At 61.1% G+C, this 53,894-nt stretch carries 64 protein-coding genes (2 of these 64 cut by a window edge); 25 read left to right on the top strand and 39 right to left on the bottom strand.

Features of this window, described 5'->3' with window-relative positions; all coding sequences use genetic code 11:
- Window positions 1-288, top strand: the final stretch of a protein-coding gene (locus tag H8A92_RS05860; RefSeq protein ID WP_229194896.1) for a PAS domain S-box protein. 1,143 nt of this gene lie to the left of the window's left edge; 288 of the gene's 1,431 nt are visible here — the last part of the coding sequence; its start codon lies beyond the left edge, outside the window; the stop codon is at window positions 286-288.
- On the top strand, window positions 285-893 hold the full coding sequence (gene fixJ, locus H8A92_RS05855) for a response regulator FixJ (protein ID WP_229194895.1): 609 nt from the start codon (window positions 285-287) through the stop codon (window positions 891-893). The genes H8A92_RS05860 and fixJ overlap by 4 nt, the downstream gene beginning before the upstream one ends.
- Here the strand turns inward: fixJ and H8A92_RS05850 are convergent.
- Complete coding sequence (locus H8A92_RS05850) at window positions 890-2,956, bottom strand: methyl-accepting chemotaxis protein (RefSeq protein WP_229194894.1); 2,067 nt, start codon at window positions 2,954-2,956, stop codon at window positions 890-892. The two genes, fixJ and H8A92_RS05850, sit on opposite strands and share 4 nt — an antisense overlap.
- 356 nt (window positions 2,957-3,312) lie before the next feature.
- Here H8A92_RS05850 and H8A92_RS05845 point away from each other — a divergent pair, with 356 nt between their 5' ends.
- From H8A92_RS05845 to H8A92_RS05835, 3 genes are all read left to right on the top strand, one after another.
- Window positions 3,313-3,573, top strand: a complete 261-nt coding sequence (locus H8A92_RS05845; RefSeq protein WP_229194893.1) for a hypothetical protein — start codon at window positions 3,313-3,315, stop codon at window positions 3,571-3,573.
- Window positions 3,574-3,742: 169 nt separating this feature from the next.
- On the top strand, window positions 3,743-6,154 hold the full coding sequence (locus tag H8A92_RS05840; protein ID WP_229194892.1) for a phosphoketolase family protein: 2,412 nt from the start codon (window positions 3,743-3,745) through the stop codon (window positions 6,152-6,154).
- 28 nt (window positions 6,155-6,182) lie between these two features.
- Complete coding sequence (locus tag H8A92_RS05835; RefSeq protein WP_229194891.1) at window positions 6,183-7,367, top strand: acetate/propionate family kinase; 1,185 nt, start codon at window positions 6,183-6,185, stop codon at window positions 7,365-7,367.
- A 77-nt stretch (window positions 7,368-7,444) separates the two neighbouring features.
- On the opposite strand, the gene H8A92_RS05830 is transcribed toward H8A92_RS05835, so the two are convergent.
- The 3 genes from H8A92_RS05830 to H8A92_RS05820 are packed head-to-tail and all read right to left on the bottom strand — an operon-like array spanning window position 7,445 to window position 10,422.
- Window positions 7,445-8,554, bottom strand: a complete 1,110-nt coding sequence (locus H8A92_RS05830; protein ID WP_229194890.1) for an ABC-type transport auxiliary lipoprotein family protein — start codon at window positions 8,552-8,554, stop codon at window positions 7,445-7,447.
- A gap of 15 nt (window positions 8,555-8,569) precedes the next feature.
- Entirely contained in the window at window positions 8,570-9,307 is a 738-nt protein-coding gene (locus H8A92_RS05825) for an ABC transporter ATP-binding protein (protein WP_229194889.1), read from the bottom strand.
- Between the two features lie 2 nt (window positions 9,308-9,309).
- Window positions 9,310-10,422, bottom strand: a complete 1,113-nt coding sequence (locus H8A92_RS05820; protein WP_229194888.1) for an MlaE family ABC transporter permease — start codon at window positions 10,420-10,422, stop codon at window positions 9,310-9,312.
- Window positions 10,423-10,604: 182 nt separating this feature from the next.
- On the opposite strand from H8A92_RS05820, the gene H8A92_RS05815 reads away from it, so the two are divergent.
- The gene (locus H8A92_RS05815; RefSeq protein ID WP_229194887.1) at window positions 10,605-11,015 is read left to right on the top strand and encodes a hypothetical protein; all 411 of its coding nucleotides are present in this window, start codon (window positions 10,605-10,607) and stop codon (window positions 11,013-11,015) included.
- Here the strand turns inward: H8A92_RS05815 and H8A92_RS05810 are convergent.
- From H8A92_RS05810 to H8A92_RS05800, 3 genes are all read right to left on the bottom strand, one after another.
- A complete protein-coding gene (locus H8A92_RS05810; RefSeq protein ID WP_229194886.1) occupies window positions 11,002-13,755 on the bottom strand; it encodes a bifunctional acetate--CoA ligase family protein/GNAT family N-acetyltransferase in 2,754 nt (917 codons plus the stop codon). The genes H8A92_RS05815 and H8A92_RS05810 overlap by 14 nt on opposite strands.
- Window positions 13,737-14,213 (bottom strand): CBS domain-containing protein, encoded by a 477-nt coding sequence (locus tag H8A92_RS05805; protein ID WP_229194885.1) that lies wholly within the window; start codon window positions 14,211-14,213, stop codon window positions 13,737-13,739. The genes H8A92_RS05810 and H8A92_RS05805 overlap by 19 nt, the downstream gene beginning before the upstream one ends.
- 74 nt (window positions 14,214-14,287) lie before the next feature.
- Window positions 14,288-14,761 carry an Hsp20/alpha crystallin family protein gene (locus H8A92_RS05800; RefSeq protein WP_229194884.1) on the bottom strand — a complete coding sequence of 158 codons (474 nt, stop codon included), beginning with the start codon at window positions 14,759-14,761 and terminating at the stop codon, window positions 14,288-14,290.
- Window positions 14,762-14,894: 133 nt separating this feature from the next.
- Between H8A92_RS05800 and H8A92_RS05795 the strand changes: the two genes are divergently transcribed.
- Genes H8A92_RS05795 through H8A92_RS05785 form a run of 3 tightly spaced genes read left to right on the top strand, consistent with a single transcriptional unit; the run spans window position 14,895 to window position 17,740 of the window.
- On the top strand, window positions 14,895-15,878 hold the full coding sequence (locus H8A92_RS05795; RefSeq protein WP_229194883.1) for a zinc-dependent alcohol dehydrogenase family protein: 984 nt from the start codon (window positions 14,895-14,897) through the stop codon (window positions 15,876-15,878).
- Window positions 15,875-17,431 (top strand): bifunctional aminoglycoside phosphotransferase/ATP-binding protein, encoded by a 1,557-nt coding sequence (locus H8A92_RS05790; RefSeq protein ID WP_229194882.1) that lies wholly within the window; start codon window positions 15,875-15,877, stop codon window positions 17,429-17,431. Before H8A92_RS05795 ends, H8A92_RS05790 begins: the two co-directional genes overlap by 4 nt.
- A 54-nt stretch (window positions 17,432-17,485) precedes the next feature.
- Window positions 17,486-17,740 carry a hypothetical protein gene (locus H8A92_RS05785; protein ID WP_229194881.1) on the top strand — a complete coding sequence of 85 codons (255 nt, stop codon included), beginning with the start codon at window positions 17,486-17,488 and terminating at the stop codon, window positions 17,738-17,740.
- A gap of 300 nt (window positions 17,741-18,040) precedes the next feature.
- Here H8A92_RS05785 and H8A92_RS05780 read toward each other — a convergent pair whose 3' ends face one another.
- From H8A92_RS05780 to phbB, 5 genes are read right to left on the bottom strand one after another with little or no spacing between them, the layout of a single operon-like run.
- A complete protein-coding gene (locus tag H8A92_RS05780) occupies window positions 18,041-18,244 on the bottom strand; it encodes a hypothetical protein (RefSeq protein WP_163162097.1) in 204 nt (67 codons plus the stop codon).
- A 52-nt stretch (window positions 18,245-18,296) separates the two neighbouring features.
- Window positions 18,297-20,105, bottom strand: coding sequence for a PHA/PHB synthase family protein (locus H8A92_RS05775; RefSeq protein ID WP_229194880.1), 1,809 nt, complete (start codon window positions 20,103-20,105; stop codon window positions 18,297-18,299).
- The gene (locus H8A92_RS05770; protein ID WP_229194879.1) at window positions 20,102-20,491 is read right to left on the bottom strand and encodes a hypothetical protein; all 390 of its coding nucleotides are present in this window, start codon (window positions 20,489-20,491) and stop codon (window positions 20,102-20,104) included. The genes H8A92_RS05775 and H8A92_RS05770 overlap by 4 nt, the downstream gene beginning before the upstream one ends.
- A complete protein-coding gene (locus H8A92_RS05765; protein WP_229194878.1) occupies window positions 20,488-20,973 on the bottom strand; it encodes a CBS domain-containing protein in 486 nt (161 codons plus the stop codon). The genes H8A92_RS05770 and H8A92_RS05765 overlap by 4 nt, the downstream gene beginning before the upstream one ends.
- A gap of 9 nt (window positions 20,974-20,982) precedes the next feature.
- Complete coding sequence (phbB, locus tag H8A92_RS05760; RefSeq protein WP_229194877.1) at window positions 20,983-21,708, bottom strand: acetoacetyl-CoA reductase; 726 nt, start codon at window positions 21,706-21,708, stop codon at window positions 20,983-20,985.
- Between the two features lie 161 nt (window positions 21,709-21,869).
- On the opposite strand from phbB, the gene H8A92_RS05755 reads away from it, so the two are divergent.
- From H8A92_RS05755 to hemN, 6 genes are all read left to right on the top strand, one after another.
- Entirely contained in the window at window positions 21,870-22,706 is an 837-nt protein-coding gene (locus tag H8A92_RS05755) for a universal stress protein (RefSeq protein WP_229194876.1), read from the top strand.
- 27 nt (window positions 22,707-22,733) lie between these two features.
- On the top strand, window positions 22,734-23,078 hold the full coding sequence (locus H8A92_RS05750) for a c-type cytochrome (protein ID WP_229194875.1): 345 nt from the start codon (window positions 22,734-22,736) through the stop codon (window positions 23,076-23,078).
- 62 nt (window positions 23,079-23,140) lie between these two features.
- The gene (locus H8A92_RS05745) at window positions 23,141-23,863 is read left to right on the top strand and encodes a CBS domain-containing protein (protein WP_229194874.1); all 723 of its coding nucleotides are present in this window, start codon (window positions 23,141-23,143) and stop codon (window positions 23,861-23,863) included.
- A gap of 19 nt (window positions 23,864-23,882) precedes the next feature.
- Window positions 23,883-24,050, top strand: a complete 168-nt coding sequence (locus H8A92_RS05740; RefSeq protein WP_229194873.1) for a hypothetical protein — start codon at window positions 23,883-23,885, stop codon at window positions 24,048-24,050.
- A gap of 177 nt (window positions 24,051-24,227) precedes the next feature.
- The gene (locus H8A92_RS05735) at window positions 24,228-24,905 is read left to right on the top strand and encodes a helix-turn-helix domain-containing protein (protein ID WP_229194872.1); all 678 of its coding nucleotides are present in this window, start codon (window positions 24,228-24,230) and stop codon (window positions 24,903-24,905) included.
- Window positions 24,906-24,959: 54 nt separating this feature from the next.
- Window positions 24,960-26,312 (top strand): oxygen-independent coproporphyrinogen III oxidase, encoded by a 1,353-nt coding sequence (gene hemN / locus H8A92_RS05730; RefSeq protein ID WP_229194871.1) that lies wholly within the window; start codon window positions 24,960-24,962, stop codon window positions 26,310-26,312.
- A 43-nt stretch (window positions 26,313-26,355) separates the two neighbouring features.
- On the opposite strand, the gene opgC is transcribed toward hemN, so the two are convergent.
- Entirely contained in the window at window positions 26,356-26,580 is a 225-nt protein-coding gene (gene opgC / locus H8A92_RS05725) for an OpgC domain-containing protein (protein ID WP_229194870.1), read from the bottom strand.
- Between the two features lie 173 nt (window positions 26,581-26,753).
- On the opposite strand from opgC, the gene H8A92_RS05720 reads away from it, so the two are divergent.
- Window positions 26,754-27,491 (top strand): CBS domain-containing protein, encoded by a 738-nt coding sequence (locus H8A92_RS05720; protein ID WP_229194869.1) that lies wholly within the window; start codon window positions 26,754-26,756, stop codon window positions 27,489-27,491.
- 542 nt (window positions 27,492-28,033) lie between these two features.
- On the opposite strand, the gene H8A92_RS05715 is transcribed toward H8A92_RS05720, so the two are convergent.
- The 3 genes from H8A92_RS05715 to H8A92_RS05710 form a co-directional block, all read right to left on the bottom strand.
- On the bottom strand, window positions 28,034-28,294 hold the full coding sequence (locus H8A92_RS05715) for a hypothetical protein (protein WP_229194868.1): 261 nt from the start codon (window positions 28,292-28,294) through the stop codon (window positions 28,034-28,036).
- A 5-nt stretch (window positions 28,295-28,299) separates the two neighbouring features.
- A complete protein-coding gene (locus tag H8A92_RS40745) occupies window positions 28,300-28,425 on the bottom strand; it encodes a hypothetical protein (protein ID WP_274613245.1) in 126 nt (41 codons plus the stop codon).
- 542 nt (window positions 28,426-28,967) lie between these two features.
- Window positions 28,968-29,339: a carboxymuconolactone decarboxylase family protein gene (locus H8A92_RS05710; protein ID WP_229194867.1), complete on the bottom strand. Its 372-nt coding sequence runs from the start codon at window positions 29,337-29,339 to the stop codon at window positions 28,968-28,970.
- Between the two features lie 276 nt (window positions 29,340-29,615).
- Between H8A92_RS05710 and H8A92_RS05705 the strand changes: the two genes are divergently transcribed.
- The 3 genes from H8A92_RS05705 (at window position 29,616) to H8A92_RS05695 (ending at window position 31,437) form a co-directional block, all read left to right on the top strand.
- Complete coding sequence (locus tag H8A92_RS05705; protein WP_229194920.1) at window positions 29,616-30,350, top strand: CBS domain-containing protein; 735 nt, start codon at window positions 29,616-29,618, stop codon at window positions 30,348-30,350.
- A gap of 44 nt (window positions 30,351-30,394) precedes the next feature.
- On the top strand, window positions 30,395-30,649 hold the full coding sequence (locus H8A92_RS05700; protein ID WP_229194866.1) for a hypothetical protein: 255 nt from the start codon (window positions 30,395-30,397) through the stop codon (window positions 30,647-30,649).
- Window positions 30,650-30,717: 68 nt separating this feature from the next.
- A complete protein-coding gene (locus H8A92_RS05695) occupies window positions 30,718-31,437 on the top strand; it encodes a CBS domain-containing protein (protein ID WP_229194865.1) in 720 nt (239 codons plus the stop codon).
- A 54-nt stretch (window positions 31,438-31,491) separates the two neighbouring features.
- Here H8A92_RS05695 and H8A92_RS05690 read toward each other — a convergent pair whose 3' ends face one another.
- The 4 genes from H8A92_RS05690 to H8A92_RS05675 form a co-directional block, all read right to left on the bottom strand.
- Window positions 31,492-32,880: an MBL fold metallo-hydrolase gene (locus H8A92_RS05690; protein ID WP_229194864.1), complete on the bottom strand. Its 1,389-nt coding sequence runs from the start codon at window positions 32,878-32,880 to the stop codon at window positions 31,492-31,494.
- Window positions 32,877-33,890, bottom strand: coding sequence for an LOG family protein (locus tag H8A92_RS05685; protein ID WP_229194863.1), 1,014 nt, complete (start codon window positions 33,888-33,890; stop codon window positions 32,877-32,879). The genes H8A92_RS05690 and H8A92_RS05685 overlap by 4 nt, the downstream gene beginning before the upstream one ends.
- Complete coding sequence (locus H8A92_RS05680) at window positions 33,883-34,146, bottom strand: hypothetical protein (protein WP_229194862.1); 264 nt, start codon at window positions 34,144-34,146, stop codon at window positions 33,883-33,885. The genes H8A92_RS05685 and H8A92_RS05680 overlap by 8 nt, the downstream gene beginning before the upstream one ends.
- Before the next feature lie 126 nt (window positions 34,147-34,272).
- Window positions 34,273-34,734 (bottom strand): CBS domain-containing protein, encoded by a 462-nt coding sequence (locus H8A92_RS05675; RefSeq protein ID WP_229194861.1) that lies wholly within the window; start codon window positions 34,732-34,734, stop codon window positions 34,273-34,275.
- 339 nt (window positions 34,735-35,073) lie between these two features.
- Between H8A92_RS05675 and H8A92_RS05670 the strand changes: the two genes are divergently transcribed.
- Complete coding sequence (locus H8A92_RS05670) at window positions 35,074-35,700, top strand: LysE family translocator (RefSeq protein ID WP_229194860.1); 627 nt, start codon at window positions 35,074-35,076, stop codon at window positions 35,698-35,700.
- Window positions 35,701-35,734: 34 nt separating this feature from the next.
- Here the strand turns inward: H8A92_RS05670 and H8A92_RS05665 are convergent, their stop codons facing one another.
- The gene (locus H8A92_RS05665) at window positions 35,735-36,199 is read right to left on the bottom strand and encodes a host attachment protein (RefSeq protein ID WP_229194859.1); all 465 of its coding nucleotides are present in this window, start codon (window positions 36,197-36,199) and stop codon (window positions 35,735-35,737) included.
- Between the two features lie 128 nt (window positions 36,200-36,327).
- On the opposite strand from H8A92_RS05665, the gene H8A92_RS05660 reads away from it, so the two are divergent.
- Window positions 36,328-37,014: a CBS domain-containing protein gene (locus H8A92_RS05660; RefSeq protein WP_229194858.1), complete on the top strand. Its 687-nt coding sequence runs from the start codon at window positions 36,328-36,330 to the stop codon at window positions 37,012-37,014.
- 93 nt (window positions 37,015-37,107) lie between these two features.
- Here the strand turns inward: H8A92_RS05660 and H8A92_RS05655 are convergent, their stop codons facing one another.
- From H8A92_RS05655 to H8A92_RS05645, 3 genes are all read right to left on the bottom strand, one after another.
- Window positions 37,108-37,755, bottom strand: a complete 648-nt coding sequence (locus H8A92_RS05655) for a S1C family serine protease (protein ID WP_229194857.1) — start codon at window positions 37,753-37,755, stop codon at window positions 37,108-37,110.
- A gap of 144 nt (window positions 37,756-37,899) precedes the next feature.
- A complete protein-coding gene (locus tag H8A92_RS05650) occupies window positions 37,900-38,400 on the bottom strand; it encodes a hypothetical protein (protein WP_229194856.1) in 501 nt (166 codons plus the stop codon).
- A 181-nt stretch (window positions 38,401-38,581) separates the two neighbouring features.
- Complete coding sequence (locus H8A92_RS05645) at window positions 38,582-39,031, bottom strand: c-type cytochrome (protein ID WP_229194855.1); 450 nt, start codon at window positions 39,029-39,031, stop codon at window positions 38,582-38,584.
- Between the two features lie 453 nt (window positions 39,032-39,484).
- On the opposite strand from H8A92_RS05645, the gene H8A92_RS05640 reads away from it, so the two are divergent.
- Window positions 39,485-39,967, top strand: a complete 483-nt coding sequence (locus H8A92_RS05640) for a hypothetical protein (protein WP_229194854.1) — start codon at window positions 39,485-39,487, stop codon at window positions 39,965-39,967.
- 398 nt (window positions 39,968-40,365) lie between these two features.
- Here H8A92_RS05640 and H8A92_RS05635 read toward each other — a convergent pair whose 3' ends face one another.
- Window positions 40,366-40,572, bottom strand: coding sequence for a hypothetical protein (locus H8A92_RS05635; protein ID WP_229194853.1), 207 nt, complete (start codon window positions 40,570-40,572; stop codon window positions 40,366-40,368).
- 556 nt (window positions 40,573-41,128) lie between these two features.
- Here H8A92_RS05635 and H8A92_RS05630 point away from each other — a divergent pair.
- Complete coding sequence (locus H8A92_RS05630; RefSeq protein WP_229194852.1) at window positions 41,129-41,677, top strand: hypothetical protein; 549 nt, start codon at window positions 41,129-41,131, stop codon at window positions 41,675-41,677.
- A gap of 126 nt (window positions 41,678-41,803) precedes the next feature.
- Here H8A92_RS05630 and H8A92_RS05625 read toward each other — a convergent pair whose 3' ends face one another.
- The 11 genes from H8A92_RS05625 to H8A92_RS05575 all read right to left on the bottom strand — a co-directional run bounded on the left by H8A92_RS05625 (window position 41,804) and on the right by H8A92_RS05575 (window position 50,539).
- Window positions 41,804-42,817: an HNH endonuclease gene (locus tag H8A92_RS05625; protein WP_229194851.1), complete on the bottom strand. Its 1,014-nt coding sequence runs from the start codon at window positions 42,815-42,817 to the stop codon at window positions 41,804-41,806.
- Window positions 42,818-42,872: 55 nt separating this feature from the next.
- A complete protein-coding gene (locus H8A92_RS05620) occupies window positions 42,873-43,031 on the bottom strand; it encodes a hypothetical protein (RefSeq protein ID WP_229194850.1) in 159 nt (52 codons plus the stop codon).
- A 62-nt stretch (window positions 43,032-43,093) separates the two neighbouring features.
- Window positions 43,094-43,234: a hypothetical protein gene (locus H8A92_RS05615; protein WP_229194849.1), complete on the bottom strand. Its 141-nt coding sequence runs from the start codon at window positions 43,232-43,234 to the stop codon at window positions 43,094-43,096.
- 617 nt (window positions 43,235-43,851) lie between these two features.
- Window positions 43,852-44,280: a ubiquitination-like system serine protease family protein gene (locus H8A92_RS05610; RefSeq protein ID WP_229194848.1), complete on the bottom strand. Its 429-nt coding sequence runs from the start codon at window positions 44,278-44,280 to the stop codon at window positions 43,852-43,854.
- Complete coding sequence (locus tag H8A92_RS05605; protein ID WP_229194847.1) at window positions 44,277-45,458, bottom strand: ThiF family adenylyltransferase; 1,182 nt, start codon at window positions 45,456-45,458, stop codon at window positions 44,277-44,279. Before H8A92_RS05605 ends, H8A92_RS05610 begins: the two co-directional genes overlap by 4 nt.
- Complete coding sequence (locus H8A92_RS05600; RefSeq protein WP_229194846.1) at window positions 45,433-45,897, bottom strand: multiubiquitin domain-containing protein; 465 nt, start codon at window positions 45,895-45,897, stop codon at window positions 45,433-45,435. Before H8A92_RS05600 ends, H8A92_RS05605 begins: the two co-directional genes overlap by 26 nt.
- A 2-nt stretch (window positions 45,898-45,899) precedes the next feature.
- The gene (locus H8A92_RS05595) at window positions 45,900-46,112 is read right to left on the bottom strand and encodes a hypothetical protein (protein ID WP_420831293.1); all 213 of its coding nucleotides are present in this window, start codon (window positions 46,110-46,112) and stop codon (window positions 45,900-45,902) included.
- Between the two features lie 104 nt (window positions 46,113-46,216).
- Window positions 46,217-46,936, bottom strand: coding sequence for an ImmA/IrrE family metallo-endopeptidase (locus H8A92_RS05590; protein WP_229194845.1), 720 nt, complete (start codon window positions 46,934-46,936; stop codon window positions 46,217-46,219).
- A gap of 1 nt (window position 46,937) precedes the next feature.
- A complete protein-coding gene (locus H8A92_RS05585) occupies window positions 46,938-47,273 on the bottom strand; it encodes a helix-turn-helix domain-containing protein (RefSeq protein ID WP_229194844.1) in 336 nt (111 codons plus the stop codon).
- A gap of 1,131 nt (window positions 47,274-48,404) precedes the next feature.
- Window positions 48,405-49,736: a tyrosine-type recombinase/integrase gene (locus H8A92_RS05580; protein ID WP_229194843.1), complete on the bottom strand. Its 1,332-nt coding sequence runs from the start codon at window positions 49,734-49,736 to the stop codon at window positions 48,405-48,407.
- Between the two features lie 506 nt (window positions 49,737-50,242).
- Window positions 50,243-50,539 (bottom strand): hypothetical protein, encoded by a 297-nt coding sequence (locus H8A92_RS05575; RefSeq protein ID WP_229194842.1) that lies wholly within the window; start codon window positions 50,537-50,539, stop codon window positions 50,243-50,245.
- Window positions 50,540-50,719: 180 nt separating this feature from the next.
- Here H8A92_RS05575 and H8A92_RS05570 point away from each other — a divergent pair, with 180 nt between their 5' ends.
- A complete protein-coding gene (locus tag H8A92_RS05570; protein WP_229194841.1) occupies window positions 50,720-51,091 on the top strand; it encodes a DUF4118 domain-containing protein in 372 nt (123 codons plus the stop codon).
- 68 nt (window positions 51,092-51,159) lie between these two features.
- Here the strand turns inward: H8A92_RS05570 and H8A92_RS05565 are convergent, their stop codons facing one another.
- Window positions 51,160-51,300 (bottom strand): hypothetical protein, encoded by a 141-nt coding sequence (locus H8A92_RS05565; protein ID WP_163155094.1) that lies wholly within the window; start codon window positions 51,298-51,300, stop codon window positions 51,160-51,162.
- Between the two features lie 180 nt (window positions 51,301-51,480).
- Here H8A92_RS05565 and H8A92_RS05560 point away from each other — a divergent pair, with 180 nt between their 5' ends.
- The gene (locus H8A92_RS05560; RefSeq protein ID WP_229194840.1) at window positions 51,481-51,717 is read left to right on the top strand and encodes a hypothetical protein; all 237 of its coding nucleotides are present in this window, start codon (window positions 51,481-51,483) and stop codon (window positions 51,715-51,717) included.
- Window positions 51,718-52,110: 393 nt separating this feature from the next.
- Here H8A92_RS05560 and H8A92_RS05555 read toward each other — a convergent pair whose 3' ends face one another.
- Entirely contained in the window at window positions 52,111-52,647 is a 537-nt protein-coding gene (locus H8A92_RS05555; protein ID WP_229194839.1) for a hypothetical protein, read from the bottom strand.
- Window positions 52,648-52,699: 52 nt separating this feature from the next.
- Window positions 52,700-53,894, bottom strand: the 3' portion of a protein-coding gene (locus tag H8A92_RS05550; RefSeq protein WP_229194838.1) for an acetolactate synthase large subunit. Its footprint extends 353 nt past the window's final position; only the last 1,195 of its 1,548 coding nucleotides appear in the window; the start codon falls outside the window, past its right edge; it ends in the stop codon at window positions 52,700-52,702.

Genomic DNA, 53,894 nt, shown 5'->3' with positions numbered 1-53,894 from the left:
GCGATGGCCTCCGGTCCGCGGCGCGAGTTGACCGTCGGCGTCACGAAGACTAACGGTGTTGCGACGTTCAGCGTTGCCGACACCGGTCCGGGGATCAGCCCTGACATTGCCGACCGCCTGTTTCAGCCCTTTATCACGACCAAGGAGCATGGCATGGGCGTCGGCCTCTCGATCTGCCGCACAATCATCGAATCCCACGGTGGGCGCATCAACGTGACGCCGAACATTGGTGGCGGCACGATTTTTCAGTTCATCCTCCCGTTCGCGGAGGACGGAGAAGAAACATGACTACGCGGCGCACAATTCTCGTGATCGACGATGATTCCGCCATGCGGGATTCGCTGGCCTTCCTTCTCGATGTCAACGGCTTTGCCGTAGCGACATATGAGACAGCAACCGAATTTCTCGATCATTTCGTCGGCAGCGCGGTCGACTGCATCGTGTCCGATATCCGCATGCCGGGCATGAGCGGTCTCGATCTGGTCCGCAAACTCAAGGCGGATGCAGTAGCATGCCCTGTCATCCTGATGACTGGCCATGGTGACGTCGCGCTAGCCGTCGAAGCGATGAAGGCTGGGGCGGTTGACTTCATCGAAAAGCCATTCGAGGACGAGGCGCTTTTGCACGCAATCGACGAAGCCTTGAAGACCCAGTCGGCAGCACCGGCAGATGATACGGTCAGGCGGGAAGCCGAAGCTCGCCTGGTGGACCTCTCGCCACGCGAACGCGATGTGCTGCGAGGACTCGTGGCAGGCAAGATCAACAAGGTGATCGCCCACGACCTCGGCATCAGCCCACGGACGGTTGAGGTCTATCGCGCCAACCTGATGGCCAAGACTAGCGTACGCAGCATGTCGGAACTGATGCGGATCGCGATCGCCGCCGGGCTCTAGCAATGGCACACCGCTCCCGCCGCTTCAGTATTTGTACGTAGTTTCGATTGATCGACTCCGGTACAATAGCCCGCGGCTACGGCGCGCGCACACTCGCTTGAGAGTACTTCCGCCAACTTCTTCTCAGTTTCTGCCGTCAAATCCAGGTTGATCAGCACCGAGCTGCGCTCGATACGCCCGATAACCCCGGCCAGACGGAACGACAGTCCTTCGATTGCCAACTCCACCGTCTCGCCTGCTGTAGCGTCCGGCAATGCGCACTCGATCAGTATCGCATCAAGCGAGGCATCATGAACCTCGATACATTTCGTTTCGTGGCGCCAGACCAAGGCACCGGACCGTCGGAGTGTCACGCGCGACGAACGCCGGCGATCAACATCTGTGGTCGACGTACGGATGACACGAATGAGTGTCGTGCGCAGTTCGGCGACTTTCGCAGCAATCGCCGCTGATCCGCTGTGCATTTCCGACGCCCGTCGCCCGGTTTCGATCGCTTCGGCCGACACTGAGGCAATTTGAGACGCCACCTCCCGGGCGGCGTGCGATGTCTCTTCGACAGTCCGAGAGATATCGGTCGTAACGACATTTTGCTCCTCGACCGCGGTGGAGATTGCGGCTGACACGGACTCGACGCTGCGGATCACGTCACCAATGGTGGTCATGGATGCAACGGAGGCATGCGTAGCCTCCTGGATCTCGGCGATCTGCTGCGCGATCTCATTCGTTGCTTTCGCCGTCTGCTCGGCCAGCGACTTCACCTCGGCCGCGACGACAGCGAAACCGCGACCGGCAGTTCCGGCCCGCGCGGCCTCGATCGTCGCGTTCAAGGCCAGGAGGTTGGTCTGTCCGGCAATTTCGCTGATCAGGCTCGTCACGGTTCCAACCTTCGAAGCAGCTACCGACAGCTTGGCGATTGTGGCCTGAGCTTGCGTCGACGCCGTCACGGCCTCCAGTGTCAGCGAACGCGACGCACCCACTTGACAGGCGATCTGCGATATCGATGTCGCCAGCTGCGAGGATGCTTTCGCAACAGTCTGGGCGTTTGCGAGCGCCTCTTCGGCGGCCGCTGCGACGCTGCTGCTGTTTCGTTCCAGCGTAAGCGCCGTATCTCGCATCATGGAGGCGTTCCTCGCCATACGATCCGTGCCCGACGCGACCTCGCCGACAGCAGCTTTGGTGGCAGTCTCGACGTTCGCAGCCATCTGCTGCAATGCCGACGCCCTGACTTCCTCGGTAGCGCGCCGCCTCTCTTCCTCTTGTTGCGCCTCATCACGCACTTTCTCAGCAGCCTTAAGCCTGAACTGTTCGATTGAGCGCGCCATGTCGCCGAGTTCATCGGGCCGCTCGAGCCCCGGGAGCTTCATGTCGAGGTCTCCCTCGCTTAAGCGATTGAGGGAGCTCGTCATTGTGACCAGCGCGCCGGATATCCGTCGCGCAAGCAGAAGTGTTATCAGCCCGACGAAGATCACGATCGCTGCAGCGACCATGATGATGCTTCGTGCCCGTTCCCAGACCTGAGCCTGGAGATCGTCTATATACACGCCGGTCCCGATCACCCAATTCCACGGCCGAAAGCCCGCGACGAACGACAGCTTCGGCTGAGGCATATCCAGCCCCGGCTTTGGCCATTGATAGTCGACGAATCCTTCACCTTTCCGTTTCACGATCTCGGCAAACTCGACAAACAACTGCTTGCCAGTCGGATCCTTGATGTCACGCAAATCCTTGCCGTCGAGCTCCGGCTTGATCGGGTGCATGATCATGCTGGGACCGAGATCGTTGATCCAGAAATAATCCCCATTCCCGAACCTTAGCGCGCCGATCCTGGCCGCTGCGTTGTGACGGGCGACGTCTTCGTCTGTTCGCCGGCCGATAGCGGCGTCATATTCTTCCTGTGCAATGCCAAGAGCCAATTGAGCAAGATGTCTCAACTCGCTCTGCCGCTGCGCGCGCAAAGCGTCCGTAAGATTACTCGTTTGGATAGCGCCCAGGCCGGTAAGCCCGCAAAAGCTCAACCCGACAATTGCATAGATGCGCCGTGCCAAGGAGATTCTGAATTTCATGGCCTGTGTTCACCAACTGATCCGTCGCAAACCGACTGCCCCGATATGACTTGGGCATGGCAAGTCAATTTCGGCTCGCCTGAGCTGGTGAGAACTATTGGACCGCAAGATTTAGCTCCCGTGAAATCTCCTATCGGAATTCTGCAGCGGGCTGCATTATTTCACCTGGCTGGACCACGACAACTGCGACCAATTCGGCCTGTCGCAAATCCGATGAAGCATGACGCATTAGCGCCAACGATGCCGCTACACCAATGATGTGGATCAAAACATCTGTCGCCGCACCCTGCTTTGATGCACGGAAATGCCGAAGCCAAGACCGCATCGTCCGGCCAATAAGTTTGAGGGAGACGTCGATGGCTGAGATCACACATTTCATTGCCCTGCCTTACGACCGGACCGATGGCGAGCTCGTTCCCGGCCGGCAGTCCAAATGCGACAGCCCAGCCGCGGCCATAGAGCACGCCAAGCATTTATGGAAGACGTTCGGCCACGCTGGCGCTGCAGCAATCGTCTGCACCGGCCATCCGGAGACGAAAACCACCGTCTTGAGAACATATGGCATGGTGCCAAACGATCTAAAGCAGGAACCGCCACCTGCTCCCCCTTTCCAGTAAAGACCGATCGCGAGTTTCTCGGTGTCGGGGCACCGACAGGAACGCTGACTACCGGAGCCGCATTGCCACGCATCTTTGAGCTGGCTCAAGCCATTCCCGTCATATTCGCCTTCTAACGTGGAACCGACGGGCCGGCATCTGGGTCACCCCCGACTCCTGGGAGAGCGACATGCAATCTGCGACCATTCCAGACCAGCAAGCACACACGGCCGATCTGGAGCTGCTCGATCGCTATTGGCGAGCATCCAATTATCTCTCTGTTGGACAGATCTATCTGCTTGCGAATCCGCTGCTGAGAGAACCGCTGAAGCCCGAGCACATCAAGCCCCGGCTGCTTGGACATTGGGGCACCACGCCCGGGCTCAACTTCATCTATGCTCACCTCAACCGCGCAATCCGCGCCTCCGACCTCAATGTCATCTATGTCTGCGGTCCCGGCCACGGCGGTCCCGGCATGGTCGCGAACACCTATCTCGAAGGCACCTACACGGAACTCTATCCGGAGGTGACGCGCGACGCCGATGGCTTGCGAAAGCTGTTCCGCCAGTTCTCCTTCCCCGGCGGCATTCCAAGCCACGCCGCGCCGGAAACGCCCGGCTCGATCCACGAAGGCGGCGAGTTGGGCTATGCACTGGTGCACGCATATGGTGCGGTGTTCGACAACCCCGATTTGATCGCCGTTTGCGTCGTCGGCGACGGCGAGGCGGAAACCGGCCCGCTCGCGACGTCCTGGCACTCAAACAAGTTCTTGAACCCGGTGCATGACGGCGCCGTGCTGCCAATCCTGCACCTCAACGGTTACAAGATTGCCAATCCCACCGTGCTGGGGCGAATGGATGACGAGGAAATCCGTAGCCTCTTCACCGGCTACGGCTACGAGCCGCTGTTCGTCGAAGGCGACGATCCGCATGCCATGCATCGGTTGATGGCCGGCACGCTCGACACCGCGCTCGGCACCATCCGCGCGATCCAGCAAGCTGCGCGCCAGCAGACCGGCGGCCTCAAGCGGCCGCGATGGCCGATGATCGTACTGCGCAGCCCAAAGGGCTGGACGGGACCGAAGGAAGTCGACGGGCTGAAGGTCGAAGGCTTCTGGCGTGCACATCAGGTCCCGATAGCCAACCCGCGCGGCAACCCCGAGCACCTGAGGCTGCTCGAGCGTTGGATGCGGAGCTACGAGCCGGAAACGTTGTTCGATTCAAGTGGGCGGCTCCTGCCCGAATTGCAAGTTCTTGCGCCTGTAGGCGACCGTCGGATGGGTTCCAACCCGCATGCCAATGGGGGCCTTCTGAAGCGGGAACTGAAGCTGCCGGATTTCCGTACGTATGCGATCGAGGTCATCGCTCCGGGCGACTCCGTTGCCGAAGCCACGCGAGAACTCGGCAAGTTCTTGCGCAAGGTCGTGGAGCTGAATGCCGAGGCGCGCAATTTCCGTATCATGGGTCCGGACGAAACCGCGTCCAACCGGCTCGACGCTGTCTTCGAGGCCACTGACCGGGTCTGGATGGAAGGCATCGAGCCCTATGACGTCCATCTGGCTCATGACGGACGTGTGATGGAAGTCCTGAGCGAGCATCTCTGCCAAGGCTGGCTCGAAGGCTACCTGCTCACCGGCCGCCACGGCTTCTTCTCCTGCTACGAGGCCTTCATCCACATCGTGGATTCAATGTTCAACCAGCACGCCAAATGGTTGAAGGTTTCGCGTGCACTGCCTTGGCGGCGGCCGATCGCGTCGTTGAACTATCTCCTGACCTCGCATGTCTGGCGGCAGGACCACAACGGATTCAGTCATCAGGATCCCGGCTTTGTCGATCTCGTCACCAACAAGAAGGCCGACATCGTCCGCGTCTACTTCCCGCCTGATGCGAACACCCTGCTCTGGGTCGCGGATCACTGCCTGCGCACCTATGACCGCATCAATGTGATTGTCGCCGGGAAGCAGCCCGCTCCGCAATGGCTTTCGATGCGCGACGCGATCACCCATTGCGAGACAGGCATCGGCATCTGGAGATGGGCCGGTACCGAGGCCGTCAACGCCGAGCCAGACGTGGTGATGGCCTGCGCCGGCGACGTTCCGACGCTGGAAACGCTCGCGGCCGTCGACCTGCTCCGCAAGGCGCTGCCGGAGTTGAAGATTCGCGTCGTCAACGTGGTTGACTTGATGACGCTGCAGCCGACTGAGCAGCATCCGCACGGCCTGTCCGACCGCGACTTCGACAGCCTGTTTACCCGCGACAAGCCTGTGATCTTCGCCTATCACGGCTATCCCTATCTGATCCATCGCCTGACCTACAGCCGCACCAATCACGACGGAATGCACGTGCGGGGCTTCGCTGAGGAAGGCACCACCACGACGCCATTCGACATGGTGGTGTTGAACGGCCTCGATCGCTTCCACCTTGCCATCGAGGCAATCGAGCGTGTGCCGGGGCTCGACATCGCGGCGGCCCACGTCAAGCAGCAGTTCCGCGACGCGCTGACCGAGCACACCCGCTACGTGCATGAACATGGCGAGGACATGCCGCAGATTCGTGACTGGGTCTGGCCCCACGGCACCACAGACCACAAATCCGTTGACTGAAGCAACGAACACGCGAGACAGACCGTCTATGTCCGACAGCGTCCTGGTGCTCAACGCCGGCTCATCCAGCATCAAGCTCGGCCTGTTCGACAATGCGTCGGCCGAGCCGATGCTGCAATGCAAGGGCCTGCTTGACGAGCACGAGAAAGCCCCGCGCGTCGTGGTGAGCGATGCCTCAGGCAAGCAGTTGTTCACGAAGCGTCGAGCGAGCGGCACGTCGGGGAACAGCGACCTGTTCAGCGATATGCTTGCCTGGATCGATGAGTATCTTGCTGGCGGCAGGCTCGCCGCCGTCGGCCACCGCATTGTCCATGGCGGGCAAGCATTTTCCGCGCCGGTCGTCATTGCTGGACAGACTCTCGCCGCGCTGGAGGCGTTGACGCCGCTTGCGCCGCTGCATCAGCCACGCTGCCTGGCGCCGGTCCGGGCCATACTGTCACTGCAGTCGGAACTGACGCAGATCGCCTGCTTCGATACCGCCTTCCATCACGGCCTGACGCCGCCGGCAAACCGCTTTGCCATCCCGCGGCAATTCGAGGAGCGTGGCATCCGCCGCTACGGCTTCCACGGCCTCTCCTTCGAGTACGTTGCGAGCCAGATCGCCGCGATCGCGCCGCTAGTGGCCGACAAGCGCGTCGTCGTGGCGCATCTCGGCAACGGCGCAAGCCTCTGTGCCTTGCGGAACGGAAAAAGCGTCGACACCACGATGGGACTGACCCCACTCGACGGTCTTGTGATGGGTACGCGCTGTGGAACGATCGATCCCGGCGTGCTGCTTTATCTCATGCAGGCGGAAAAGATGCCGGTCGAAGACGTACAACGTTTGCTGTACGAGGGATCTGGCCTGCTCGGCGTCTCAGGGGTGTCTGCCGACATGCGCGCACTGCTGGCGAGCCACGAGCCTGCGGCCCGCGAAGCCATAGATCTCTTCACATTTCGCGTCGCTGCAGAAGTCGCCGTGATGGCAAATACCCTTGCCGGCCTCGACGGCCTGGTGTTCACCGGCGGCATCGGCGAGCATGCCGCCGAAATCCGGCAGCGCATCTGCGATCGACTCTCCTGGCTCGACGTCAGCATCGATCCGGCAGCAAATGCGCGGGGCGAACAACGTATCGCCGTGAAGAGCAGTCCCGTAGATGTGCTGGTCATTCCGACCAATGAGGAGATTACCATTGCGCGGCACTGCCGAAGCCTGCTGCTGCCGGGCTGTTAGGTCGCGGCGACCTTGGCCTGGCTACAGGCGCGCGCAAGACTCATACATCTCTGTGTGGCACGCGTCGAGGATCTGGTTCAGTCTGTCGCCGCAACCCACATCACGAGCTCGCTTGCGAGAGTGCCGAAAGCCCGATCGAATGCGGCTGCCGCATCGGACGGAGTTAGCGAGCTAATTCCTTCGGATCCCTCGAGAAGCTTTGCAGCTTTCACCTGACCATTTCGATCCACGATCTTCGCGGAGAAGGCGATCGTCGCGCGCGGTTGAGTTCCCTGCATAATTTCGAACCGACGCAAATCTATGAACAGACGCCGCGCGCCCTCTACGCCGCTGTCGGCGCGCAATGGTGCATGCTCCACATCGTAATTCTCAAAGCTCTGGAGCAACCTCGCCTGCACCAGTACCGGGAGACTGTCGCTCCACTGCGCCCCCTCGAATCCCTGAGTTTCCTCATCCGGCGTGAACAAGAAGCGCTGGGTCTGCAACCGCGCGATCGCGGTCGGCTCTGCCATGACCAGTTGCTCGGGCAGATTCGCATGGCGTTGCGCGCCGAAGCTATCCACCGCATGAAGGTCGTACACCACCTTACGCGGCGCGGGCACACCGCCGCCGGTCATGCGTTCGAGTCCGGCCACAATTCCATCGAGCTTCGGCGTGTTGCGCGCGAGCCCTTCGGCGAACGTGCTGAGATTGTCGATCGTGCTGTGCAGCGGCGCGGCGTTCTCAGACAGGACGGCATCGACACGGCGCAAGGCATCGCGGGCCGCCTGCGTCATGCTCCGTCCGGCCCCCTTTTCGGCCACCAGGGGTTCGCGCGCCGGCGGCGCGCCCGCATCATCACCACCTTCCAGCGCGATCACGGGAACACCGGTCAGCCCCTGGAAATCGAGGCCGACTCGCGTGTCGCCATGCACCGGCGTGCGCTCGGCGACTGCGATCGTGGCGTGAACCTCGTGCGGCCGCTCCGGAATCAGCTCAAGGGCTGTGACCTCACCGACGCGGATACCGTTGAAGAGAACGCCTGCCCCGACGAGCAGACCCGGCACGGGATCGACAAAGACGACCTGATATGTCTCCCGTTTTCCGATTCCTCCGAAATTGTTCAGCCAGTAGACGAAGCCGAACACGGCGACGATTGCCGACAATACGAAAGCACCAACGATGATGTAGGGCGCGCGGATTTCCATGTGCGTCTCTCTTGCCTAGTTGCCGAGGCCCAGCTTCTGCGCCCGGGCGCCATGAAAGTAAGCCTGGACCCAAGGATGATCGGACTTGAGCACCGACGACAGCCGCCCGATTGCCGCGATCCTGCCGTCGGCGAGCGCGGCGACCCGGTCGCAGATGGCCTGCAGGCTGTTCAGATCGTGCGTCACCATGAATACGGTGAAGCGCAGCGTCCGGTGCAGCGTCCGGATCAAGGCGTCGAATTCGCCCGCGGCGATGGGATCGAGACCCGAGGTCGGCTCATCAAGAAACAGGAGCGACGGGTCGAGCGCCAGTGCCCGCGCGAGCGCAACCCGCTTGGTCATGCCGCCCGAGAGCTCCGACGGATACTTGTCACCGTCTTCGCGCGTCAGGCCGACCATCTCGAGCTTCGCGTCGGCAATTTCGTCGAGCAGTCCTGGCGACAGGCGCGCGCACTCGCGCAGCGGAAACTGGATGTTCTGGCGGGCCGTCAAGGCCGAGAACAGCGCTCCCTGCTGAAACAGGACGCCCCAGCGGCGTTCGTCATCGCTATCGCCCGCGAAATCGATCTGCCCGCTCCGCTTCGGAAGAAGGCCGACCAATGTCCGCATCAGCACCGACTTTCCGCCCCCCGACGCGCCCACGAGGCCGAGAATTTCGCCCTCGTTCACGTCGAGATCGAGATGATCGAGGATGATCTTCTCGCCGAATCCGACCACGAGGTCGCGGATATGGATCGCAGACGTATCGGCCATGGTTACATCCCGATCGAAGCGAAGAAAACCGCGAACAATCCGTCGAGCACGATCACGAGGAAGATCGATTTCACGACCGACGCCGTCGTCTGCTGTCCTAGCGACTCCGCGCTGCCCTTGACGCTCAATCCCTCCACGGCCGCGACAAGCCCGATCACGAGTGCCATGAATGGCGCCTTGATGATGCCGACCTCGAAATGAGTGACTGAAACCGCGTCATGAAGGCGTGCGATGAAAATCGCCGGGCTCATGCCGCCATAAAGCCAGGCAATGAGCCCGCCGCCATAGAGCGCAGCGAGCGAGCCGAGAAAGGCGAGGATCGGCAGCGCCACCACCAGCGCCAGGATCCGAGGCAGGATCAGCACCGCGACAGGATCAAGCCCCATGGTGCTGAGCGCGTCGATCTCCTCGCGCATCTTCATTGCGCCGATCTCGGCCGTATAGGCGCTGCCCGATCGTCCGGCCACCATGATGGCCACGATCAGCACACCAATCTCGCGCAACACCAGAATGCCGACCATGTCGACGACATAGGATTCCGCGCCGAAGCGGCGAAAATGGAAGATGCCCTGCTGGGCAATAATGGCACCGATCAGGAACGTGATCAGCGCCATGATCGGCACCGCTTGCCAGCCGACCCGGCCGAGCTGGTAGACGGTCGACGTCAATCGGAACGATCGCGGATGCCTCAGAATGCCAAGCAGCGCTGCGCTGAAGGCGCCGAGCATATGCAGGAATGCCGCCGAATCAGACGCCAGCCGCCTGCTGCTGCGGCCGAGTTGATCGAGCCTCTGCAGCACGGCGTTGACCGATCTGCGTTCGATGGGGCCGGCCCGATTCAGTCCTCGCACCTCTTCGAGCAGGTCGCCATACGGGCCATCGGCACCAGTGAGGGCTGCTCTGGTCGCGCCACCGCGGGCGAGCCGCTCAAGCAGCCAAGCCCCGACCGTATCGAGCGCGGTGACACGGCGCAGATCGATTGACCCGATTTGGGCGCCGGCCGCACGCTCGCAGAGCCGCTCCAGCAGCTCGACGTTGGAAACGTTCCAGGCCCCGCGTGCAGTAAGCGCCCGCGGGTCTTCCGTATCTGCCGTCAATGCCGGTGCGTTGAGCAAGGAACCAACTCCAAATTCGCCGGTCGAGCATAGGACGCTCCGCACCCGACGTGTTTGACCCAACGCAATTGGCTTCAACGCGCGCCCCGGAACGTTCTTGACCCAAATCAACGCCCCGATGAGCAACGAGCCTACGTTCTTTTATCCGGCCCGGAGCACCGGGTGCACTCAGGGAGAGTTCGATGAACCGCGCCGCCTTCAAACCTCTGCAAAACACGTCCTTGCCGCACTCGTTCAAGCACGTTCGGCTCGAACGTGCGCGCGAACACGGTCACCCCGAGGGCGCGTCCGCGATCAGCTATATTATCGTCGCCCCGTTCGATACGGCTTCACGGATCGATGTCGAGACCTGGAGAGCGCATCGCGAGGCCTGCCGCGTCGTTCGCCAACGGCCGGACGAGGACGATCAGCTCGGCCATCTCGTGCATGGTCCAGCCGACAGCTGGCGCCTCCACTATGACGTCGCCGGCTCGGCTGCCGATGAAGCGGGGCATCATTTCGGCAACGAGCGCTTCCAACTCGGCGAATACGTCTCCGTCCATGAGGCCGATGGTATGCATCCCTACCGTGTCGTTGCCGTCACGCCGCTGTGATCCGTCCGCGTCGGATCAGGATATCGACGCCCAAGGCATCCGCCACCGGAAGGGAGAGGTCGAGGACGACATTGACGATCCTGTGGTCGGTCGGTTCCGTGGCTGCGGTGAACCCGATCTCATGGCACATGGACAGCATGGTAGTGTTCTCGGCCAGTACTTCACCAGACAGCCGCTTCAGCCCTTCCGACTTCGCATAATGGATCAGGAGCTGCATCAGCGCCCATCCAAGTCCCTTACCCTTAAGGTCGGACTGCAACAGGATAGCATACTCGGCATTCTCATAGAGCGAGTCCGAATGAAGCTGGACCGCTCCAACCATAGCACCCGTGCGTGGATCCAGCGCCGCAAAGGCCATCGCACGCGCGTAGTCGAGTTGGGTCAGCCGCGCAATAAACGCGTGAGAGAAATTCTTCATCGCCTGAAAGAAGCGAAGCCTGAGATCCTCTGCGGTCACTCGCTTGAAGAAGCTCTCGACCATGGGCTCATCTTCCGGCCGCAACGGCCGCACCACGACGCGCGAGCCGTCCCTTAGGTCAAGTTCACACTCCCACTGCGACGGGTAGGGCCGCACCGCAAGACGCGTCTGGCCCGCAAACAGCCGCGCCGGCGTGCGGACCGCCACCCGCGCGTCAAGCGCCAGCACGCCGGTTTCATCCGCCAGCAGCGGATTGATGTCGAGCTCTGCGACTTCCGGAATATCGGCCGCCATCTGTGCCAGCTTGACGAGGGTGAGCGGTACGACGTCTTCCGAAACGGCGGGTACGTCGCGGTAGGCGGCAAGCAGCCGCGAGACCCGCGTGCGCCCCACGAGGTCGCGCGCCAGGTTCATGTCGAGGGGTGGCAGTGCCAACGCCTTGTCGTCGATCACCTCGACCGCGGTCCCGCCGCGGCCAAACACGATCACCGGTCCGAAAGTCGGATCGTCGGCAATGCCGAGGATCAGCTCACGCGCCGCCCGCCGCTCGATCATCGGCTGGATCGTCACGCCCTGCAGGGTGGCATCCGGGCGCGCGGCACGAGCACGCGCCAGCACCGTCCTGGCTGCTTGGGCGACGCTTTCGCGAGACCGTAAACCGAGAATGACACCGCCGATGTCCGACTTATGCCTGATGTCGCGAGAGAACAGCTTCACCGCCACCGCGAGCCCTTGCGCCAGGAACGGCTCGGCCTTGTCCACGGCTTCGTCGGCGTCGCGAGCGACAACGGTCGGAACGATCGGGATGTCGTAAGCCTCAAACAGCGCGACGATCTCGACCGGGTCGAGCCATTCCCGTCCCTCGGACAGCGCGTTCGCGATCATGTTCCGCGCTGCCGGCGTCCGCCGCGCAAACGTCGAGGCGCTGCCGGGCGGCGTTGCGGCCAACGCGATGGAGGCATCGCGGTATCTCACCAGATACATGAAGGCGCGCACGGCATCATCCTCGGTCGGGAAATGCGGGACGCGCGCCCGCTCGAAGGTCGCCGCGGTGCGCGCGTCGGCACCATCCCAGGACGCAAGCACCAGCGCGGCTACCTCGCTTTTCCTGGCTCGGCGGTCGCCGACACACCGCGTGACCGCTTCGGCGATCCCTTCGGTCGGCGCAACAGCCGTTTCCACGTTCATGACCAGCACAGCGTCGCTGTTGGCGTCCTCAAGAAGCGCGTCGAGTGCGGACACATAGCGAGCAGCGTCGGCATCGCCGGAAATATCGACGGGGTTGGCGCGAGACCAGCCTTGCGGCAGAACCCGATCGAGTGCCGCAATCGTCTCCGTCGTCAAGCTTGCAGGAACGCCGCCGAGTTCAACGAGCCGGTCGATCGCGAGGATGCCGAGCCCGCCGCCATTGGTCAGGATCGACAGGCGGTTGCCGCGCGGAACGAAGCCGCGGCCAAGCAATTCGGCGCAATCGAACAATTCGCGGAGGTCGTACACGCGCAGCATGCCGGCCCGGCGGAACGCCGCGTCATAGACCGCGTCCGAACCGGCAAGCGCACCCGTATGGGTGGCTGCGGCCTTGGCTCCTTGCGCCACCCGGCCCGCTTTCACGACAATCAGGGGCTTGAGTCGCGCCGCGGCGCGTGCGGCAGACATGAACTTGCGCGCGTCCTTGACGGCCTCAATGTAGAGCAGGATCGCTTTGGTGTGGTCATCTTGCGCGAAATAGTCGAGCAGATCGGCGACATCGACGTCGAGCTGGTCTCCGATCGACACGATGCCGGAGAAGCCTAGGCGCCGCTCTGCCGCCCATTCGATCATCGCGGCAGCGACGGCCCCGGACTGCGAGATCAGGGCAAGACGCCCTTCGCCAGGCTGATGCGCGGCAAAGCTTGCGTTGAGCTTCGCGCGCGGCACCATGACGCCAAGACAGTTCGGCCCGATCAGGCGCATGCCGTGCCGGCGCGCCGTCTGCGCGACCGTCTCGGCCAGCGAGCCAGCACCATGCCCGAGGCCGGCGGACAGGATCACCGCACCGGCGACACCGACCGAGGCAGCGTCCGAGATGATTCCGGGAATCGCCGTCGCAGGCGCCGTAATCGCGATCAGATCCGGAACAAATGGAAGTGACTTGATATCCGGGGACGTAATCTCGCCGTCGATCGCGGTGTAGTTCGGATTGACCACGGCGATACGGCCGGAAAAGCCGCACGCCTTGAGGTTCATGAGCACCGCCAGGCCGAGCGACGACGGACGCGAACTGCCCCCGACAAGCGCGATCGCTCGAGGCGAAAGAACCCGCTCTAGACCAAACGTAGACATCGGACAGTCTCGCAGGGAACGAGCGATGGCGCCTGCCGCTTCGTGCAGCGCGCCAGAGCCCGCATGACATCCTCGCGAGCAATAATCCCGATCAAGTGGTGATATCTATCAATCACGGGCAGGCTCTTGAGCCGATGTGCGACCATCAGCTGCAGAACGCGCTGCAAGTTTGTATCCGGCTCGACCGAAATCACATCGGACGACATGATCTCATCGACCGTCGTTCCCATGCGATCATCGTAACGTGGCAGCATGTGATCTGTCGGACAGGCGAACACCTTCAGGGCGTCCAGCTTCGTAACGAACCCGACCACGACATCGTCGCGGAGTACGGGATAGGCGTCATAGCCGTCTTTTGCAAAGAGCCGGTACAAGTCGCCGACGCTCATTTCGGGAGCGACGCTTCGTACCGACTTCGTCATATTGCTCGCGACGGTTTCTTGAAGAAACTCGTACATGGCCGATCCCCTTGATGAATGGCTGTATTCGCGGGCGCGTCGCTGCCTGACGGGCGACGCGCCCCGCGAGGCGGCTACGCCGCCGTCTTGATGTCGATCTGCCTGCTCTGCCTCGGCGCCGGCTTCTTGACGGTCACCTTGAGCACGCCCTTGGCGATCTCGGCGCTGACATCTTCCGCCTTGACGCCCTCGGGCAATGTAACGGACCGCGAGAACGCGCCGAAGCTGCGCTCGATCAGGTGATAGTCCTTGTCCTTCTCCTCGCGCTCGTTCTGCTTCTCGCCCCGGATCGTGAGCGTGTTGTCGGCGAGGTTGATCTGAACGTCCTTGGTCTCGAGGCCGGGCAGTTCGGCGGATATCTCGACGGTCTTGTCGGTCTCGCTGACGTCCATGCGCGGCATCGTCGCCTGCGGCGTGGCAAACGCAGGGAAATTACGACCGAATCCGTCGAACAGCCGGTCGATCTCCTGCTGCAGAAGCGTGAATGGATTGGTTTCTCGGCGCGCAAGAGCGCGCTCGGTTCCAACGGGGATCATGTCCTTGACCATCAGTACCTCCTGTTTGAATGTCGCTTGCGAAGCAAAGCTAGTCAGGAACGGCCACACCGCCGTTGACCAGGATCAAAACCGCGCCAATGTCATGTGATCAAAGGAGCGGACACCGACCCAAGCGAGTTCTGTCATGCACGCCATGATCCTGCCCGCGCGCGGCGCGCGGCTGCAATTTACCGAGCGGCCCGATCCGATTCCTGGCCCGGGCGAAGTGCGCGTCAAGATCAATGCGTGCGGCGTTTGCCGCACCGATCTGCATGTCGTCGACGGAGAGCTGCCAGACATCGCCTATCCGATCGTTCCCGGCCATGAGGTGGTTGGCCGTATCGACGCGATTGGCGACGGCGTCGACCACGCGCATCTCGGCACACGCGTCGGCGTTCCCTGGCTTGGATCGACTTGCGGGCATTGCCCCTACTGCCAAGAGGGCAAGGAAAACCTCTGCGACGCCCCCCTGTTCACCGGCTACACGCGAGACGGCGGCTTTGCCACCCACCTGGTGGCAGACGCGCGTTACTGCTTTCCGCTCGGTGAAGACGGCAAGGACGCGGAGCTGGCACCGCTGCTGTGCGCCGGCTTGATCGGCTGGCGCTCCCTGGTAATGGCTGGCAACGGTCATAAGCTCGGCATCTACGGTTTTGGCGCGGCTGGACATATCGTCGCGCAAGTGGCCCGCTGGCAAGGGCGCGATGTGTACGCTTTCACCCGCGCGGGCGACACCGACGCCCAGCGCCTGGCATTGTCGCTTGGCGCCTGCTGGGCGGGTGCTTCAGAAGATCGGCCGCCGGCCGAGCTTGATGCCGCGATCATCTATGCGCCGACCGGACCGCTTGTCCCGCTTGCGCTGCGTGCGCTGCGCAAAGGCGGACGCGTGGTCTGTGCCGGCATTCACATGTCGGACATACCGAGCTTTCCCTATGACATCCTTTGGGGTGAACGGCAGATCGTTTCCGTTGCCAACTTGACGCGACAGGATGGCGTCGACTTTCTCAAGACAGCGGCAAGGGCTAGAATCCGGACGCACGTCACCGTTTTCCCCTTGGACCAGGCGAATGAAGCGCTTGCGCGCTTGCGGGATGGCAAGCTCGTCGGCGCAGCCGTCTTGAAGCCATGATGACGCCGGCATCATCAACCGAGGCTGTCACAGGCGAAACCGACCAGGCCGCCGTATTGTCCTTCCTGGGCGGATCTGGCCAGCCGAACGCACCGGTGAAGCGGATCGACACCCATTGTTCGATTGTCTTTCTCGAACCTTCGCGCGTCCTGAAGATCAAGCGAGCGGTCAAGCTGCCCTATCTCGACTTCTCGACATTGGAGAAGCGGCGGCGCGCTTGCGAGGATGAGATTACCGTCAACAAGCGCCACGCCCCTTCGATCTATCGCAGAGTGGTTCCGATCACGCGCGGGCGTGATGGGCTTGCGATCGGCGGAACTGGACCGGTCGTCGAATGGGCCGTCGAAATGGCCCGCTTCGACGAAAGCAAGACGCTCGATCATCTCGCCGAGCAGGATGCAATCCCGCCGGAGCTCGGCGAGAGACTGGCCGCCATCCTGCTCGAATCACATCGAGAACTGATCGGGGATGGGGCGCACTGGCTTCCGTCACTCCCGATCATCATCGATCGCAACACCGAGCAATTTCGCGCCGAATCAACTCTTTCCTGCAGGAAGATCGATGAACTGCACGAGTTGAGCCATCGATCGCTTGCCCGAAATCTCGAGCTCCTGCGCCTCCGCGTCGGAGCCGGGCAGCTCCGGCATTGTCACGGCGACGCGCATCTCGGCAACATCGTGCTGCTCGACGGCGAGCCCGTTCTGTTCGATGCGATCGAGTTCGACCCCGATATCGCGACGACCGACGTCCTCTACGACCTCGCGTTTCCACTGATGGACCTTCTATACTTCAGACGGGAGACCGTGGCCAACAGGCTGTTCAATAGCTACATGCAGACCGCCTGGGATGCGCAATCGGGGGCGTTGTCTTTGCTGCCACTGTTCCTATCAATGCGCGCAGCGATCCGGGCCAATGTGCTCTTCACCAAGGCACGGCAACACCAGCTCGATCACGCGATCACCGCCCACGCGAAGCGCTATTTCGAGCTTGCACGCCGGCTCATTGAACCGGGGCCGCCCCGCCTAATTGCAGTTGGCGGGAAGTCCGGTACCGGCAAGAGTGTGCTGGCGCGCGATATGGCGCATCTGATCGCGCCGCCCCCGGGCGCCCTCGTTCTGCGATCAGATGTCATTCGCAAGCAGCTCTATCACGTCGCCGAGCACGCCACGTTACCGCCGGAGACCTACACTCCCGAAGCGTCAGACGGCGTCTACCAGGCCATGCTCGATCGTGCCGTGCTCACATTAGGCCAGGGAGTTTCGGTAATACTCGATGCGGCCTTCCTGAAGCCGGGGGAGCGTGGTGCCGCGGAAGCCGTTGCTCGCGACGCAAAAGTTGACTTTCGCGGCATTTTCCTGACCGCCGGGCGCGCCACACGGCTGCACCGCGTGGCATCGCGGCAAAACGACGCGTCGGACGCGACGTCCGATGTAGTCCTGATCCAAGATGACATTGAAACCGGAATGATCGATTGGGATATTGTAGACGCTTCCGGTACGTCCTCTACCACGCTTGAACGGGCGAGCGGCACATCGCCTAAGGGAAACTCCTGAATTGGTCGATGTCGTCAGGTCTGGCAACATTCTCCCATTGACAGGAGGAGTTCCATGAAACGGCGATTAACCTTCGTCTTTGTCGGTAGTGCGATCCTCGCGGTCGCGCTCGCTCTGTTCTGCAATTGGTACTTTCCTGACCTGGTACCGCTTGCCTCGACCGAGCCGGCACCCACAAGCTGGCGGCTTGACGCCGCCTTTGCCGTCTCCACCCTCAGATGGACCGCGGCGTTTGTTGCTGCTGCATCTGCAATAGCCCTGATGTTCATGAACATCACCAAGGGTTCTACCGAGATCGAAAGACGATAGACGTTTCCATTTCGGACGCGTCGACGACGTCCGCCATCTGCTTTCCGAAGGCCGTCCCGAACAGCCGGCCCTCGGCTGGTGGATTGGTTCGTGCCGATGTCATTCCGAATTGGACCGACACGATCTACGCCGATTTAATCAAGCGGCAGACCAGCATCTGCACGCCGCGCGCTCCGACGTTTCAAGCTCTGCTGCATCACCGATCCAGCGCGTACGTCAAGTGCGATTGCAAGTATCATGGGTGGATAGCGCTGATACCAGCGCCACCAAGACGGACGGCCATCGACCGAACTCGAGCAGTCACGTTTGCCGCCACAAGCTCCAGATACTTCCGGCCAACAGGAGCGCGATCACCAGCAGGATCGCCACGAACATTTGCATGACGTCAAAGTTCAGAGAATCGCGCGCGACGAACAACGCGGTGATGGATCCCGCCAGTATGAAGAAAACGCGAAGGATCAGACTCATGGCTTCCTCGCTGCAACCTGGTGCACCGTTTTTCATCGTAGCGGCTCGCGGCGGAGATGATTTGCGACAGATCAAGCCGGCGCAACGTTCAATGCTGGAGGACATATTGTCCCGGCGCGTCCCCAAGCGGCGATCTCCCCTCGGGCGCGTGAACCGCCGACTGCGCGGGCACCCACTCACCGGAACGTGCCGTGAGGAAACGAACCCACTCAAGCCACCAGGATCCGTCGCGGCTCACCGCCTTGTGCAGCCACTCGGCGGGCCCGACATAGGGTTGATCCACCTTCTTCTCCAACAATTGGTAGCTGTGCCCCTCCTCCGACGGCGGAGCAACGATGCCGGCATTGTGACCACCGCTCGCCAGCACGAAGGCGATATCGGCATCCGTGAGCAAGTGAATCTTGTGAACAGAGCGCCAGGGCGCGACGTGATCGCGGACGGTACCCACCACAAACATGGGAACACGAAGGTCGGAAAGTGCCACCGGCTGCCCGTCCGCCAGATAGCGGCCTTCGGCAAGGTCGTTGTTGAGAAAAAGCTTGCGCAGATAGTCCGAATGCATCCTGTAGGGCATGCGGGTCGCATCCGCGTTCCATGACATCAGGTCACTTGGCGCGGCACGCTCGCCGATGAGATAGTCGCGGACCAGGCGCGACCAGATCATGTCGTTCGATCGCAGCAACTGGAACGCACCGGCCATCTGCGTCGCCTCGAGCACGCCGCTCTGCCGCATCATATCCTCCAGGAACGCAACCTGGCTTTCATTCATGAAGAGCGTCAGCTCGCCCGCATCGGTGAAATCGACCTGGGCCGCGAGCAGTGTCACCGAGCGCAGGGAGCCGGGCCGCTCCTTCTGCAGCCGAGCAGCAGCTATCGCGAGCAGGGTGCCGCCGAGGCAATAGCCCGCTGCATGGATTGCGCGTTCAGGCACAAGTTGATTGATCGCGTCGATCGCGGCGTCGATCCCCAGCTTGCGATAATCTTCGAGGCCAAGGTCGCGGTCAGCCGGCCCTGGATTCCGCCACGAGATCATGAACACGGTGAAGCCGCGCTCGACCAGAAACCGGACCAGCGAATTCTGCGGCGAGAGATCGAGGATGTAATACTTCATGATCCACGCCGGCACGATCAGCACCGGCTCGGGGCAAACGTCGGCTGTTGCGGGCGCGTACTGGATGAGCTCGATGAGCTCATTCCGGTAGACAACCTTGCCTTTGGTCACGGCAACGTCCTTCCCGACCACAAACGGAGCGGGGCCGGGTTGTTTGGCGGTCAACTGGTCCCTGCAATCCTCCAGCCAGTTATGCCAGCCCGATACGAAATTGCCGCCCCCCGAATCCATGGCCTCGCGCAGCACCTCGGGATTGCTGAACGCAAAGTTGGACGGGGCAACGACGTCGAGGCATTGCCGGATGGTGAAATCCACGACCGCTGCATTTGCTTTCGAGACGCCGTGCAGGCCGCTGGTCGCCGAATGCCACCATTGCTCCGCCAGCAGGAACCCCTGAGCCATGACGTTGAAGGCCGGCAACGTCCAATCCCGGCCGGCAAACCGGTTGTCACCTGGTTGAGGCTTGACCATGAACCAGGGTTGCCAGGCCGCGTGCGGCGTCGACACCATGCGCGCGAAACGCGACGCATCAGCAAGCGCACCCAAGCCCAGTTGAAGCCGTCTACCGGGTGAGGCCGCCAGATGGAGTTGCCAATCAGCGAAAGCGAGCGCAAGGCTCGCCGGTGAAAGCCCGCCGGTCCATCGAGCCATCGCCGCGTGAACGAGTTGGTCGAGCGATTCGGTACCCGTCAATGGCCCGCTTTCGGGCTGAACTGGTGCCCCGGCACCTGTCACATCGTCGTTGGCAGGACATGCGGGCTGGTCGAGAACTGCCTGGACTGTCATCGCTCGCCTCCGAGGTGGAATCGCTTCCGCCCCAGCGCCACGATCTCCGCGTCGGTCGGGTGATCGCTCGACTCAACATGCAAATTGAGGTCGGGCCGCTCCGCCCTGAGATACTGCGTCAGTTCGGCCTTCTCGATACCTGGACCGATGACGAGCAAGTCGCTGCAACGGCTCACGGCCTCGCCCACCCTGGCGAGAAAAGTAGCGTCGGCCTGGACGCGGCCATCGCCGATCGTGTTCGCCTTGTGATGCAGATGCTGCGACGCCAAATGCGCATGGACCGTTGTCATGCTGACGCCCGTCAATCCAATGCCGAAAACCCTCGCGACAAGGTGATCGATCCAGACGACGGCGTGCGCATGTGATTGCAGGGTCATCTCGCTCATGAAGTACCTCCGGTACTTTCTTTCTCTGCTTCTCTCAATCGGCACGCCAACGCCGCAAGCAGCTCCCTGCGGCTGACAATACCGACGACGATTCCGGCGCCGAGCACCGGAATCTGGGCGACATTGTAGATATCCATCTGCGCGACAACGTCCTCGATCGATGCCTCGGCATCAACGGTGATCGGCGAACCACTCATGAGCGAGCCGACCTGCTGCGTGCGCATGCGTTCGCGTTCGGGTGTATTCTCCGCAATGCCGAGCAGCGACTCCAGCCAGTTTCCGGACGGGGGACTGATGCCGAGCTCGTCACGGTGAAGGAAATCGCCCTCCGAAACCACGCCGACGAGGTCGCCGGCATCATCAATTACCGGCAGGCCGCGCTGATCGGTCTCAAGTAGCAGCTCGACGGCATAGAGCACAGTGGCGGTCGGTTTGATCGTCGCGAACGAACTGCGCATTACATCGGTTGCGAGCATGGTCATCGCTCCTCTTCAACACATGTGCTGGCCGCCATTGATCGACAGCGTCGACCCGGTGATGAACCCTGCTTCGTCGGCGGCAAGAAAGGTCACGGCACGGGCAATCTCTTCCGGCTGCCCCAGCCGCCCGACCGGGATCTGCGGCAGAATGGAGTTCTGCATGACATCTGCCGGCACCGCGGACAGCATCTCGGTATTGATATAGCCCGGACAGATCGCGTTCACCGTGATCCCAAATCGCGCGCTTTCAAGCGCGAGCGCGCGAGTGAAGCCGAGCTCGGCGGCCTTCGCGGCTGCATAATTCGTCTGGCCGATTTGACCCTTCTGCCCGTTGATCGACGAGATGTTGATGATCCGACCGAACTTGCGCGCCCGCATGCCGTCGATAAGGGCCCGACACATGTTGAATAGCGAATCGAGATCGGTTTGGATCACCGCGTCCCATTGCGGCTTCGTCATGCGATGCAGTGTGGCGTCGCGCACGATACCCGCGTTATTGACCAGGATGTCGATCGGGCCCAACGCCGCCTCCACCTCGCGAACGCCGGCTGCACAGGCCTGAAAGTTCGCGACATCCCACTGGAATACGGGAATTCCGGTCTGATCCTGAAACGACCACGCGGCGTCCACATTTCCGGCATAGCTGGCCGCCACCCGGCATCCGGCAGCAGCGAGGGCGCGCGCAATCGCTGCGCCAATTCCTCTGCTTCCACCCGTGACCAATGCAACGCGCGCCATGCCGGCCCTCCAAACTGGCCACAACATTTGCGCGAAGGAGCGCTCGATGAATTGATCTCGCTCAATCAGAATCCACGGACGCGCATGAGGCAGATCAAATTGGCTCGCCTCGACCCGTGCTTTGATGGCACTTGCTTCTACACCCTTTTGGAGAATGGCCCATGTTCAAGAACATCCTGGTCCACATTCCGACGGAGCTGTCGCCACGTCCTGCGATCGACGGATCGGTCTCGCTCGCGCTCGGCACCGGCGCTCATCTGGACGCAATGGCGATCGGCTACGAGACTGCCAGCGTGCCGTTGGTCGTTGAAGGGGGCGCGGCGGTCGCTTCGCTGTTCGAGGCCGAACATGCCCAGGCACTCGAACGCGCCGATGCGGCACTGCGGGTCTTCGACATCGAGGCGCGGAATGCAGGGATATCCTACACGACCCGCGCCGTGGGTGCGCTCCCCATCGATGCTCGCGAGATCATCTGCGCGAACGCACGACTGCACGATCTGACAGTGGTGGTGCAGCCGCTGGGCGAATACAATAGCTACGACAACGTGATCCCGCGCGAGCTTCTGTTCCAGGCCGGTGGCCCCGTCCTTTTCATGCCCTACACGTTCCACGGCGCATTTTCGGCGAAGCGCATTGGGATCTGCTGGGACGGCAGCCGGCTCGCAGCCCGTGCCCTGCGTGACGCAATGCCGCTGCTGCGCGCGGCCGATGCCCTCGCGGTCATCACCATCGCCGGCGCTGATCCAATTCCCGCCGAGTGCTCGACCGACCATCTGGTGCGCTATCTTGCCAAGGCGGGGCTTCCGGCCAAGATCACGTCGCTGCCAGCATCCCGGTCGGAAGTCCAATCTATCCTGCTGTCGATCGCGGCGGATGAGAGCATCGACCTTCTGGTGATGGGTGGATACGGGCACTCCCGGCTGCAGGAAACCCTGCTCGGCGGCGTGACGCGCGACATGCTGCGCGCGATGACCGTTCCGGTCCTGATGTCGCATTAAGCGTCGATTGACCTGAGGCACATCGTCATGACGTTTCGGCATACTGTCGGCTATGGCTTCGCTTTTGTTGCCGGCGTATTCTGCGCCACGCTGACTCCGGCCGCCGCGGACCAGGAGCAAGGTCGTCGCCTTGCGCAGCTTTACTGTGCCCGCTGCCATGCGATCGACCGGGTGAGCGCGAGCCCGCTGAAGATCGCACCGCCGTTCCGGACATTGCACGAACGCTATCCGGTCGAAATGCTGCAGGAGGCGCTGGCGGAAGGTATCGTCACCGGCCACCCGACCATGCCCCAGTTCAGCTTTGATTCCGACCAGGTGGGCGACTTCATTCTGTTCTTGAAATCGTTGGAGCGCAGCAAAGCAGACCGTTGAGCCAGGTCAACGTGCGAGGACACACAGGCTTTATCGTTCCGTCATCAACATGGAGGTCCGAAATGCGCGCGCATCAGATCATGACCAAACATATCATTGCCGTCAGCCCGCACACGAAGATCCTGGATGCGGCCAACATCATGCTGCGATGTCATCTCAGCGGCCTGCCGGTGATGGACGAGGACGGCACGCTCAGGGGCATGGTGTCCGAGGGAGATTTCCTGGAGCGCCGCGAGATCGGCACAGGACACAAGCGCTCGGCATGGCTGGAACTGTTCACCGGCGTGGGTCGCGCTGCGACCGATTTCGTGCACGAGCGCGGTCGGAGGGTCGAAGACGTCATGACGACAAACCCCATCACCGTCGATGAGCAGACGCCGCTCGACGTGATTGTGCACTTGATGCACAAGCACGACGTGAAGCGGGTGCCGGTTGTGAATGGCAAAACCATGGTCGGAATCGTCACCCGGGCAGACATCCTGCAGGCCGTCGCATCGCTGGCTCGCGAAGTGCCTGACCCGACGGCCGATGATACCCACATCCGTGAACGGATTCTGCGCGAAATCAACGCCACCGGCTGGCGGCCGGCCGGCTTCCAGGTCTGGGTGCGCAACGGCGTCGTGCATCTGCACGGCCTGATCTTCGATGACCGCGCGCGTCAGGCCGCAATCGTGCTCGCCGAGAACACCTCTGGCGTCAAGGAAGTTCACGATCACCTTTGCTTCGTCGATGGTTACTCCGGCTACTACGTGGAGTCCCCTGAGGACATCAAGGCGGCTGGTTGATCAAATCGAGGAGCCTGACATGGCAATGAGTACACTAATTGTCGTTTCAGCCGTCTGTCTCATCTTTGCGATCTTTGCGCTCGTGCTCGCCCTGACCGACCGCAGCACGACGCGTTGGCTGCGCCAGCGCGACGACGAGAATCGCGCCAGCACGCGAGCCTCCTTTCCTGACAAGCACGTCGCCTGATCCAGCTCTCAATTCATGCGTTGCGAGACCGTTGTCTCGCAGCGTGCGGAGCCTTATGTCCCGCGCCTACGTATAAATACGTAAGTGGCTTCTACTTAGGGGAAATATCCAAATTTCCCGATCCAGGAGATCCGATCAATCTGCCTCCATCGATCTTCCCATCCATGGAGCGTTGCCATGCAGACCCAGACCGCAATTTCTCACGAGAGCAGCCGCCACCCGACCAACATCCTCAGCCGGCAGGTGCACGTCGAGGGGCCTTTCGGCATGATCGGGACATCGATGCGGTTCGCGCGCAACAGCGAGATCTATGGCGAAGACGAGGCCGCGGAATACCTCTACCAGGTCGTTTCAGGCGCCGTCCGAACCTACAGGATTCTGGAAGATGGACGTCGCCAGATCGGAGCATTCTATCTGCCCGGCGATATCTTCGGCTTCGAGGCCGGCGAAACTCATATCTCTTCCGCCGAAGCGGTCTCCGAGACCCGGGTCATCGTGGTCAAGCGCGCCGCACTCATGGTCCGTGCGACTCACGAAAAGGATCTGGCACGGCAGCTATGGGACGCGACGGCCCAGGAGTTGCGCCGTTTCCAGGAGCATCTGATGCTCCTGATCTGCAGCGCTGAAGATCGTGTCGTCGGCTTCCTGCACGATATGGCGCGTCGCGCCGTCAAGAATGCGGCCATCGAGCTTCCAATGTCGCGACAAGATATCGCCGACTACCTCGGTCTGACGATCGAAACGGTATCACGCACCTTTACCCAGCTCGAGCAGAACGGCGTGATCTCACTTCTGACCTCGCGACGGGTGCAATTGCGCAACCGCGCGATGTCGAGCCGGATCATGGCGGCGTGAGCAGGGACGCGCCAGGCTCCGCAAACCGGTCGTGGGTGAGAGGCAAGAAATCGAATGCGGTCAAATCTGGCGATCACCTATGGGCAGGACAGGCTGCCGCGCTACACCAGCTATCCCACGGCACCGCATTTTTCTGCGGAGATCGGCGAGACCGATTACCGGACATGGCTCAGGTCGGTCCCAACTCGACGGCCGGCCTCGATCTACCTGCATGTCCCGTTCTGCCGGTCGATGTGCTGGTATTGCGGGTGCCACACCTCCATCACCAGCCGCGACGAACCGGTGGCCATTTACGCTGCCGGCCTTCGGACCGAAGCGCATCTCGTCGCGGAAGCGGTCGGTCAACGATTGCCCATCTCACACATCCATTTCGGCGGCGGCACGCCGACGGTCATGACGCCTGAAACGTTCGCCGACCTCATCGGCGCCCTGCGTCACTCGTTCTTCGTGCAGCCCGACGCCGAGATTGCCGTCGAGATCGATCCACGCACACTGACCGAGCCGATGGCGGAAGCGTTGGGCTACAGCGGCGTCAACCGCGCGAGCCTCGGCGTCCAGAGCTTCGATCCCGTCGTTCAGCACGCGATCAACCGTTCGCAGAGCCTCGAGCAGACCGCGGAAGCGCTCGAACGGCTGCGTCGTGCTGGCGTCGGCCGCATCAACTTCGACCTGCTCTACGGCCTGCCGGCCCAGACCGTCGATTCCTGTCTGGACACCATCGACAAATGCATCGCGCTGCGGCCGGGCCGGTTTTCCGTGTTCGGATACGCCCACATTCCATCCTTCAAGAAGCACCAACGCATGATCGACGAGGCGTCGCTGCCGGACAGCCTCGAGCGGCATCGTCAGTCCGAAGCGATCGCGCGGGCACTCACCGATGCCGGATACGTCCGCATCGGCCTCGACCATTTCGCGCTCCCTGACGACAATCTGGCCACAGCGAAGCGCGCGGGCCGGCTGCGGCGTAACTTCCAGGGCTACACTGACGATTCTGCCGAGGTCCTGATTGGGCTCGGTGCCAGCGCAATCGGCCGCATGCCGCAGGGCTTCGTGCAGAATGCAGTTGCGACACGCGATTACCTCGCGCGCATCGCCCAAGACCGGCTTGCCACGGTCAAGGGCTACATGCTGACGGCGGAGGACCGTTTCCGTTCCGACATCATCGAGCGCATCATGTGCGACATGGCCGTCGACCTGCCGCGGATATGCCGCCAGCACCACCGGGATCCGAGTTCGGTTGTCGTCGATCGCTCCCGGCTCGACAAGCTTATCGCGGACGGCGCCGTGACGATGAGGGGTGACCGCCTTTGTGTCAGCAATGACGCAGAGTTCCTGGTCCGAAGCGTCGCTGCGGCGTTCGACGCTCACCTTGGCCGCACCACGGCCCGGCACAGCCGAGCGGTCTAGATCGCGACCGTCGTTGCCCCAAGCGGAGCCCGGTCCGGCCCATCTATAACAGTTTCGGATGTTGCCGGCTTCGTTTGCCGATCCAGGTCATGCATGTCGCGAACAAGACGAGCGTCGCGCCCCCTGCAGCGCTCACCACGAGTTGCGCCGCGATGCTGTTGGACACCTCGGTGAGATACAAACTCGCCAGCAGGGAAAGCACGACGCCGACACAGTAGGTTTCGAGCGAACGCTCGCCGCAGCGAATTGCTCCCTTCAGACCGACCACGGCAAATCTTCGACAGCTTACCAGGTTCTGTTGCCTGCCGTCACAGGCGACATATCAGCGCGATTACATGATCGTCCGGTTGATAAGTATCAACACACCGTGTCCTTTCCGAGAGTTAGCTGAAATGTGTCAGCTCAACTTGGAGGACTCGCACTGTGCGCGTACGGGAGATCATGTCACGGAACGTCATCACCATCGCTGCCGATGCAGCGGTGATCGACGCCATCAAGACGATGCTGTCCCATCATATCAGTGGCCTTCCGGTCATCGATCAGGATGGAGCGCTCGTCGGCATACTGTCGGACGGAGATTTCATCAGGCGCGTGGAAGTTGGAACGGAAAAGCGCCGCGGTCGCTGGCTTGCCATGCTCGCGGGTACAAACCAGGCCGCGCTCGACTTCGCCCGCCAACACGGCCGCAAGGTCAGTCAGATCATGTCGCCTAACCCGATCACAGTCGAGGAGGACACCCCGCTCGAGCAGGTCGTCCAACTCATGGAATCGCACGGCGTCACGCGATTTCCGGTCATGCGTGATAAAGCGCTGGTCGGGATGGTTACGCGTACGGACTTCATGACCGCTATCGCGAGCCTTCGCCTAGACGAGCCCTCGTTTTCCGGCAGTGACGATCAGATCCGCGCGGCGGTCATTGCGGCACTGGCGCATGCACGCTGGCGACCCGCTGCGCTGAACGTCAGCGTGCACGATGGTATTGTCAGCCTGCGTGGCAGCGTGCGGAGCGACAATGAGCAGAAGGCAACGATCGTTGCAGCGGAGAACGTCGGTGGCGTGAAGCGGGTCGAAGATCAGCTGGCTAGAATCACCTACCCACCGCCGGAAGAAGACTATGGCGGCGGCGACTTTGTGTCGTTGCAGGAAGAGCCCTCCACGGAGGACGATCGACCGTTGTAGGCGCACGCGACAGATGCAGACGTTTTATGCAAGTGCCGCTACCGCATCGGCAGATCTAGCGCCAACTCGTGCCTAAAATTTACCTGAAACTTGCTTCCCGTGGCTTGAGCAGCATCAATCTCGCAACACGAGGCCGCACGATAGCTATGCCGCACAGAATGGATGACACACGGACACGAGGCCACTAGCGGGATGACCGGGAGCAGGATTGATTCGCATCAAGGCCTGTTTTCCTCCGAGTGCGATCCTTGTGTTGATACGATGAATGACCTTGACCACAAATGGATCGATCGCAGCAACAGAACGCACAGAGACTTGACGACGCGAGCGATACGAGCGCTCGCGGCGTTACAGCCCCCACACCGACGCCCACGTTCAATCAGCCAGTGCGACGCCGGCAGCCTCGACGCCGTCCAACCGTCTCATGGTACGGCCGTCTGCTCATTGTTGGAGCGTTGCTGGTCGCCGCCGGCTGGGAGATCTTCCGGCTGCTTCTGACCATCATCACTCTCGACTGAATGTTCGTTGAACGGATTTCTGGTTCAGCTGGATATTGGGGGCGCATCCTGCACCAACTCGGCTGAGCTATATGCGTCAAACTTCGACTTTCGGAAGTACACCGAGGCCTCTCCCGGAACGGCCACGCAACGATGCTTCCTGGCAAACTGTGCGACCTTGGCAGCAGCCACCTCATTGATCCCAAACAACCGCTCATAATCATGGTCGGAGATACTCAAAACACCGCCAGCGCCGAGACGATCGAGTCGCGATCGCAACTCGACAAGAGTGAGGTTTTCATTCATTCCCATTACCAGATCTCTAGACTGAGCTGGACTTCCGCTCCAAGCGAGCCGTCCTTCACGGGATATGCGATCACAGCCAGACCGATGATGAACCGGGCGTACTGATCGACAAGTCCGACGTTGCGTGTCATGGCAATCTGCCTCCTTTAACGCGGCTCCACTTTGAACGCACTCCGGCTCGTACCCCTTGATCGCGATCAATCCACACGGCTGTTACGCATGGCGACTCTGCCAAGGCTGAGCCGGGTCAAACCCGCCTCGGTCCCCTGAGCTTTCGTCGGTCGCCCGCCTAATCTGGATCCCGCCCGATGCTGCGGGCCGAGCGCGCGAGCTCCTCATATCCAGCCGCGATCTTCATGAAGTGATCGCGAATCGCCTGGTCCTGATATCGTGCGGCTAGGCGCTTCGTCCGCTCTGCCCGGGATGCCCAATATGAGGCGTCGTCCTGAGGCTTTCGGGCACGTGGCTCCTTCCGCACGGCTGCATCGGCATTTTTCGCCGCTTGACGTGGTGGCTGCGCAACAGTGACGGCTTCGCTCCCGTGTTGCTGCGGCAGGCCCCGCTTGGCATATCCAGAGCACATCATACCAATCTTCCAGCCATCGAAGCACGGCAGCTCCGGTCCCTTTGGGCAGTTCGCCATCGGCCTCGCACCGAGCAAGGTTGATCCGGATCAATCCATCGCCGGCTCGGCAACCACCGCACGTTCCTGAAACTGGTCGTAAGCGCCAAGCGCGTCGGCGGCATACATCAAGGAGGGACCGCCGCCCATGTAGACTGCCATTCCGAGCGTCTCCTCGACCTCCTTGCGGCCGACCCCAAGCTTGACCAAGGCCTCGGCGTGGAAGCCGATGCAGCCGTCGCAGTGAGCGGCAACGCCCAGCGCGAGCGCGATCAATTCCTTGGTCCGGGCATCGAGCGCGCCATTTCTGGTGGCCGCCTGCGCCATTGCCGAGAACGCTCGCATGGTTTCAGGAATACCCTTGCGCAGCTGGCCCAGATTGCTGGAGATGTGCCTGCAGACGTCGGCATAGTCCTTTTGCATGCGACCCTCGGTCTTCGACGTTCAGGGGAAGGGCGGCTCCGCCGACGGGGATGCAACGGCGAACGCCGCCCTTATCCAATGCAGCCCGGCAACACGATCTGGCCTCTCTGAAGGACGTGCGTGTTCGGCCTGCCAGGACCCGCATTTTGTAACTCAGCGACCGCGCGTGACATTTGCGCCAGATCAAAGCGCACGCACTTCGCCGCTTGCGCCAGATCAACTTACCCCACACATCAGGAGCTAAGCTCACGCTCCAGAACGATGGGAGAACTTCGGATGTTCGCGCACCAGATCATGGCCCGCAACGTGCTCTCGACAACGCCGGACAGCACCATCCTCGACGCGGCAAACATCATGCTTCAGCACCGCGTCAGCGGGCTTCCAGTGATCGACCATGACGGCACCCTCGTCGGCATCATCACGGAAGGCGATTTCCTCCATCGCAGCGAGCTCGGCACCGAACGGAAGCGCAACTGGTTGATGACCTTCATCCTCGGACCGGGAAAATGGGCCGAGGATTACGTACTCGAGCATGGACGCAAGGTCTCTGAGATCATGACCCCTGCGCCATTTACCGTAGCCGAGGATGCGCCGCTGACAACGGTCGTCGAACTGATGGAGAAGAACAATGTCAAACGGCTCCCGGTGGTTAGTGGCGGCAAGCTTGTCGGCATCATCACCCGCAGCAATCTGCTGCGAACGGTGGCGCGCCTCGCACACGACATACCTGCTCCAACCGAAAACGAAGACGACCAGATCCGGCGACGCATCCTCGACGAGATCGAGCGGAACGCCTGGTGCCCGTTAGGCCTCAGCGTCATCGTCCGGGGCGGCATCGTCCACTTGAGCGGCATGATTACCGAAAGCAGATTTCGCAAGGCTGCGATCGTAGCGGCCGAGAACGTTCCCGGAGTCATCGAGGTGCATGATCACCTCTGCTGGGGCGATAGTTTCTCGGGCTTCTACCTGAAATCGCCGGACGATCAGGAGCTGGAGAAGCAGGCTCACTAGAAGCGTGCTTGACGAGCGACATTCCAGATGCGTCGTGAACGTTGATGGCGCAGACAAATCTCCAAAAAGCTCGTCGCTTTGTTGATCCAGAGCAACGCCATTCCGCTGCGATGCGTTCAATTTCAAACCACCACGCATTCGGAGCTTCCGCAATGGCCCGTGAAACAGCAAATGCTATTATGATGATTTTCTTGTTCGGATCGCTTTTGATCGCCATCCACCTGTCGGAACGCATCGCGACGAAGCGACTGAGAGCATTAGCGCTACGGGCGCGACGTCGCGCTCACTCAGGCGGTTGAGCCTCGTCAAAAGGGGCGCCGCGCGAAAGCTGCCAATTTGGAATCGACAAGCTCCATCGGAGGCATTGATGCGCGCCCATCAGATCATGACGAAGAATGTCGTCACCGTCGCGCCCCGGACCTCAATCGAGGACGCCGCCAACATCATGCTGCGAAACCAAGTCAGCGGCCTGCCGGTCGTCGACGGCGGCAAGTTGGTGGGAATAGTGTCGGAAAGCGACTTTCTGCGCCGCAGCGAGATCGGGACCGAGCGCAAGCGTTCGGCCGTTCTCCAGTTCCTGTTCGGACCCGGCCGCGCAGCCGACGACTTCGTCCACGAGCGCGGTCGCAGGATCGAGGACGTGATGACACTGGATCCGGTCACGGTCGAAGCACAAACGCCGCTCGAGGAGCTGGTGCGCCTGATGGAGAAAAAGGACATCAAGCGGTTACCCGTGATGCGCGGCAAGGACCTTGTCGGCATCGTGACCCGGTCAAATCTGCTCCAGGCCGTGGCCAGTCTGGCGCACGAGATTCCGGATCCGACCGCAGACGACGATCATATCCGCGATCGCATCCTGCGGCAGGTCGACGCCGCGAGCTGGCACCCCATCGGATTCGAGGTGACCGTCCGCAACGGCGTTGTCCATCTGCATGGCATCGTCACAAGTGACCATGCCCGCGAAGCAACCATGGTGGCCGCGGAGAACACCGCTGGCGTCAAGGAGGTGCACGATCACCTTTGCTTCGTGGATACCTATACCGGCTTCTACGTTGAATCTCGGGAAGACAAGAGGGCTACGCGCTGAAACGACCAAGAACTCGCTTGGCCGAGGATCGTCCGGCTCATCTTCGCAGACCGCCTATAGATCGAATACGTCTCCCAGACGCGGTAGCTCCACCCGCTGTCCCTCCAAATGCGCAGCGAGCGCCTGCATGGCGGGCTCTTCGCCATGGACCAGGAACGTTGCCTCGCATCCCTCGATCGCGCGTCGCCATGCGAGCAGTTCCGGCTGATCGGCGTGAGCTGAAAATCCGTTGATCGTGTAGACCGCGCTGCGAACCGCAATGTCCTCGCCGAACAGCCGCACCGACTTGGCCCCATCGATAATCTGCCGCGCAATCGTTCCCGAGGCGGCGTATCCGACGAATACGACCGCCGATTCCTTGCGCCAGATGTTGTGCCGGAGATGATGGCAAATTCTGCCGCCCGTGCACATCCCGGACCCGGCCATGATGACGGCACCGCCCGTTATCCTGTTGATGGCGACCGAATCAGCACTCTCGCGGACGAGACGCAGATTCGCCGGCTGCAGCGGATCCCGGCCTTCACGAAACATGGAGGCGGCCTCGGAGCTCAGACATTCGGGATGCCGCTTGAATATCTCGGTCGCCGAGATCGCCATCGGCGAATCCAGGAAGATCGGCACGGCTGGCGGCAACCTGCTGCACGCCACCCCCTGGCGCAGGGCATAGAGGATCTCCTGGGCGCGCTCGAGCGCGAAGGTCGGGATGATGACGTTGCCACCGCGCGCCAGCGTGCTGCTGACCGCGCCGTAGAGCTCCTCGATGGAGTCTTGCAGCGACCGATGGCGCCTGTCACCATATGTCGATTCCATGACGATAATGTCGGCGCGAGCGGGAGGGCACGGCAGCCGCAGCAGCGGGCGACCCGCGTTGCCAAGATCGCCCGAGAACAGCACCGAACGCGTGCGGTCGTGCTCGGCAGCCTCGATCAGGATGCTCGCGGAGCCCAGGATATGGCCGGCATCGAAGAAGGTCGCGCGGAGTCCCTCTGCGAGTTGCAGCGGCTGTCCATACTCTGCCGTCCTTCCAAATCGATCGAAGCAATCAAGCGCTTCGACGACGCTGTAGAGCGGCAAAGGCGGATCCTCTTCCCCACGCCTGCGCCATTGGCGGGCTCTCCGCTGCGCGTCCTCCTCCTGAAGATGTGCGGCATCGACCAGCACGAGACGGGCCAATTCGCGACTAGCCGCAGTCGAGATCACCTCACCTCTGAACCCTCGCTTGGCGAGTAATGGAATCCTGCCGCAGTGATCCAGGTGGGCATGGGTCAGCAGAACATAGTCAATGGTTGCAGGATCGAACCCGAAAGCCGCGATGTTCTCTTCCACCAGGTCGCGGCTTCCCTGAAACAGACCGCAATCGACCAGGATGCGACGATTCAGGCATTCGACCAGGTGACAGGACCCGGTCACCGCGCGATCGGCGCCATGAAAGGATAATTTCACGATTCGACCTCTCGACTGATCGACTTGCGCCGTGAGGCGACTTCTCCAATCGGAAGCAGCGGCTGGCCCGCCGCCTGGTACCACCGCAGAATGCCCTGCCAGGCTTCCTCGGCGGATTCTGCAAACCAAAACAGGTCCCTGTCTTCCGGATCGATGACCCCCTCCTCGACGAGGAAGTCTGGATCAAACGCGCGACGCCAATACGACTCGCCGACCAGCACGACCGGAACCGGCGCGATCTTTCGGGTTTGCGCCAATGACAGCACTTCGAACAGTTCGTCCATTGTGCCAAACCCGCCCGGGAATGCCACCAGCGCCCTCGCGCGCATCAGGAGATGCAACTTTCGCATCGCGAAATAGTGAAACTTGAAGCAGAGCTCGGGCGTGACATATTGGTTCGGGTCCTGCTCCTTCGGAAGCGTGATGTTCAGTCCGATCGACTGGGCCCCGACGTCGCGCGCACCCCGGTTGGCTGCTTCCATGATGCCCGGGCCGCTACCGGTCATGATCATGAGGCGGCCACCGATGGCCTTTTCGCCCGCGGCACCGACGATCTGGCCGAACTCGCGCGCGATCCTGTAATACTTGCTCTTCGCCGCAATACTCCGTGCCGTCTTGAGACGGCGCTGCAAACCGTCATCATCGGGATTCAACGAGAGCTCGCCAGCTATCGAGGCGACGGCCCGACGGGCCGCTTGCGCTTCGCAGATGCGAGTGCTGCCAAAGACGACGATCGTATGAGCGATCTGATGTTCCCGGAGCAGGGTCTCGGCCTTGAGGAAATCAAGTTGGAGACGAATGCCGCGTGCGGCTTCGCTCTGCAGGAACTCTCCGTCCCGATCCGCTTCTTGGTAGCTTGGCGATTGCAGGATGCTGCGCAGAAGGCTGGGCGCGCGACTGTCCCCCTGCGCGTCCTGGGGCTGCTCTCCCGGGAATGCCGCGATCCTGTCGACGCGGTGGGCCCGCCTCGGGTTCGGACGAGCCGATGGCAGATCGCGTTCGTCAGTCATGCGCCGGCATGCCGTCCGTCTCGGAGGATGTGGGCGCCATATTGTCCTTCAGGGCCTCACGAACCTCGTCGTCTTCCAACGCATCCAGTAGCCAGCGGCGATCAGCCGACCTCTCGCAACCACTATCTGCTTCAGATTTCACGGGTTGCTCGACGGCCGGCAACTTCATTCGGTCAGTCATGGCGAACCTCATCAGCGCCCGATGGACACTGCCAGCATCCGCGATCGCCTCCGCGGAAACCTTGAGCAGGGTCAATTCAGCGATAGCTTTCCTTGAGGGCAAGGTACGGCATGAGCCTGCTTCTTGCTGTTCTTGCACTCGACCCGAAGCGCGCTCGGATCAATCGCACGCCCCACACCTGACTGCCGGGCGGCCTCCGCATCAGTCGCCCTCGGATCGCGCGAGTATTCGCTCAAGCGCGGTGATCAGCTGCACGCGGCCAACGATGCCAACGACACGAGTATCCCGGAGGACCATGACTTGCGATATCTGATGCTTGTCCATTTCGACAACGATCTCGTCCACAGTCGCGCATTCATCGACGCAAATGGGCTTGCGGCTCATCACGGCGTCGACACTCAGGGCCCGGGTCCGCTCGCGGACCAGCCGCCCCTCCTCTCTGCTCAGCAGCCATTCGAGCCAAAAGCCCTCTGGCCAATGCACGCCGAGTTCGCGGCGGTGAAGGAAGTCGCCCTCGGAGATAACACCGATCAGCGCCCCTGAGCCATCGAGCACAGGCAAGCCGCGCTGGCCAGTTTCCAGCAATAGACGAACGGCATCGAGCAATGGCGCGGCGGGTTTGATCGTCACGAACGACGTACGCATGACATCCGACGCCAACATGGCACTCTCCCTAGAGTTTTTTTGTACGCGATGATCCGCCAGCATCGGTCAAAAACGGAAGGCCGGGCTGACCTGGATCAATAAACCGCGCAGGTTTTGTAACCGCTGGTTTTCGCCGCAAGATCGCTCGGCGGGTTGTCAGCTCACATGGGCAGCGCCGGTAGAGGACGGGACCGCCAGCCCGATTTGCCCACGTCGAAAGCTACTCGCAGAAGCTCGCGGCTGTTGCCGCCCTTGCCGGCAGCACCCACGTAAGCTCGAAATGGAAAATTTGACCGTGATCAAGCCATCAAACCAACATCTAGGGCAATCCCGCCTCGGAAACGCACGGATCGAACCATGGGTGGAAACTCTCTATTTGCTTTCGCACTCACGGCCACGCTCATCGAACTGACACCGGGACCTAACATGGGCTATCTCGCGGTACTGGCCGTTTCGGTCGGTCGGCGAGCCGGTCTTGCCGCAACGGCTGGTGTCGCCTGCGGCTTATTAGGAGTTGGGATCGCATCATCCCTCGGCCTTGCAGCTCTCGTCGCGACCTCCACCCCGCTTTACGAAGCCCTTCGCTGGGGTGGCGCGCTCTACCTGCTTTGGCTTGCCTGGCAAGGATGGCGCGATGCTCCGCGAGAGATCGTCAAGCCAGTCGATGCGGCGGCGCACTCCAAATTCTTCTTCAGGGGCTTGATTACCAATCTACTCAATCCCAAGGCCGGCGCTTTCTATCTATCGATTTTTCCGACGTTCATCGATGAGGCACGGCCACTGCTTCAGCAGACAGCGATCCTGCTGACGACGTACATTGCGATAGCGACCGCAATTCATGCGGCTGTCGTGATTTCAGCGAACGCCATCCGGCCAACCATCGAAAAGCGGGCAAACACAATGCTCATCGGGCGCATAATGTCAGTGTTGCTGGCCGTTGTCGCAATCTGGCTGTTCTATACGACGAGACGGACTTACTCTTGAACTCGCTCTTGAGACACTGTCGGCCGTACAGCGTCTATCGTGTAGGCGACGCGAGCGCCTCCATAATGTGCCTTTCAATTTCCCCGACGGGAAGCCTCGTCAGGTCCTTGGGAATCTCCGCAATGATGTGACGCTTGACATCGGGATGCAGTGTCGCCCGAAGCTGTGCCAGCGTGCGCGGCGGAGCAACGATGACAAGCGCCGTCGTCCGTCCACTCCGGACAATCTCCTCCGCAGCCCGCGCAATTCGCCTTGTGAACCGATACTCCTCGAGTTCGTGCCAGTTCGTCGGTTCGACGGCTCCCCGCCGACCGGAGACGATCCCCTTTATGAAGTGTCCCGGGCGGTCCGTGCCTTGCAGATGCGTTGGCGGGTTGCGATCTTCGAACACCGCCTCCGCCTTCAGGCTGGGGAACCGATCGTCGCCTTCGTTGCGGAGCAGCAGCGCCTTGCGCCCGTCTCCGACAAACACGAGCGCGTTCTTTGGAATTCCTGCCATCTCGACATCCTCCGCTTCAACGGTCCTCTCTAGGACCAGGGAACTCCGAATCGATTGATCGGGGTCAAATCACGCATCCGCACGATCCCGCAGGATGCGACATCTTCCCGGCTACAGAGAGCACGATCATGCAAGCACGCGACGTCATGGTGTCACCCGTCATCACGGTGGACTCCAACGCAACGGTTCGACTAGTCGCTTCCCTGCTGCTCCAGCACCGCATCAGCGCCGTCCCCGTTGTGGGCAAGGACAGCGAACTCGTCGGGATCGTCACGGAAAGCGACTTGATGCATCGGACTGAAGCCGGCACCGAGCGCCCGTATTCCTGGTGGCTGCGGCTTCTGGTCGGAGACGCGCAAATGGCGTCCGACTACGTGAAGTCCCATGCTGTCAAGATCGCAGACATCATGACCCGCAAGGTCGTGACCGCGACGCCGGAGACGCCTCTGCATGAAATTGCGATGCTGCTCGAAAAGCATGGCATCAAGCGCATACCCATCGTCGATGAAACCGGCCACCTCGTCGGCATCGTCAGCCGGGCCAATCTGCTCCAGGCTGTCGCGAGCGCCCGGCCGAAGCTGGAGAATTCGCCTGCCGATTCCGTCATCAGAAAGAGATTGCTCGGCGAGCTTCGCGGGCAACCATGGGCACACACATTCAATCTGACCGCGACCGTACAGAACGGCGTCGTCGACCTGTGGGGATATGCGCCATCCGCCGCCGAGCGCACGGCGATCCGGATTGCCGCCGAGGCAATCCCCGGTGTCGTTGCTGTGAACGATCACCTTCTGGAAACGCCGATCATGGTCTACTGATCGGTGCACGATCATTGAGCGGGCAACCATTCAGCTTGCTAATCAAATCAGTCACACCTCAAAGCGATCCGCGATCCGCGATCCGTGGAACGCCTAATTCATTCTGATGTAGAGACGATCGATGGCATCGGAGGGAATAGCGAGGCCGAAGGCGCGCTCGGATTCGGTCTCATCGACGCCGGCGGCAACAATGCCGATCACTTCGCCCCGCAGATTGAATAGAGCTCCGCCTGAACTGCCGCGATCCAGCAAGGCGTCGGTCTGAATGAGATCCTGGCAGGGGATGCCAGGCCGCGAACGATGCAGAGCGCTGACAATGCCGAAGCTAACGCTTGGAGCGGATCCCGAGGAGCCGCCGACCGCTAGGACGAAATCCCCGGGCTCGGCGTCGATCGATCGACCGACGCGGGCTGCGGTCAGGCCGGAGGCCGAAATTCTCAGCATGGCCAGGTCATATCTCTCGTCGGCCACCACGAATCTGGCGTCAAGCTGGCGCCCGTCGGACAATCGGACCGCAAGCGTCTTGGCGCCGCTGACCAGATGGTTGGTTGTTACGATCAATCCGGACTCCGCCTTGATGATGACGCCCGCACCATACACGTCGTTCGTCGTGCGAGGCGGTCCATTGGGAAGCTCGGGACCGGAGTCCATTGACCGGGCGGCTGCCGTAGCCTCCGTGCTGACCCTTATGCCGACGACACTTTGGATGACCTTCCCGACCAGGGGCGCAAGCGGTTGCATATCCCGGATTTCCCCTGCTTGCACTTGCCCGGGCCAGAGCAGGAGCATCCACGTCATGACGACGAGGAATGACGACAGGCGGTCGGACCACTTCCGTGCCAACTTGCAGCAGGGTCTTCTCGGGTCCATCTCGCGCCGCCTCGCCTATTCGGCTGCGGCGATCGGCAGCACGCCAGGCCGCTCCGCCGCGACGATTGCCTTCCATAATGCAGCGATGCTGCCCTGAGTGGCCGGCAGAATCGAGCAATGCCCTGCGGCGTCAAAATCACAGAACCGCGCTGCCGGATCGTCACATATCTCCGCAAACACCCGGTTGATCAGGTCGAGACATTCCAGGAGCTTGGTGATGTTCTCCAAACCAGCACGACGCTGAAGATCGAGGAGACGGAACGTCACGACCGGCGGCTCGCCGAACGAGATTTCGGGATGGGCGAGCCCGAAGAACACTTCGACAGCAGACGGCGCCTGTCTGATTCGATTGAGAAGGTTCGCTGCCTGGACTTCCGTGCAGGCAACCAGGCGAGGCTGCGACGCTCCGGGTACCGACACCGGACCCAGAACCGCCGATATCTGCTGCTCAAGCCAGAGGCGAACAGGAGCCGGGGCATTCTGAATTTGCTGGGCGTCAAGCATTATGCTGGTCATCGTTGATCCTCCACTTTCCTATGACCACTAGCGGCTCTGCTCGCAGCGGCCTTGACAGGGATCAATGATGCGGCAACTGCCTTGCGGCGCGTGCGGATGCCGCTCGTCTATGGCGGCAGATCGCGTTGCCGCTGCCGAGCAGCGTCGGCAGCACCGCGACCCGGACGCCTTTGTGGCGCGCTTACTTTTGCTGAATACGATTCAGGTAATCGATGACGGCGAGGATGCGCGTCCGCACGACGACTTCCCGCAAGTCCCGCGAAGGATCGAGCGCGTCGTAGGTCGGATCAACAGTGTGAGGCAGGCCCTTGACGGGGTTGAACCGTTCTCCCCAAATGGGCATCTCGTGGGTGCCGTGCGCGGAAATTGCTTTCCGTCCATCTATGGTTTCGTAAACGGCGTTTATGGGAAAGACCCCGTTGTTGTGCTTCGCCAACGCCGTCAAATCGGCAGGTGGCACCTTCAGCTGCTCGCTGACCGGTCCTTTGCCTCGTCCATCCGCACCATGGCAGCTTGCGCACGAAGCCTGAAACTCTGCCTTCCCGACATCGGCATCTTCAGCGTGGGCGGCCGCGGCGAAAACAGCGGCCAGACCGGCAATGATTAGCGGCTTTAAGCATCGGTTCCTCATATCGCGCCCCCGGGCTTTCGAATAAATCAGTTTAGCGGTGATGGATTTGCTTTAGTTTGATGTAAGTCAATGGACTGCAAGGTCGCGGCCTTGGAGCCCAACCGACCGGACTATGCCTGGCATCAAGCCGATGAAGTTTCCGTGGACTTCTCAGTGGAACGACCGCTCCACTTGCCGCGAACCCCGCTTTAAGCAAGGGGTCGCAAATGGTTTGTGCAACAACGGCCAGGGTCTACCTCGGTCATCATTTCCACTTCAATTCTCGGGCCGAGTCGAAAGCCACGGCTGGGCGGTTTACTCTCGGCCAAACCGAAGCGGATCCTTTCTGGATTCATCAAGTGCGGCTGCCGCGGCAGCGGCATGGCATCAATCGAGAGCGACGCAAAGGGTCTGTGCCGGCAATGTACTGCGTATCGCGAGAGCGGTTCGTGCGAGAACAGCCGTCGCGTCTGCTTGGACGACATCGAAGCGCTCGCGATCAAGGGACTGCACCAGCACTTCGCTCAGCCCGCGCTAATTGCCGATTATGTCGATGCCTACAATACCGAGCGCAAGCGGTTGGAAGAAGGAGGCGAACGCCGACCGCGTCAGAACACCGAATGGCGCCTTGGCGAGATCGAGCGGGAGATCAGGCGCGTCATCGATGCGATCACACAGGGCGCGCCGCCTGAGCAACTTATCCCGCGAATGCGTGAGCTGGAGGCCGAGCGCAAAATGCTCGGCGAAAGAGCTCGAGGCTGCAAACGAAGCCGACAGCGTGATTGCCCTGCACCTGAAGGCTCTCGACCGCTACAAGCGTGCTGCGATGGAATTGGCGCAGGAGTTGAAGTGCGGCGCCCCGACCGAGTTCGCAACCATCCGAGAGTCGGTGACGGCAATTGTCGTCCATGCCAGCCCCAGCCGTCCGGGCGGCGCCGGAACCAAAGCCAACGCTGAGGACGACCGCAGTGTGCGGATCGATATCAAGGGACGTCTCGCCACACTCCGCGAAAATCCGACCCTTTTCCCGAACATGGCTCTGTCGGGGGGATCGATGGTAGCGGGAGAGCGCTACCGCCTTTCCCCACACCAGCTATACAATATCTCATCCAATCTTACGCATAGGGCAGTTCGTGGGCCCAGGGTAAGCGCAGTTTTACGCTCATGCAGGGGATGTTGAAAGATCCCCGGCTACGAGACAGGTGAAAGCGGCATTTGTCGGGAAAAAACGCAAGCGAGCGCATCTTCGATGCCGCTGTCGTATGGCACCCGTTCTGCCGGACTTTGCGAAAGCGCGTAGCTACGTGCGCACGAGCATTCAGAGACAGCGGCGTGCCCGTGCCCTGAGATGCCATTCAATGCGCAGTAGGTTTCGGTATCGTACCAAGCACGTTCATGTTTTCATCGCGCACTGTGACCGTGCGTCCGGTCTCTTCAGCGATCTTCTTAGCCGCTCTCATTGCCGCTTCCGGGTCCGAGTATTCAACTACAATGATGCTGCCCTTTCCCGAAAATGCGTCAGGATTCACGACGTTCACCAATAAGGGGGACTTCTGGTTCAAATCCAGGTCTCCTGTGGACCCCTGGCTTCCTGGAGGTGAAGAAGCCAGTGATCGCTTCACGCGAACCGCCCTGCGCGGTTTAGAGGGCGGATACGAGAGTTTGTGTGGAACGGTCAGTTCCGGCTTTCACATACTTAAATCCAGGGGCGCCGAGGCGACATGGCTCGAGCTGGGTCCCGTATTGATCCGGATACGCTCACCGGCAGGCTGAGGGCAATGTCTGACGATGTTGGAGATTGTCCTAAAAGACAGAGGCAGACGGGGTTGGGATTGGCAAGTTCGCGATCAATCCGAGAGAACCTTGCTCGCAGGACGAGAGAAGACCCGACAGGCCGCGAAATACATGGGCGACCGAGCCTTATTTCAACTGCTTGCAGCCAATCCAAAAGACATTGATCTTCAGAAGCCGACATAGGCCACCCTTTCACCTATCTCGAAGGCAAGCGGGTGCTTGGTCTTGCGCTTGGTGAGTTGCGCGGCAACCGCGACCTCCGCGCGGTTCTCGGCATGACCCCCAAGGCCCCGGGCCGTCCGGCTATTACGGGTCGGCAGGGAGATGCCGTATGGGATTTTCTTTCGCTTTCGAGCGCGTCGAAAGTCGAAAGATGAGAACTTCACGAAGTATCCGCACCTGACGCTCGGGATCGTCGCCAGCGCGATCGAGGCGGTGGTAACCGTGCCGAATTCCGTCAACAGCAGGATGCGGCGAAACCTCGTCAATCTCGGGGAGCAGGGGTTTGAAGAGTTGATCCGGGATATCCTCGCCAGAATGAAGCCGCTCCTGCGGCGCCATAAGGCCGCAACGCCGTGGTTCCGTGGTGTCCAGAGGCGCTACCCCTCGCAAAGGGCAGTGCCGTTCATTGATGCGAGGATCGATTTCGATCTCCGCACGGCGTTAGCATCCGGCGGACCGCCCAAGGTGCAGCCGCGCTGGCTGTCGGCAGCCTACGGGGCCTTTGCCGACAAGAAAGGCACGAACTATCAAATCCAGATGGGCGTCATATTCCGCTACGACCGCTGCCCGGAGCTTCGACAAGAAGATGCCATCGACCTCATCGCGGCATCCTGGCTTGCCTGCAAACCGCTCGTCGACTTGACACGATAACCCATCTGCTGAGCAGCGCGAAGGATCGTTACCCGTAGGGCGGAGACCTCGCGGCTCCACGCCGCGCAACCGGAGGTGTAGAGCCTGACCGGCGCAGCCGGGCGCCCCAACAGAAAGAGGTCAGTTCTAGGCGCGTTTGCGAGGTTTCTGTTGTTCGCGGATCAAGGCCTTGAGTTCCGCAAGCGTAAGCGGGACGGCGCGCCTGTGAACCATGCGATGACAATTGGCGCACAGGACATCCACATCAGCGACGGTCTTTAACCGAACCTTGTCGTCCGCCATCTGCCGCTTGTGATGGACTTCGATAAATTCCTCGCCGATATCGCCGTAGAATTCCGCGAAGTTGAAGCCGCATGCAAGGCAACTGGTGCCGTAGTGGATTTTCGCGGCTTTCACCAGCTTTGGATTGCGCGCAAAATATCTCGTTTCGCGCGAGGCTCGCTGCCCTTCCTGAAACTCGCTCTGGTCGATGTCGTCAGAGCCACGAACCAACTCATCATTTCGGAGTAGCTCGAAGCTCTTCAGAAACCGCTCATAGTTCGGGTTATCGGCCGGATAAAACACGCAGCGCTGTCCGATGAAGCCCTTATCAGTGGTCCTAGTCTTTCGGGGCACGACGAGGTCGCGCGCCGTTCCGGGTATCAGATGAGCGTCCTTCGATGAGGCCTCGAAATAATACTCCCAATTTCCGCGGATCGAGCCCTTTTTCGGCTTCTGGAGCTTATGATACACGGTCGCATTCTCGTACCAGCCGACCACGCGCAACTTCCTGCTTCGTTCATCGACAGCGCAAAAGATGATGGTCACTCCAGAGACAGCGTCATTGGACTCCCTCGCTCCCAATTTGCGCAGGTCGAAGTTCTGTCCGCGGTTCTCAACGAAGCCACGTACCGCCCCGTTCTCATCGGCAAAATTCAGTCGCTCGAGTGCGAGATCGTGAGCGGCGGGATACTTCATATTGCCTGCAAAAATGGGCTCGTCTTTCGATTTGTACTCTTCAGCCCAGACAAGCCTGCACAGCATCAATTTTTGAGTCATAAGCGCCAATGCCCATAAGAAAATAGCTGAACGCCGCGGCGGCATCGCGAACCGCGAGAGGCGAGCGAAAATCCCGTTCTGGTAGCAGAACAGAGAAGGCACCTACCGTCAATCCGTCCCCGTGGCGTTTACCGAGCTAGGCACGCAATTGGCGTGGCTATCCGTCTGGATAGTCATCAAGCTCCATCCGCGGTTCGAAGCGGTAGTGTCGGATTCGTGCCTTCCGATAATTCATCGACTCGCCGTCCAGGATAATGAACTTGAAGCGTCCCCCGATCAGCATCTGCATGACGGGACCAAGTGCATCGGCGGCCATGGTGAATCCCCAATACGCCCGCGTCACGCAGATCGATATAGCCCATGCCGAGCGGCCTTTGTTCATGCTCCTTTGAAGGCTACGAGCTGCGCATGTGGCATGAAGGTGAGCTCGGAACTTTCTGCTTTGCTTTTGAGCTTGCTGGGAAGCAGCAGTTTCGAGCGCAGAACCAGATGGCGGTGGTCGCTATAGGCGCTGGTCATCGTAACGAGGATCGTTCAAGCCAAAACTGTAGCTCCAGTCCCAATTCTCGATCTGAAGGATATAGCAGGACACGGCATCTGCCGGCCTGACGCTGGCTTCTGCTTTGCGCATGGTAGTGGCTCCGGTTGATCGCGTTCATCATAGCGTCCCCGTCATTCATCGGCACAGAACGCCCCCGCCGATCTCTCGGCAGGGGCGCCTCACTTGTATTGGTATCCATCTGGTTTTAGCCGCTATACCCTTCCATCCTGCGCGAACCGCTTCGTCCGCGTCGGAGTTTCTTGGAAGGACGCTTCGGTGTCCTCACCATTTTGGCCTTGGCTTCGAGCAGCTCGGCGATGACGGTATCGGGTATCGACGCGCGCCGTGGAGAGAGATTGCGCGAGCGTGTCCTCTCCAATTCCCTCCAGGGTTACCTTGTGGGCGAAGTAGCCCCCCTGTTGGGGCGAGTACAGAGTCATAGGCTCCCGAACATTGTAGTTCGTGAATTTGACAGGATATTCGCGCGGATTTGCCCCCGACCGCAACTCAGAGCTGAAGCCGATCTGCGCGCCTCCCCCGGAGCGTGTGGCGCTGCGGAATCCGGCAATTCCTGACGGTCGCGATCCTAAGGGAATTAGAACCAACTCGTAAGCGCCTGCCACAGGTCTTTGAGTGCGTCCCAACGGCGTCCCCAAAATCCACGTTCACTCCTGTAACGCTCCGCATGCGCCTGTTGCCGCATGCGCTGGTCACTTGCGCGGTTCGCTGCGATCTGAGCAGGGGTAAAGCCAAGCGCCCAATCGATACGGTTGTCCCTGATCCAGTAGTGAGATTGGCAGCCCGCACTCCAATTGCCGATTGACGGATAGATGCTTACGGAGTCGCCTTGCGTCTCCAATCGCCAGCGTCGCGGCTTAAGCGGCGTCACAATCTTGGTACCGCACCCGCAACAGCAGTTATGAGCAGCGGTCGCGTATTTCTGCGAGATGTAAACAACACCATTGTCGAGGAGTTTGGGTATCCGATCGACAAATACGGGGCGGATGGAGTCGATCTTATTCATAGAGTATCGCTCTTAGCGAGCAGGGTGTTTGCAATTGTATATGACACAAACCGCTCTTTACCCAAGTCAAAGTAAAAGCCGCGCAGCTTCTTCCATGCGATCACGGCGAGACAAGCATTGAGTGCGTTGAGATCCGCAACCTGGATGTTCTTATCGTATTCGTTGTTTACATCGTCGGTCGCAAAAGGGATGCGTGCACGAGCGCTTTCGCGGGCATCTGGAAGGCTTATGACGCTGCGTAGCATACCGCCAAGGGAATTGCGCTTGGCGTACAAGCCCATTCCGACGTCAGCGAACGGTATTCCGAGCGCTTCAAGCTTGTCGACGATTGCGCGCTTGGCAGCTCCCCCTTCCATGCAGAGAAAGACGAACGACATGCCGCTCAACTCGTCGAGGTTCGTCGCATCAATATGGAAGGGATGCGGGACGATTCCACGATGCATATGGGCATAGATTGACGCGAAATACTCCACTTTGAGCGGCTGCTCCCGTAATTCCTCAATTGCCGGGGCGCCAGGCGCGCGGAAAGCGTTGTGTGTCAAGAAACGGTCGGCATCAAAAATGTGGACCTTCTTGACGGGCGTCTTGGCCACCATGTCGAGCACGTAAGAGCCGGTCCCGCCAATCCCCACAATCGCGATCGCATCATCGGCGAGCCTTGCGGTGATGGTGTTAATTTCCGCGCGCGCCGACGCCGTATCGAGGTAATTGAAAGGTGAGTTGTCGTCTTCAGGCTCAATGACCCTGTGGGTTTTAGCTGTAGCCAAAGGGTCGACGACAGCGACGTGCTTGCCGAGAAGCGCGATATAGGCCGTCATCTTTTCATAGTAATTTTCGTAATGCCCACAGGCGGGCTTTCGCGAGAAGGAATGCTGGGCGACAAACCCGCTCCCAAGGTCGAACGAGCCGCTAGCATGCTGCAAGACAGTCAACGTGTTCCCCTGGCTATCGCAGGGATATTCACCGATGAATTTGGCGGTGTGATCCTGCGGCTGCGCGGTGATATCGCCCGCAAGATCCAGGTTTGACGCGAGCGCGCCGATCGCGATCTCGCGCTTGCTGTCGACGTAGGGCACGTCTTGAACAACCAGGTTGCCGGCGTTCGTTACCAGAACATTGTAGCCCTCCTTGCGCAGCCGCTGGAGGTCAGGGCTACGATCGATTGGTATGATCGACATCGAAGATGGTACCGTGTTTCTTGACCGTGACAGACCCTCCCTGCGGGAGGTCGCCGTGATGCGGAATGCTCTTGGCGTGTTCAAAGCTCACCGTGAATTCCGGGTCTGTGCCGGTCGGGAGAACTGGAAACGCGATCTTGACGAGTTCGTCAAACGTCAAAACGTCATGATCGACGACCACGGGATCGGTGTTGACGATGATGACGTAGTGCTTCTCGGGAGCGTCGCCGCTATGGAAGTGCTCGTCTTCGGTCAGCTCGATCTTCGGGCTATCAATCCGCACGAGTTTGTCTTCGTGATCGCCCTGAACCTCCTTGTAGAGCACCTTCCCGTCCGGGACATGCCCGAGCTCGTAAAGATCGGCACCCGATGTCGGGTTCGGCGAGTGCAGCAGCTTCTGATCGATGTGGATACGCACTTCGTGCTGGTGGTCCGACATATTCAGTCTCCCTTGAGAATCTTGGAAAGCGAAGCGCCCATGCGATCGCGCAGCGTGTCGAGTCGCATGTCGCTGCGAACGCTGGGCGCAAAGTCATCCCCGTAAGTCTTGCGCAGTGTTCCAACCAAGGTATCGCCGCGCTTCCGACGAATCTCGCCATCTCGGTCGCGACAACGGTTATCAAGGCCGGTTTTGCAGTGCTTCGACATCGACATTCCCTTTCTCAGCTCAGCAGCATATCCGCCGATCTGCTAAAGAGCGTACTACAAAACCTCAGCGACTACAACCCAGGGCATTCCCGGGCCCCGGTGCCTGTGGATTAGAAGTTGAAAAGTGAGGGCCCGGCCCCAGTCGGACCGATAATTCCGAGTTTGATCAGGCGGATGCGGGCGGCGTCGCCGGAAACCTCGAACCCGCTCTTCACAATTTCGATCAGATCCTGTCCGTGCGGATCGCGTTCACCGACGACTCCGAATAGTCCGTGCCGCTCCATGTACGACCTGATGAGCCGCCGAAGCGCCGATGCCGGCATCAGGAACGCACCGCACGCATATCCCGCCTGCCACTCCATCCAATCCGTCTGCACCGCATCGAGCATGGTATCGCGGTAGCAGATTTGCATGTTGGCGGTAGGTTTGCGTTTCAGCAAATCGGCGCTGGGAGGCTCCATATCCCAGAGAATGGCATGAAACCGGACATGCCCGTACTCATGGGCCAAGGTCGTACGAAGGCGATTTTGCCGACGTTCGTCCTCCGCAAGACGAGCCGAAATCTTGACCTGCGGCTTACGGCCGGGCTGAAAGAGGGTCAGACCCTCGACATTGGGACCGTACTCCGAAAGATCGGCGAATTGATCGAGGGATTCTGTATCGCGCTCGATCAGAACCGTTAATTCGTCCGTTGAAATGGGATAGCTGACTTCCCCACGACGCTCCTTCAGAAAGCTGGCAACGATGCTCTCGCACTCCCGATCAAGCTCCTGCGGCTTGAAGTGCGGGCGCTGCGAAAATCTGCCAGTCTTGTCCGGAACGTATCGCACCCTATCGCCGCGTCCTTCCTTTCGGCGGCCCACCTCGGAAAGCAAGCATCGCGTCGGTCACTTCTTTTTCTGTGAGGTTGCGGACTCGTACATCCTCAGGAAATCGTCCTGCTAAATAGTAGAGCCAATCGCGATTGATACCGAGCACGTCGGCGAATTGTTGCACCATGCGATCAGAAGATGGGCTGCGGCGATCGTGTTCAATGTCATTCAGGTATTGCGGTGAGATGGGCTCCTCATCTTCACGCAAAATCCGCGATGCCAGATCCTTTAAGCTCCAGCTCTTTGCCTTCCGGGCCTCGGCGATGGCCCCGCCGAAAGTCTTCTCAGTCGCCATAACACTCCCTTGCATGCGTCGATGCTCTTAAGACGCTAATACGCGGATTAGCGTAGCCCCCTTGGCGATTCAGGTCAATTCTCTCGTACCTGTCTGAGTGTGCTGTTGGTTGCGGGAGCCGGATTTGAACCAGCGACCTCAAGGTTATGAGCCTGACGAAGCGCTCATACGACGCGACAACACCAAGGAGCTTCCAATGTTGCCGTCGACTTTCACCATCGCGAAATTGAGCGCTCGGATTGCTTGGCCTGACAGCGAGATACTGTAATTGCATCTTGCTTCTGGGCCGACCTCGGTTGCTCGGCCGAAGATGCCGAAGCTTGCGCTGCAATTCTCGATTTACATACTTGGCGATTGGCTCATGATCGTGGATCTCGGTGCCGTTCGGATCGCAAAGAATGCATTCATGCGCGACTGACTGCACGGGCGGATCGGTTGGCCAGCGCGTCGGAAGCATCGGTCTCTCAACGGTGGAAGACCGTGAGGATAAGCAGCGGCTGAGCCGATTAACCCGCGACGTTAGTTCGCCCGCGTTCGCCAATGCTTATGGCGGATATTCGACTATTTTTGTCAAACGGATCTAAGCCATTGACATCACTGGCGCTCCCGAGGGGAATCGACCCCCCTGTTTCAGCCTTGAGAGGGCGGAAAGTCTGATCCGCCAGATTAATCGGAAAGCAAGATACAGGACTAACAGACCAATCGTCCTATTTGCGCGCCACAGCCACTCCGCCGCCGCACCTGCGCGTTAAATCCCTTCCTCGCGAGAAGCCCGAATCATAGTTGATCGAAGACTGTTCGGAGCTCGGGGTTGAGGCATGAGCGGGAACGACAAAGAGCTTCACGCTCTTGCGTTTGGGTCGTCAGATAAACCGAAAATACCGCCCTCGGCGAAGCGCCCGCGCAAAAACCGTGGGGTGCCGTCCCCTGCAACTTTCGATATCGATACCCTTCCGGGCAGCTCCAATCTCACCGCCCTGGAGGTGGCAGCAATCATCCGGCGCACCCCCGGAGCGCTGGAGCAGTGGCGGCGGGAACCGAACCACCCGCTGAAATGGCGCTACGTCGACGGGCGCCCCCTCTATCGGGTCGATGCCGTGCGGGACTATCTAGCCAAATGCAATAAGGCCGCTAGGGGTTCTCAGCCGCATAGTGTTCCCGGAGACGGCCGAGCAGCTCGGCCTTGATCGGATCGAGCGGATTCGTTCGCTGCAGGCGCACGACCTTGCCAACCCGTATCGCGCCGACCAGCTCCGCGATGTAATCATGAGCCGCTTCGAATGCCATCTTGCGGATGATCCACTGTTCGTCGTGATTGTAGACTTGATCGATTCCGCCAGGCTTTTGCCCGACACACAGCCGCTGGATCTCATTGTCGTAGCCGCAGCGGGACATGATGGTACGCAGACTCCGTCTCAAGTCATGCATGGTGAATTTTGTGACACCCGCCTCCTTGACTAGGCGGTTGACCATCTTGGTGAAGCCCGACATTTGGCCACCGGTCTTTGGTGACGGGAAGACGTAGTCGGACGTGGCGCGCCGAAAATGTTTCGCGGCCGCGAGCACCTCATCAAGGAGATCAGTACGCGGTACATCGTGGTGGAGGCCCATCTTGGTCCAGGCCGCGTCGAAGGTGACGCGGTCCTCCATGACGTGCTTCGACCACTCGATCATGGTTGGCTCGCTCCGGCGCGGACCACCGAGCAGGCACGTCCTTGTCAGAAGCCCGAAAGTCCCCAGCTTGCCGGATGCATGCCAGACCTTGATGATTTCTTCGTCGGTCAGGGCACGGCCCTTCGTTCGGCGTCCGACCCTTTGCGCACGGGTTTCCTTAGGCTCGCGATAACCGGCAAGCACATTGTGGTCGACATAGCCCTCCCCAACGCACCATTCGAGGAACGTGTGGGTGTGTTTGCGCAGGTCCTTGGCCGCGCCACGCTTACCGGTCTTGGTAACCTTGTCGACCGCTGCCATGATTTGCCGTCGCGTCAGGTCTCCGACGCCACTATCGGCGTGCTCCTTGAGCCCGCGCCGCAGCGCCGACATTGCCGGCTTCCAGTTGACGACCTGGCGTCCCGTCAATGACGTCTGGTAGGGACCATCTTCAACGATGAGGTCAGCCAGTACCGTGCGCTGCTTTTCAGCCGCCTGTTGCCGCCTCGCCTCACGTTTCGCGTCGTTCGGGTCCATGCCCTTGAACACCTCGCCCGCGGCAATGGTGGCGGCCTTGCGCGCGGCCTTCTCGTTGTACTTGGGCCATGGGCCGAGGGTCTTGCGCTGGGTTCCTCTCACCCCCGGCTTGGTGAAGAGGTAGACCCAGGTCCGGCCGCCGGTGACGCGCATGCGCAGGGCGAGGCCGGGCAGCTTGTCGTCGTGGAGATAATGCTGTGCTTTGCCCGGCGGCACCGTGGCGCTACGAATTACTGCATCGGTGAGTGTCAGCTGGTTGCTAGGCTCCGGCATGGCCCCTGCGCTCCTATCACGGTGTGCCCCCAAGACGCCCGGATCATCCAAGCGACGGGAAGCTTGCGTTGACTTTCCTTCGCTTTTCCGCCCCGGGGCACACCGGCGAGGAAGAACGGTCCCTTGAAGGACAGCGGGAGCACAGATCCCTCCCCGATTTGTGTGCCCCAAGGGAAAATCTGCGGCGGGCACAACGGGGGCACACAAAATGCAGTATGGCCGCTTATGGCCCATTGAGGTCAAAACGAACATAAGCTGATGTAATAGAATGAATTATTTCGACAACACTATGGCTGCGTGCGGTCTGCTTGGATCTACGGATTGTGGTTCACACGGGAGAGGTCCAAGGTTCGATCCCTTGTGCGTCCACCATTCCCCTCTCTGAACTGCCCGGTGCGGACGATTGTGGATATCCTGGCGTCCTTCGGGACCGCCTCATCGAAAATATCGAAAACAACCCCATGCAAAGTAGCCGACGCGCGTGCGACCGCGGCCACCATTCCGGCTCATTGCCGGCGGCAGTGGGGGGTGGACGACGGGTTGGCGGTGCGTCGGCTGAGCTCGCCGAGCAGGTCGCGGACGGCGCCGTCGAGTTCGTCGGATGGCGGGGTGGCTTGATCGGCGGGTTGGGTGCCGGTCGGCCGATACCAGCCGCGGGCAGACAGGTCGTCATTCGCGGCCCGAAGCCGCGGCGCGTAAACACGCGGCGATCGCCGCCTGCGGCGGGAGATCAGCTCCCGTACGCCATACCCGGCTGCGAACCCGATCCCGGTGACGAGAACGACAATCAGAATTTCCAGCATTGTGTTGTCCCACAATCACCCTGCTGCGATGCAATAAGCGCGACAATGCGGCGGCGGCTTGACCGGGACGGTTCCTTTTCACTGTATCGCACACAACCCTGCCCCCACGGAGTCCTACGGGGTTTTGTTTACAGGCCTCCTCGGCTACCTTCCGGAACTCGCGGAGGCTGGGACGTCTCGATGCGCAAGGGCAATGACTACATTCTGAAGCTGCGACCTTGGTCGCTGTCGACGTTCGTCGTCGCCCTGCTTGCCGTGGTGCTGGCCACGGCGACGCAGGAGATGTTCGCGAGCTTCGGCATGCAGTTCTATTTCGCGGGCTTCGTGCCGGCGATCCTGATCGCCGGCCTGGTGGGCGGCGCCCCGGCCGGCGCCTTCGCGACGATCATCACCGTTCCGATCGTGTGGTGGGTGTTCATGCCCCCCTATTTCGAGTTCGCCTGGCCAACTGCCGACGATTACGACAGCATCGCGATGTTCCTGCTGTCGAGCGCGCTCCTGGTTTGCTTCTCGCAGCTCTATCGGGAAGCGCTGGCCATTCTGCGGAAGTAGCCGGCCGCCGCGGGTCGCGGTTGCGCGCCGGCGGTGGCTAGCCGGTTGCTGGCGCGGATCGGTCGCCCTCAGATCCCGAACATCCAGACCGCGACGATGGTGGCCAGGGTCGCCACGCCGCTGACCGTCCAGCCCACCGCGTAGAATGTGTTCTCCGGGGCGGTGTCGAGCACCGTGTTGGTGGTATCCGTCACTGATCGCCAACGCATGGCGTCTCTCCTCGGAACTCCTGCCCAGCGACATAACGCGGCTCGCGGTTCCCGGTTCCGGCCACGTCTCATCGGTTGCGCCGTTCACGCCCAACTCACGGACTGCTGATCGGCGCCGCGGAACCTGCGACATTCTGTCCCGTTGAGGGGCGCTGGAAATCAACTTGGGAGAACCATCCGATGCGAACACTGATCCTCGCCGCCACCGCCCTTGCCTTTGTCTCGTCCGCCGCACTCGCGCAGGACAAGGCAGGCGGCAGCTCGGCCCCCGCAGCGCAAAGCGGTGACACGGCGACCAAGGGCGAGGCAACCAAGATGGCGCCGAAGAAGGCGAAGAAGTCCGCCAGGAAATCGAGCGCCAAGGGAAGCGCCAAGGCAGGCGCTGCTGCAACCGGCGACGACGCGGCCAAGCAATAAACAGAAACAATCGCGCTTGGTGACCACGGACTCGGTGATCACAGACTCGGCGATCACAGACTTGACGATCACGAAAAAGGCCGCCCGAAGGCGGCCTTTTTATTGGCTCGTTGTTGGCTCGGTGCGGATGCTGCCTCCGCCCGTCACGTCGCGATCAGCTGCGCCGATCGCTTGAGGCCGTGAGACGTGAGGCAGCGAATTGAAGTGCGGGAGAGGGAGCGAAAGAGGCGCAGAGCCGATAGTCCGCACCGCCATCGGATCGTTCTGAAAATTGACCACCAGCTCCAGTAATTGCTCCACCTCCCGCGCTTTCTTTTCTGCCGTGCATGCAGGGGCCGCGCATGATCCAAACGGGCTATCACTGCAATGCGCGGAAAGATTCATCGATAAGGCTTAACGCTGCGCGCCATCGTCGCGCCTGTCCGCAAGCCCGCTCTCTCGAATCCGCTCCGCAAACCAGAGCGAGTTGGCGGTATCGACGGCTCCACCGGCATAGACCTCGGAAGAGCTCACCCCGTTCGCTCCGACAATGAGCAGAACGCCCATCGCATAGGCAAACCACACATTCGGATCGGTCAGCGCCTGCAGCTTGCGCTGGTCGTGGTCGAGCGGCTGGTGATTGCTGTCCTTGCGCAGCTCGATGGCGAGCAGATTGTTCGGGATGTCGCGCTGATGCACGACGATATCGGGATAGATCGACTTGCCGAGATGGTCATCGGTCGAACTTCCCGAGCCGCGCGGCAGCCGCAGCGTGCGCTCGCCGAGCCGATCGTAGTTGCAGTCAACCTGCCAGCCGGGGAACTGCCGCTCGACATAGACCGCCAGCCGGTGAGTAAGCGTTCGCTCGCCGAGATCGCGCTCCAACAGGAACGTCTCCTGCGCATAGAATTCCTCGACGGCGGCGATCACCTTGTTCAGCTCGGTCTGCATTGGCGCCTCCGACTTGAACTGGACCGCCGCCGCGGCCTTCAAAATTGCGATCCTACATCTGCACTTCGATCAGCCGCGGGCCCGGCTCGGCGACGGCATTCGCCAGCGCCTTGTTGAACTCATCCGCCGATGTGACAGCCACCGCCGGCACACCCATGCCCTTCGCGAGCGCGACGAAGTCGAGCGTCGGCCGATCGATCTTCAGCATGTCCTGCGCGCGCTTGCCCGGCTCGCCGGCGCCGACGCCGTCGAACTCGCCGCGCAGGATCTGGTAGATGCGGTTGGCGAACACGATGGTCACGACATTGAGCCCTTCGCGCGCCTGCGTCCATAGCGACTGGATCGTGTACATCGCGCTGCCGTCGCCGACCATGCAGATCACCTTGCGGTCCGGACAGGCGATCGCGGCGCCGGTTGCGACCGGCGTCGAGAAGCCGATCGAGCCGCCCATGTTCTGCAACCAGTCATGCGGCGCAGCGCCCGCGGTCGGCGGAAAGAAGCCACGCCCGGTGGTGACCGATTCATCCACCATGATGGCGTTCTCGGGGATCGCGCACGCAATCGCCTGCGCGATCGTGGCGTGGTTGAGCGCGCCGGTCGGCTTCACCAGTTCCGGGTGCTGCTGCGGCTTGACGTCCTGCGCCGTGGCATGCAGCGCATTGGCGAGCGCCTCGAGCGCTGCGACCGAATTCTCGCCCCAGGCGGTCATGCGGTGCACCTCGCAGCCTTCCGCCTTCAGCATGCTCGGCTTGTTCGGATAGGCGAAGAACGCCACCGGATCGTTGGCTTCGACCAGCACGATGTGACGGAAATTCTTCAGGATCGGCAGCGCCTGCTCGATCACATAGGGAATCCGGTTGACCGAGAAACGGCCGCGGCCGCGCGCCATCCGTGGGTGATAGGTCTGGCCCATCACGGTGCAGCCGGTCTTGCCGGCGATGCGCTCGGCGAGCGCCAGCCCGTGCTCGGTCAGCGCACTGCCGGTGACCAGCAGCAGGGTATGCGCGGCGTCGCCGTGCAGGATTTTCGCCGCGGTGTCGACCGCCTGCGGCGAGTAGCTCGGGCGCTGCGCGTCCACCGGCACTTCAGCGATACCGTCGGCCTCGTTCCAGGCGGTGTCGGCCGGCAGGATCAGGGTTGCGATCTGCGGCGGCGCGCTCTTGGCCGCGGCGATCGCGGCGGCGCCGTCGGCCGCAACCGACTTGGCATCCGGCGAGGTGCGCACCCAGGACGACATCGGCCGCGCC

The sequence above is a fragment of the Bradyrhizobium acaciae genome, assembly GCF_020889785.1.
GTDB classification, from domain to species: domain Bacteria; phylum Pseudomonadota; class Alphaproteobacteria; order Rhizobiales; family Xanthobacteraceae; genus Bradyrhizobium; species Bradyrhizobium acaciae.
This window is presented reverse-complemented; position numbering and strand designations above follow the sequence as displayed.

Excerpts from the sequence above, each read along its gene's own strand:
- fixJ (WP_229194895.1), top strand. The coding sequence starts at position 285 with ATGACTACGCGGCGCACAATTCTCGTGATCGACGATGATTCCGCCATG.
- H8A92_RS05850 (WP_229194894.1), bottom strand. The coding sequence starts at position 2,956 with ATGAAATTCAGAATCTCCTTGGCACGGCGCATCTATGCAATTGTCGGG.
- H8A92_RS05845 (WP_229194893.1), top strand. The coding sequence starts at position 3,313 with ATGGCTGAGATCACACATTTCATTGCCCTGCCTTACGACCGGACCGAT.
- H8A92_RS05840 (WP_229194892.1), top strand. The coding sequence starts at position 3,743 with ATGCAATCTGCGACCATTCCAGACCAGCAAGCACACACGGCCGATCTG.
- H8A92_RS05835 (WP_229194891.1), top strand. The coding sequence starts at position 6,183 with ATGTCCGACAGCGTCCTGGTGCTCAACGCCGGCTCATCCAGCATCAAG.
- H8A92_RS05830 (WP_229194890.1), bottom strand. The coding sequence starts at position 8,554 with ATGGAAATCCGCGCGCCCTACATCATCGTTGGTGCTTTCGTATTGTCG.
- H8A92_RS05825 (WP_229194889.1), bottom strand. The coding sequence starts at position 9,307 with ATGGCCGATACGTCTGCGATCCATATCCGCGACCTCGTGGTCGGATTC.
- H8A92_RS05815 (WP_229194887.1), top strand. The coding sequence starts at position 10,605 with ATGAACCGCGCCGCCTTCAAACCTCTGCAAAACACGTCCTTGCCGCAC.
- H8A92_RS05810 (WP_229194886.1), bottom strand. The coding sequence starts at position 13,755 with ATGTCTACGTTTGGTCTAGAGCGGGTTCTTTCGCCTCGAGCGATCGCG.
- H8A92_RS05805 (WP_229194885.1), bottom strand. The coding sequence starts at position 14,213 with ATGTACGAGTTTCTTCAAGAAACCGTCGCGAGCAATATGACGAAGTCG.
- H8A92_RS05800 (WP_229194884.1), bottom strand. The coding sequence starts at position 14,761 with ATGGTCAAGGACATGATCCCCGTTGGAACCGAGCGCGCTCTTGCGCGC.
- H8A92_RS05795 (WP_229194883.1), top strand. The coding sequence starts at position 14,895 with ATGCACGCCATGATCCTGCCCGCGCGCGGCGCGCGGCTGCAATTTACC.
- H8A92_RS05790 (WP_229194882.1), top strand. The coding sequence starts at position 15,875 with ATGATGACGCCGGCATCATCAACCGAGGCTGTCACAGGCGAAACCGAC.
- H8A92_RS05785 (WP_229194881.1), top strand. The coding sequence starts at position 17,486 with ATGAAACGGCGATTAACCTTCGTCTTTGTCGGTAGTGCGATCCTCGCG.
- H8A92_RS05780 (WP_163162097.1), bottom strand. The coding sequence starts at position 18,244 with ATGAAAAACGGTGCACCAGGTTGCAGCGAGGAAGCCATGAGTCTGATC.
- H8A92_RS05775 (WP_229194880.1), bottom strand. The coding sequence starts at position 20,105 with ATGACAGTCCAGGCAGTTCTCGACCAGCCCGCATGTCCTGCCAACGAC.
- H8A92_RS05770 (WP_229194879.1), bottom strand. The coding sequence starts at position 20,491 with ATGAGCGAGATGACCCTGCAATCACATGCGCACGCCGTCGTCTGGATC.
- H8A92_RS05765 (WP_229194878.1), bottom strand. The coding sequence starts at position 20,973 with ATGACCATGCTCGCAACCGATGTAATGCGCAGTTCGTTCGCGACGATC.
- phbB (WP_229194877.1), bottom strand. The coding sequence starts at position 21,708 with ATGGCGCGCGTTGCATTGGTCACGGGTGGAAGCAGAGGAATTGGCGCA.
- H8A92_RS05755 (WP_229194876.1), top strand. The coding sequence starts at position 21,870 with ATGTTCAAGAACATCCTGGTCCACATTCCGACGGAGCTGTCGCCACGT.
- H8A92_RS05750 (WP_229194875.1), top strand. The coding sequence starts at position 22,734 with ATGACGTTTCGGCATACTGTCGGCTATGGCTTCGCTTTTGTTGCCGGC.
- H8A92_RS05745 (WP_229194874.1), top strand. The coding sequence starts at position 23,141 with ATGCGCGCGCATCAGATCATGACCAAACATATCATTGCCGTCAGCCCG.
- H8A92_RS05740 (WP_229194873.1), top strand. The coding sequence starts at position 23,883 with ATGGCAATGAGTACACTAATTGTCGTTTCAGCCGTCTGTCTCATCTTT.
- H8A92_RS05735 (WP_229194872.1), top strand. The coding sequence starts at position 24,228 with ATGCAGACCCAGACCGCAATTTCTCACGAGAGCAGCCGCCACCCGACC.
- hemN (WP_229194871.1), top strand. The coding sequence starts at position 24,960 with ATGCGGTCAAATCTGGCGATCACCTATGGGCAGGACAGGCTGCCGCGC.
- H8A92_RS05720 (WP_229194869.1), top strand. The coding sequence starts at position 26,754 with ATGTCACGGAACGTCATCACCATCGCTGCCGATGCAGCGGTGATCGAC.
- H8A92_RS05715 (WP_229194868.1), bottom strand. The coding sequence starts at position 28,294 with ATGAATGAAAACCTCACTCTTGTCGAGTTGCGATCGCGACTCGATCGT.
- H8A92_RS40745 (WP_274613245.1), bottom strand. The coding sequence starts at position 28,425 with ATGACACGCAACGTCGGACTTGTCGATCAGTACGCCCGGTTCATCATC.
- H8A92_RS05710 (WP_229194867.1), bottom strand. The coding sequence starts at position 29,339 with ATGCAAAAGGACTATGCCGACGTCTGCAGGCACATCTCCAGCAATCTG.
- H8A92_RS05705 (WP_229194920.1), top strand. The coding sequence starts at position 29,616 with ATGTTCGCGCACCAGATCATGGCCCGCAACGTGCTCTCGACAACGCCG.
- H8A92_RS05700 (WP_229194866.1), top strand. The coding sequence starts at position 30,395 with ATGGCGCAGACAAATCTCCAAAAAGCTCGTCGCTTTGTTGATCCAGAG.
- H8A92_RS05695 (WP_229194865.1), top strand. The coding sequence starts at position 30,718 with ATGCGCGCCCATCAGATCATGACGAAGAATGTCGTCACCGTCGCGCCC.
- H8A92_RS05685 (WP_229194863.1), bottom strand. The coding sequence starts at position 33,890 with ATGACTGACGAACGCGATCTGCCATCGGCTCGTCCGAACCCGAGGCGG.
- H8A92_RS05675 (WP_229194861.1), bottom strand. The coding sequence starts at position 34,734 with ATGTTGGCGTCGGATGTCATGCGTACGTCGTTCGTGACGATCAAACCC.
- H8A92_RS05670 (WP_229194860.1), top strand. The coding sequence starts at position 35,074 with ATGGGTGGAAACTCTCTATTTGCTTTCGCACTCACGGCCACGCTCATC.
- H8A92_RS05665 (WP_229194859.1), bottom strand. The coding sequence starts at position 36,199 with ATGGCAGGAATTCCAAAGAACGCGCTCGTGTTTGTCGGAGACGGGCGC.
- H8A92_RS05660 (WP_229194858.1), top strand. The coding sequence starts at position 36,328 with ATGCAAGCACGCGACGTCATGGTGTCACCCGTCATCACGGTGGACTCC.
- H8A92_RS05655 (WP_229194857.1), bottom strand. The coding sequence starts at position 37,755 with ATGCAACCGCTTGCGCCCCTGGTCGGGAAGGTCATCCAAAGTGTCGTC.
- H8A92_RS05650 (WP_229194856.1), bottom strand. The coding sequence starts at position 38,400 with ATGACCAGCATAATGCTTGACGCCCAGCAAATTCAGAATGCCCCGGCT.
- H8A92_RS05645 (WP_229194855.1), bottom strand. The coding sequence starts at position 39,031 with ATGAGGAACCGATGCTTAAAGCCGCTAATCATTGCCGGTCTGGCCGCT.
- H8A92_RS05630 (WP_229194852.1), top strand. The coding sequence starts at position 41,129 with ATGCCGTATGGGATTTTCTTTCGCTTTCGAGCGCGTCGAAAGTCGAAA.
- H8A92_RS05620 (WP_229194850.1), bottom strand. The coding sequence starts at position 43,031 with ATGGCCGCCGATGCACTTGGTCCCGTCATGCAGATGCTGATCGGGGGA.
- H8A92_RS05615 (WP_229194849.1), bottom strand. The coding sequence starts at position 43,234 with ATGACCAGCGCCTATAGCGACCACCGCCATCTGGTTCTGCGCTCGAAA.
- H8A92_RS05610 (WP_229194848.1), bottom strand. The coding sequence starts at position 44,280 with ATGAATAAGATCGACTCCATCCGCCCCGTATTTGTCGATCGGATACCC.
- H8A92_RS05605 (WP_229194847.1), bottom strand. The coding sequence starts at position 45,458 with ATGTCGATCATACCAATCGATCGTAGCCCTGACCTCCAGCGGCTGCGC.
- H8A92_RS05600 (WP_229194846.1), bottom strand. The coding sequence starts at position 45,897 with ATGTCGGACCACCAGCACGAAGTGCGTATCCACATCGATCAGAAGCTG.
- H8A92_RS05595 (WP_420831293.1), bottom strand. The coding sequence starts at position 46,112 with ATGTCGATGTCGAAGCACTGCAAAACCGGCCTTGATAACCGTTGTCGC.
- H8A92_RS05585 (WP_229194844.1), bottom strand. The coding sequence starts at position 47,273 with ATGGCGACTGAGAAGACTTTCGGCGGGGCCATCGCCGAGGCCCGGAAG.
- H8A92_RS05580 (WP_229194843.1), bottom strand. The coding sequence starts at position 49,736 with ATGCCGGAGCCTAGCAACCAGCTGACACTCACCGATGCAGTAATTCGT.
- H8A92_RS05575 (WP_229194842.1), bottom strand. The coding sequence starts at position 50,539 with ATGCTGGAAATTCTGATTGTCGTTCTCGTCACCGGGATCGGGTTCGCA.
- H8A92_RS05570 (WP_229194841.1), top strand. The coding sequence starts at position 50,720 with ATGCGCAAGGGCAATGACTACATTCTGAAGCTGCGACCTTGGTCGCTG.
- H8A92_RS05565 (WP_163155094.1), bottom strand. The coding sequence starts at position 51,300 with ATGCGTTGGCGATCAGTGACGGATACCACCAACACGGTGCTCGACACC.
- H8A92_RS05560 (WP_229194840.1), top strand. The coding sequence starts at position 51,481 with ATGCGAACACTGATCCTCGCCGCCACCGCCCTTGCCTTTGTCTCGTCC.
- H8A92_RS05555 (WP_229194839.1), bottom strand. The coding sequence starts at position 52,647 with ATGCAGACCGAGCTGAACAAGGTGATCGCCGCCGTCGAGGAATTCTAT.